Annotated in this window: 57 protein-coding genes, 1 tRNA gene and 1 pseudogene (2 of these 59 cut by a window edge); 25 read left to right on the top strand and 34 right to left on the bottom strand. The window is 69.1% G+C overall.

The window, feature by feature from the left end; genetic code table 11:
- A protein-coding gene (locus EG812_RS22470) for an aromatic acid exporter family protein (protein ID WP_126712676.1) crosses the window boundary here: on the top strand, positions 1–183 show its end. The gene continues 738 nt to the left of window position 1, outside the view; the window shows 183 of its 921 coding nt (coding positions 739–921); the start codon falls outside the window, past its left edge; it ends in the stop codon at positions 181–183.
- A 14-nt stretch (positions 184–197) separates the two neighbouring features.
- Here the strand turns inward: EG812_RS22470 and ccsB are convergent, their stop codons facing one another.
- The 6 genes from ccsB to hemL all read right to left on the bottom strand — a co-directional run bounded on the left by ccsB (position 198) and on the right by hemL (position 6,331).
- On the bottom strand, positions 198–1,178 hold the full coding sequence (ccsB, locus tag EG812_RS22465; protein WP_126712675.1) for a c-type cytochrome biogenesis protein CcsB: 981 nt from the start codon (positions 1,176–1,178) through the stop codon (positions 198–200).
- The gene (locus tag EG812_RS22460; RefSeq protein ID WP_013730978.1) at positions 1,178–2,818 is read right to left on the bottom strand and encodes a cytochrome c biogenesis protein ResB; all 1,641 of its coding nucleotides are present in this window, start codon (positions 2,816–2,818) and stop codon (positions 1,178–1,180) included. The genes ccsB and EG812_RS22460 overlap by 1 nt, the downstream gene beginning before the upstream one ends.
- The gene (locus tag EG812_RS22455; protein WP_126712674.1) at positions 2,818–3,705 is read right to left on the bottom strand and encodes a cytochrome c biogenesis CcdA family protein; all 888 of its coding nucleotides are present in this window, start codon (positions 3,703–3,705) and stop codon (positions 2,818–2,820) included. Before EG812_RS22455 ends, EG812_RS22460 begins: the two co-directional genes overlap by 1 nt.
- On the bottom strand, positions 3,705–4,277 hold the full coding sequence (locus tag EG812_RS22450; RefSeq protein WP_126712673.1) for a TlpA family protein disulfide reductase: 573 nt from the start codon (positions 4,275–4,277) through the stop codon (positions 3,705–3,707). Before EG812_RS22450 ends, EG812_RS22455 begins: the two co-directional genes overlap by 1 nt.
- Position 4,278: 1 nt before the next feature.
- The gene (locus EG812_RS22445) at positions 4,279–4,926 is read right to left on the bottom strand and encodes a histidine phosphatase family protein (RefSeq protein WP_013730975.1); all 648 of its coding nucleotides are present in this window, start codon (positions 4,924–4,926) and stop codon (positions 4,279–4,281) included.
- A gap of 67 nt (positions 4,927–4,993) precedes the next feature.
- Entirely contained in the window at positions 4,994–6,331 is a 1,338-nt protein-coding gene (gene hemL / locus EG812_RS22440; protein WP_013730974.1) for a glutamate-1-semialdehyde 2,1-aminomutase, read from the bottom strand.
- 139 nt (positions 6,332–6,470) lie between these two features.
- On the opposite strand from hemL, the gene EG812_RS22435 reads away from it, so the two are divergent.
- Positions 6,471–6,806 carry an STAS domain-containing protein gene (locus tag EG812_RS22435; protein WP_013730973.1) on the top strand — a complete coding sequence of 112 codons (336 nt, stop codon included), beginning with the start codon at positions 6,471–6,473 and terminating at the stop codon, positions 6,804–6,806.
- Between the two features lie 467 nt (positions 6,807–7,273).
- Here EG812_RS22435 and EG812_RS22420 read toward each other — a convergent pair whose 3' ends face one another.
- A complete protein-coding gene (locus EG812_RS22420) occupies positions 7,274–7,837 on the bottom strand; it encodes a response regulator (protein ID WP_013730972.1) in 564 nt (187 codons plus the stop codon).
- Complete coding sequence (locus EG812_RS22415) at positions 7,834–12,204, bottom strand: hybrid sensor histidine kinase/response regulator (protein ID WP_126712671.1); 4,371 nt, start codon at positions 12,202–12,204, stop codon at positions 7,834–7,836. Before EG812_RS22415 ends, EG812_RS22420 begins: the two co-directional genes overlap by 4 nt.
- 155 nt (positions 12,205–12,359) lie before the next feature.
- Between EG812_RS22415 and EG812_RS22410 the strand changes: the two genes are divergently transcribed.
- On the top strand, positions 12,360–14,420 hold the full coding sequence (locus tag EG812_RS22410; RefSeq protein WP_126712670.1) for a SpoIIE family protein phosphatase: 2,061 nt from the start codon (positions 12,360–12,362) through the stop codon (positions 14,418–14,420).
- A gap of 86 nt (positions 14,421–14,506) precedes the next feature.
- Here EG812_RS22410 and EG812_RS22405 read toward each other — a convergent pair whose 3' ends face one another.
- Positions 14,507–15,853 carry an FAD-binding oxidoreductase gene (locus EG812_RS22405; protein ID WP_126712669.1) on the bottom strand — a complete coding sequence of 449 codons (1,347 nt, stop codon included), beginning with the start codon at positions 15,851–15,853 and terminating at the stop codon, positions 14,507–14,509.
- 81 nt (positions 15,854–15,934) lie between these two features.
- Between EG812_RS22405 and EG812_RS22400 the strand changes: the two genes are divergently transcribed.
- Entirely contained in the window at positions 15,935–18,031 is a 2,097-nt protein-coding gene (locus tag EG812_RS22400) for a S9 family peptidase (RefSeq protein WP_126712668.1), read from the top strand.
- A gap of 244 nt (positions 18,032–18,275) precedes the next feature.
- On the opposite strand, the gene EG812_RS22395 is transcribed toward EG812_RS22400, so the two are convergent.
- On the bottom strand, positions 18,276–19,784 hold the full coding sequence (locus tag EG812_RS22395) for a hypothetical protein (RefSeq protein ID WP_126712667.1): 1,509 nt from the start codon (positions 19,782–19,784) through the stop codon (positions 18,276–18,278).
- A 111-nt stretch (positions 19,785–19,895) separates the two neighbouring features.
- On the opposite strand from EG812_RS22395, the pseudogene EG812_RS22390 reads away from it, so the two are divergent.
- Positions 19,896–20,186, top strand: a pseudogene (locus tag EG812_RS22390) (DNA-binding response regulator); the annotation flags it as partial.
- A gap of 62 nt (positions 20,187–20,248) precedes the next feature.
- Here EG812_RS22390 and EG812_RS22385 read toward each other — a convergent pair.
- The 7 genes from EG812_RS22385 to EG812_RS22355 all read right to left on the bottom strand — a co-directional run bounded on the left by EG812_RS22385 (position 20,249) and on the right by EG812_RS22355 (position 26,389).
- Entirely contained in the window at positions 20,249–20,632 is a 384-nt protein-coding gene (locus tag EG812_RS22385; protein ID WP_126712666.1) for an STAS domain-containing protein, read from the bottom strand.
- A 177-nt stretch (positions 20,633–20,809) separates the two neighbouring features.
- Complete coding sequence (locus EG812_RS22380; protein WP_013730963.1) at positions 20,810–22,345, bottom strand: SpoIIE family protein phosphatase; 1,536 nt, start codon at positions 22,343–22,345, stop codon at positions 20,810–20,812.
- A 1-nt stretch (position 22,346) separates the two neighbouring features.
- Positions 22,347–23,696 carry a sensor histidine kinase gene (locus tag EG812_RS22375; protein ID WP_126712753.1) on the bottom strand — a complete coding sequence of 450 codons (1,350 nt, stop codon included), beginning with the start codon at positions 23,694–23,696 and terminating at the stop codon, positions 22,347–22,349.
- Positions 23,696–24,715: a SpoIIE family protein phosphatase gene (locus tag EG812_RS22370; RefSeq protein ID WP_199743924.1), complete on the bottom strand. Its 1,020-nt coding sequence runs from the start codon at positions 24,713–24,715 to the stop codon at positions 23,696–23,698. Before EG812_RS22370 ends, EG812_RS22375 begins: the two co-directional genes overlap by 1 nt.
- Complete coding sequence (locus EG812_RS22365; protein WP_013730960.1) at positions 24,703–25,122, bottom strand: ATP-binding protein; 420 nt, start codon at positions 25,120–25,122, stop codon at positions 24,703–24,705. Before EG812_RS22365 ends, EG812_RS22370 begins: the two co-directional genes overlap by 13 nt.
- Positions 25,119–25,529, bottom strand: coding sequence for an STAS domain-containing protein (locus EG812_RS22360; RefSeq protein WP_013730959.1), 411 nt, complete (start codon positions 25,527–25,529; stop codon positions 25,119–25,121). The genes EG812_RS22365 and EG812_RS22360 overlap by 4 nt, the downstream gene beginning before the upstream one ends.
- Positions 25,529–26,389, bottom strand: coding sequence for an STAS domain-containing protein (locus tag EG812_RS22355; protein ID WP_013730958.1), 861 nt, complete (start codon positions 26,387–26,389; stop codon positions 25,529–25,531). Before EG812_RS22355 ends, EG812_RS22360 begins: the two co-directional genes overlap by 1 nt.
- A gap of 163 nt (positions 26,390–26,552) precedes the next feature.
- On the opposite strand from EG812_RS22355, the gene EG812_RS22350 reads away from it, so the two are divergent.
- Positions 26,553–26,909 (top strand): STAS domain-containing protein, encoded by a 357-nt coding sequence (locus tag EG812_RS22350; RefSeq protein ID WP_013730957.1) that lies wholly within the window; start codon positions 26,553–26,555, stop codon positions 26,907–26,909.
- A 10-nt stretch (positions 26,910–26,919) separates the two neighbouring features.
- On the opposite strand, the gene EG812_RS22345 is transcribed toward EG812_RS22350, so the two are convergent.
- Positions 26,920–28,215, bottom strand: coding sequence for an MFS transporter (locus tag EG812_RS22345; RefSeq protein ID WP_126712665.1), 1,296 nt, complete (start codon positions 28,213–28,215; stop codon positions 26,920–26,922).
- Between the two features lie 50 nt (positions 28,216–28,265).
- On the opposite strand from EG812_RS22345, the gene EG812_RS22340 reads away from it, so the two are divergent.
- The 4 genes from EG812_RS22340 to EG812_RS22325 all read left to right on the top strand — a co-directional run bounded on the left by EG812_RS22340 (position 28,266) and on the right by EG812_RS22325 (position 30,327).
- The gene (locus EG812_RS22340; RefSeq protein ID WP_013730955.1) at positions 28,266–28,982 is read left to right on the top strand and encodes a FadR/GntR family transcriptional regulator; all 717 of its coding nucleotides are present in this window, start codon (positions 28,266–28,268) and stop codon (positions 28,980–28,982) included.
- A 39-nt stretch (positions 28,983–29,021) separates the two neighbouring features.
- Positions 29,022–29,495, top strand: a complete 474-nt coding sequence (mscL, locus tag EG812_RS22335) for a large conductance mechanosensitive channel protein MscL (RefSeq protein WP_013730954.1) — start codon at positions 29,022–29,024, stop codon at positions 29,493–29,495.
- Positions 29,496–29,578: 83 nt separating this feature from the next.
- Entirely contained in the window at positions 29,579–29,845 is a 267-nt protein-coding gene (locus tag EG812_RS22330) for a hypothetical protein (protein ID WP_126712664.1), read from the top strand.
- 107 nt (positions 29,846–29,952) lie between these two features.
- Positions 29,953–30,327, top strand: a complete 375-nt coding sequence (locus EG812_RS22325; RefSeq protein WP_013730952.1) for a hypothetical protein — start codon at positions 29,953–29,955, stop codon at positions 30,325–30,327.
- Between the two features lie 112 nt (positions 30,328–30,439).
- Here EG812_RS22325 and EG812_RS22320 read toward each other — a convergent pair whose 3' ends face one another.
- Positions 30,440–31,750, bottom strand: coding sequence for a benzoate/H(+) symporter BenE family transporter (locus EG812_RS22320; RefSeq protein ID WP_126712663.1), 1,311 nt, complete (start codon positions 31,748–31,750; stop codon positions 30,440–30,442).
- A 55-nt stretch (positions 31,751–31,805) separates the two neighbouring features.
- Here EG812_RS22320 and EG812_RS22315 point away from each other — a divergent pair, with 55 nt between their 5' ends.
- The 6 genes from EG812_RS22315 to EG812_RS22285 all read left to right on the top strand — a co-directional run bounded on the left by EG812_RS22315 (position 31,806) and on the right by EG812_RS22285 (position 37,152).
- The gene (locus tag EG812_RS22315) at positions 31,806–32,393 is read left to right on the top strand and encodes an XRE family transcriptional regulator (protein WP_233579582.1); all 588 of its coding nucleotides are present in this window, start codon (positions 31,806–31,808) and stop codon (positions 32,391–32,393) included.
- 846 nt (positions 32,394–33,239) lie between these two features.
- Positions 33,240–33,959, top strand: coding sequence for a PP2C family protein-serine/threonine phosphatase (locus EG812_RS22305; RefSeq protein ID WP_013730948.1), 720 nt, complete (start codon positions 33,240–33,242; stop codon positions 33,957–33,959).
- A 94-nt stretch (positions 33,960–34,053) separates the two neighbouring features.
- On the top strand, positions 34,054–34,392 hold the full coding sequence (locus EG812_RS22300; protein ID WP_126712662.1) for a PadR family transcriptional regulator: 339 nt from the start codon (positions 34,054–34,056) through the stop codon (positions 34,390–34,392).
- Positions 34,389–35,207 carry an ATP-binding cassette domain-containing protein gene (locus tag EG812_RS22295; RefSeq protein ID WP_126712661.1) on the top strand — a complete coding sequence of 273 codons (819 nt, stop codon included), beginning with the start codon at positions 34,389–34,391 and terminating at the stop codon, positions 35,205–35,207. Before EG812_RS22300 ends, EG812_RS22295 begins: the two co-directional genes overlap by 4 nt.
- Positions 35,204–35,896: a hypothetical protein gene (locus EG812_RS22290; protein WP_043719317.1), complete on the top strand. Its 693-nt coding sequence runs from the start codon at positions 35,204–35,206 to the stop codon at positions 35,894–35,896. The genes EG812_RS22295 and EG812_RS22290 overlap by 4 nt, the downstream gene beginning before the upstream one ends.
- Before the next feature lie 50 nt (positions 35,897–35,946).
- Positions 35,947–37,152: a hypothetical protein gene (locus tag EG812_RS22285; RefSeq protein ID WP_502697209.1), complete on the top strand. Its 1,206-nt coding sequence runs from the start codon at positions 35,947–35,949 to the stop codon at positions 37,150–37,152.
- Between the two features lie 5 nt (positions 37,153–37,157).
- Here EG812_RS22285 and EG812_RS22280 read toward each other — a convergent pair whose 3' ends face one another.
- The 3 genes from EG812_RS22280 to EG812_RS29715 form a co-directional block, all read right to left on the bottom strand.
- Positions 37,158–38,240: an NAD-dependent epimerase/dehydratase family protein gene (locus EG812_RS22280; protein ID WP_126712660.1), complete on the bottom strand. Its 1,083-nt coding sequence runs from the start codon at positions 38,238–38,240 to the stop codon at positions 37,158–37,160.
- 65 nt (positions 38,241–38,305) lie between these two features.
- Complete coding sequence (locus EG812_RS29720) at positions 38,306–38,485, bottom strand: anthrone oxygenase family protein (protein WP_233579580.1); 180 nt, start codon at positions 38,483–38,485, stop codon at positions 38,306–38,308.
- A gap of 29 nt (positions 38,486–38,514) precedes the next feature.
- A complete protein-coding gene (locus EG812_RS29715) occupies positions 38,515–38,694 on the bottom strand; it encodes an anthrone oxygenase family protein (RefSeq protein WP_233579579.1) in 180 nt (59 codons plus the stop codon).
- 176 nt (positions 38,695–38,870) lie between these two features.
- Here EG812_RS29715 and EG812_RS22270 point away from each other — a divergent pair.
- Positions 38,871–38,945, top strand: a tRNA-Lys gene (locus EG812_RS22270).
- A 62-nt stretch (positions 38,946–39,007) separates the two neighbouring features.
- On the opposite strand, the gene EG812_RS22265 is transcribed toward EG812_RS22270, so the two are convergent.
- The 8 genes from EG812_RS22265 to EG812_RS22230 all read right to left on the bottom strand — a co-directional run bounded on the left by EG812_RS22265 (position 39,008) and on the right by EG812_RS22230 (position 45,515).
- Positions 39,008–40,246, bottom strand: a complete 1,239-nt coding sequence (locus tag EG812_RS22265; RefSeq protein ID WP_126712659.1) for a tyrosine-type recombinase/integrase — start codon at positions 40,244–40,246, stop codon at positions 39,008–39,010.
- 1 nt (position 40,247) lies between these two features.
- Positions 40,248–40,436 carry a helix-turn-helix transcriptional regulator gene (locus EG812_RS22260; RefSeq protein ID WP_126712658.1) on the bottom strand — a complete coding sequence of 63 codons (189 nt, stop codon included), beginning with the start codon at positions 40,434–40,436 and terminating at the stop codon, positions 40,248–40,250.
- Positions 40,433–41,725, bottom strand: coding sequence for a replication initiator (locus EG812_RS22255; RefSeq protein ID WP_126712657.1), 1,293 nt, complete (start codon positions 41,723–41,725; stop codon positions 40,433–40,435). The genes EG812_RS22260 and EG812_RS22255 overlap by 4 nt, the downstream gene beginning before the upstream one ends.
- Positions 41,726–41,871: 146 nt before the next feature.
- Entirely contained in the window at positions 41,872–42,789 is a 918-nt protein-coding gene (locus EG812_RS22250) for a hypothetical protein (RefSeq protein ID WP_126712749.1), read from the bottom strand.
- Between the two features lie 5 nt (positions 42,790–42,794).
- Positions 42,795–43,883, bottom strand: coding sequence for an FtsK/SpoIIIE domain-containing protein (locus EG812_RS22245; protein WP_126712748.1), 1,089 nt, complete (start codon positions 43,881–43,883; stop codon positions 42,795–42,797).
- A gap of 382 nt (positions 43,884–44,265) precedes the next feature.
- On the bottom strand, positions 44,266–44,502 hold the full coding sequence (locus EG812_RS22240) for a hypothetical protein (protein WP_126712656.1): 237 nt from the start codon (positions 44,500–44,502) through the stop codon (positions 44,266–44,268).
- Positions 44,502–44,777 (bottom strand): hypothetical protein, encoded by a 276-nt coding sequence (locus tag EG812_RS22235; RefSeq protein ID WP_126712655.1) that lies wholly within the window; start codon positions 44,775–44,777, stop codon positions 44,502–44,504. Before EG812_RS22235 ends, EG812_RS22240 begins: the two co-directional genes overlap by 1 nt.
- A gap of 414 nt (positions 44,778–45,191) precedes the next feature.
- Positions 45,192–45,515, bottom strand: a complete 324-nt coding sequence (locus EG812_RS22230) for a hypothetical protein (RefSeq protein ID WP_126712654.1) — start codon at positions 45,513–45,515, stop codon at positions 45,192–45,194.
- 248 nt (positions 45,516–45,763) lie between these two features.
- Here EG812_RS22230 and EG812_RS22225 point away from each other — a divergent pair, with 248 nt between their 5' ends.
- The 8 genes from EG812_RS22225 (at position 45,764) to EG812_RS22185 (ending at position 52,292) form a co-directional block, all read left to right on the top strand.
- Complete coding sequence (locus EG812_RS22225; RefSeq protein ID WP_126712653.1) at positions 45,764–46,603, top strand: GntR family transcriptional regulator; 840 nt, start codon at positions 45,764–45,766, stop codon at positions 46,601–46,603.
- Between the two features lie 773 nt (positions 46,604–47,376).
- Positions 47,377–48,555, top strand: coding sequence for a hypothetical protein (locus EG812_RS22220; protein WP_126712652.1), 1,179 nt, complete (start codon positions 47,377–47,379; stop codon positions 48,553–48,555).
- A gap of 631 nt (positions 48,556–49,186) precedes the next feature.
- On the top strand, positions 49,187–49,741 hold the full coding sequence (locus EG812_RS22215; protein WP_126712651.1) for a hypothetical protein: 555 nt from the start codon (positions 49,187–49,189) through the stop codon (positions 49,739–49,741).
- A 474-nt stretch (positions 49,742–50,215) separates the two neighbouring features.
- On the top strand, positions 50,216–50,470 hold the full coding sequence (locus tag EG812_RS22205) for a GntR family transcriptional regulator (protein ID WP_126712650.1): 255 nt from the start codon (positions 50,216–50,218) through the stop codon (positions 50,468–50,470).
- A 291-nt stretch (positions 50,471–50,761) separates the two neighbouring features.
- The gene (locus EG812_RS22200; RefSeq protein ID WP_013730933.1) at positions 50,762–51,016 is read left to right on the top strand and encodes a FitA-like ribbon-helix-helix domain-containing protein; all 255 of its coding nucleotides are present in this window, start codon (positions 50,762–50,764) and stop codon (positions 51,014–51,016) included.
- Positions 50,998–51,414: a type II toxin-antitoxin system VapC family toxin gene (locus EG812_RS22195; RefSeq protein WP_126712649.1), complete on the top strand. Its 417-nt coding sequence runs from the start codon at positions 50,998–51,000 to the stop codon at positions 51,412–51,414. The genes EG812_RS22200 and EG812_RS22195 overlap by 19 nt, the downstream gene beginning before the upstream one ends.
- A 282-nt stretch (positions 51,415–51,696) precedes the next feature.
- A complete protein-coding gene (locus EG812_RS22190; RefSeq protein WP_126712648.1) occupies positions 51,697–51,981 on the top strand; it encodes a type II toxin-antitoxin system Phd/YefM family antitoxin in 285 nt (94 codons plus the stop codon).
- Positions 51,981–52,292 (top strand): type II toxin-antitoxin system RelE family toxin, encoded by a 312-nt coding sequence (locus EG812_RS22185; RefSeq protein ID WP_126712647.1) that lies wholly within the window; start codon positions 51,981–51,983, stop codon positions 52,290–52,292. Before EG812_RS22190 ends, EG812_RS22185 begins: the two co-directional genes overlap by 1 nt.
- A 590-nt stretch (positions 52,293–52,882) precedes the next feature.
- Here EG812_RS22185 and EG812_RS22180 read toward each other — a convergent pair.
- From EG812_RS22180 to EG812_RS22165, 4 genes are all read right to left on the bottom strand, one after another.
- The gene (locus EG812_RS22180) at positions 52,883–53,137 is read right to left on the bottom strand and encodes a Txe/YoeB family addiction module toxin (RefSeq protein ID WP_018829754.1); all 255 of its coding nucleotides are present in this window, start codon (positions 53,135–53,137) and stop codon (positions 52,883–52,885) included.
- On the bottom strand, positions 53,134–53,418 hold the full coding sequence (locus EG812_RS22175) for a type II toxin-antitoxin system Phd/YefM family antitoxin (RefSeq protein ID WP_126712646.1): 285 nt from the start codon (positions 53,416–53,418) through the stop codon (positions 53,134–53,136). Before EG812_RS22175 ends, EG812_RS22180 begins: the two co-directional genes overlap by 4 nt.
- A gap of 303 nt (positions 53,419–53,721) precedes the next feature.
- Positions 53,722–55,791 carry a hypothetical protein gene (locus EG812_RS22170; RefSeq protein ID WP_126712645.1) on the bottom strand — a complete coding sequence of 690 codons (2,070 nt, stop codon included), beginning with the start codon at positions 55,789–55,791 and terminating at the stop codon, positions 53,722–53,724.
- A gap of 188 nt (positions 55,792–55,979) precedes the next feature.
- A protein-coding gene (locus EG812_RS22165) for a TetR/AcrR family transcriptional regulator (protein ID WP_126712644.1) crosses the window boundary here: on the bottom strand, positions 55,980–56,042 show its 3' portion. It continues 534 nt past the right edge of the window; 63 of the gene's 597 nt are visible here — the last part of the coding sequence; the start codon falls outside the window, past its right edge — the gene reads right to left on this strand; it ends in the stop codon at positions 55,980–55,982.

Genomic DNA, 56,042 nt, shown 5'->3' with positions numbered 1-56,042 from the left:
GTCCGGGCGATGACGCCGCTGGTCCGGCACGAGCAGCCGTTGCCGGTCAGCACGATCGTCGGCCACATCCGGATGGTGACCGTCGACCTGCTGCGCAGCGCCGGAGCCGACAAACCGGACGTGCTCGACGCGATCGACGCCGCTCTCGCCCTGCCCGGCGCGCATCGAACCGGCGACAGCTGACCCGTCGACGCGGATCAGACGTCGGCGTACGAGTGCAGGCCGGTGAAGAAGATGTTCACGCCGAAGAGGTTCATCAGCATCGTCGCGAAGCCCAGGATGGCCAGCCAGGCGACCAGGTTGCGCTTCACGCTCGGCGTCGCCCGCGCGTGCAGGTAGCCGGCGTAGATCACCCAGGAGATGAAGGACCAGGTCTCCTTCGGGTCCCAACCCCAGGGCCGGCCCCACGCCGCCTCGGCCCAGACCGCCCCGGCGATCACCGCGAAGGTGAAGATCGGAAACGCGAAGGCGTGCAGGACGAAGGTGAGCCGCTCCATGCTGGCCGCCGCCGGCAGCCGCTTGGCCAGGGTGTACGGGAAGCTGCGCTTGCCCCGCTCGTAGCCCGCCCGCATCAGGTACGCCACCGCCGGCACCGCGCCGAGCAGGAACAGCCCTGAGGCGAACACGATTGTCGACACGTGCACGATGAACCAGTACGAGTTGAGCGCCGGCACCAGCGGCACGATCGGCGTGTAGAGCACCAGCTCGGCGGTGGCCACCAGCAGCACCATGACCAGGGTCAGGAACAGCCCGAGCCGGCGCAGCGACGGCACCTTCACCAGCACCACCAGCCAGGCGACGACGCCGATGAACGAGACCGTGAGCACGAACTCGTACATGTTGCCCCAGGGCATCCGCTCGGCGGCGATACCGCGGGTGACCAGCCCGGCCAGGTGCAACGCCGCGCCCAGCGCGGTCAGCCCGACCCCGATCCGACCGGCCAGTTCGGCGCGCCGCGCCGTGCGCTGGGCCGGACCGGCGGGATTGGCGACCGGCGTACCCCGCTCGGTCACCACGCCGCCACCGGCACCGACCGCCGCACCGACCAGCTCGCGGGCGGGCGCGGTCACGGCCACGGTACGGGAGTTGCCCAGGGCGTACTCGACCGCGTGACCGATCATCGCCAGCAAATACACCATCGTGGTGATCGACACCAGCTGGTCGGAGAGTGCGGACATCACTTGGCCCCTTCTCGCGCGTCCGGTACGCCGTCGACCTCGTCGGCCGGCCGTTCGCCGCGCATCGCCGCCACCAGTTGGGCGAACTCGTCGGCGAACCCGGGATGCTCGGTACGCGGCAGGCCGCCCACCTCGATCAAACTACTACCGCGCGTCGGAGATCCGTCGGCGGGGTCGGCCGCATCAGCCGAAAGGAGCCGTACGAAGACCCGTCGACGCCTGACGAACAGCGACCCCATCAGCCCCAGCACCAGGCCGACCGAGCTGATCAGCAGCAGTGTCGTACCGGGGTCGTACCGCACGGACAGCACGATGTACGGCTCGGAACCCAGGAACTCGACGGTCGTGCCGTCGTCAAGGGTCCAGCTCTCCCCGAGCCGCAGTTCCTTCGCGCCGATCTCGGTGAGCCGGCCGTTGCGCACCTGACGCTGGTCGAGCTGGTACACCGAGCCGGGGATACCGCCGTCCAGACCCAGGTTGCCCCGATAGGCCACCAGGCCGAGCAGCGGATTCTCCTCGGTCGGGTGCTCGGAGCGGGTGAACGGGGGCTCCTGGGGAGCGGTCGGCAGGTACAACCCGTCGAAGGCCATCTGCAGGTCCGGCTTGCGCTCGCCGGTCGCCGGATCGACGTTGGCGTCCGGGAACGCGGCCAGCCCTTCGCTGGTCAGCCCGAGATCACCGTTGCTGAGGAACGGCACCGCGCTGGTCTGGCTGCGCCCGAACCGGTCGGTGTAGCGGATCACCGGGGCGTACCCGTGCCCGAGCAGGTAGACGTTCGCGCCGTCGAGGCGCAGCGGCGAGTTGACCGAGAACTCCGCCGTGCGGGGCGGGTCGCCGTCCTCGTCCACGGTCACCTTCGCGTTGTAGAACGACGGCTGACCGGTCGGCAGGAAACGCGCGTCGAACTCGTCCAGTTGCAGGCAGAACCGGGGCAGGTCGTCGCCGACCCGCGGGCCGAGCTTCACCTCGGCGTACTGCTGGCGGGTGTTGCAGAAGACGTGGTCGGCACCGGCGACGAGCAGCCGGTTGCCCTGCCAGCCGTACCAGGAGCCGAGGGCGACACCGAGCAGCACCAGCACCATCGAGGTGTGGAAGATCAGGTTGCCGGTCTCCTTGAGGTAGCCCTTCTCGGCGGAGACCTCGTCGCCGCGGACCACCACCCGCCATCGGCGACGCCGCAGCGCCTCGGCGACCGCCGCCACGCCACCGTCGGGCGCGGGCACCACCGTGTGCTGCGGCAGCCGACCGAGCCGCTTCGGTACGGCCGGGGGCCGGGCCCGCAGCGCCCGGACGTGGTCGACCAGCCGAGGCGTGATGCACCCGATCAGCGAGGTGAACAGCAACAGGTAGATCGCGGAGAACCAGACCGAGCTGAACGCCTCGAACGCGCCGATCCGATCCAGCCACGGGGCCAGGTCGGGGTGCTCGGTGAAGAAGTCGCGTACGTCCTCCGGGTTGACGCCGCGCTGCGGCAGCACCGAACCGGGGATCGCGGCGACCGCGAGCAGGAAGAGCAACACCAGCGCGGTACGCATGCTGGTCAGTTGCCGCCACGAGTTGCGCGCCAGGGCGAGCAGCGGGTTGGTACGGCGGCGGGGCGCCTCCGCCGGTGCGCCCGGTCGGTCGTCCACAGCGGTCATCAGATGCTCACCTGGAAATCGCCCACTCCGATGGTGGTCTGCAACCAGATCACGACGTTTGTCCAGCCGCCGGTGACCAGCGCCAACCCGATCATGATCAGGAGTACGCCACCGACCCGGGTGACCCAGCGGCTGTTGCGCCGGATCGCCTGGAACACCCCGAGCAGCCGATTGAAACCCAGCCCGAAGACGACGAACGGAATCCCCAACCCCAGGCAGTACGCCACCGCCAGCACCACCGCCCGGTCGGTCTGCCCGCTGGTGGCGGCCATGCCGAGCACTGCGGCCAGGGTCGGCCCGGTGCACGGCACCCAGGTCAACGCGAACACCGCACCGAGTACGGGTGCGCCGAGCAGACCGGCGCTGGGCAGCCGGTTGATCCGCAGTTCCCGCTGGAGGCCGGGCAGCACCCCGAGGTAGCCCAGCCCGAGCAGCACCACGAGACCGCCGATGACGATCTCCAGTGGCCGCTTGTAGTCGAAGAAGACCCGGCCGATGGTGCTGAACAGGATCGCGGTGCAGACGAAGACGACGGTGAAACCGACGACGAACAGCAGCGTCCCGGCGAGCACCCGACCCTTCACCCCGGCCCGGACCCGTTCTGCGCGTACGACCGTGCCGACGCCACCGCTGCGCTCGGCTGCTGCGGCGGAGGTGGCGGTGTTAACAGGGGTCCCTTCCTCTACCGCAGGCGTTAACAAGGTGCCCTTCCTTGCACCTCTGCCTTCCAGGTCGGCGCCGGCCAGCCCGGTGACGTACGACAGGTAGCCGGGCATCAACGGGAGCACGCAGGGCGACAGGAAGCTGACCAGCCCGGCCAGCGCCGCCGCGCCCACCGCGAGCAGCAACGGGCCGGAGACGGCGAGTTGCCCGAAGGTCTCGCCCATCAGCGTTGGCCGGACGGCGCGGGGGACTCCGCGGCGATCCGCTCGACGATGGGTTGCAGGCCCTCCTGCCGTACGGCCGCCCGGATCACCACCGCGATCCGACCCTCCCGGTCGAGCACGACGGTGGCCGGGATGGTGTTCGGCGGGATGTCCATGTCCAGGGCCAGCCGGCTGCCCGGGTCGAAGATGCTCGGGTAGCTGACCCGGCCCTCCTCGAAGGCGATCGCCTTGTCCCGGCTGTCCTGCACGTTGATGCCGAGGAAGGTGACCCCGGAGTCCTTGGTCGCCTGGTAGGTGCCTTCCAGGTCGTCGGCCTCCGCCCGACAGGGCGCGCACCAGGAACCCCAGAAGTTGACCACGACCACCTGACCACGCTGGTCGGCCACGTCGTAGGAGCCACCGGTGAGCAGCTCACCGGTGATCTTGGGGGCGTCCGAGCGTTGCTCCGGACCGCACTCGACGATGCCGTTCGCGCTGTCACAGGTCGACTCACGCCCGCCGCCGGTGCAGCCGGTCAGCACCGCCGCCAAGGCGACGGCGAGCAGCCCGACGACCAGTTTGGGGGCAGCCATCTCAGGCGCCCTTGGCCGTCCGGGCACCCGGCGACATCGCGACCAGGTGCGCGGCCGGTTCCGAGTAGCCGATGCCGACGACCTTCGCGCCGTCGAAGTGGAAGGTGGTCAGCGAGGCCAGCCCGCACTGGCGGCGGCGCGGGTCGTGCCAGAGCCGCTTGCGCTCGACATAGCGGCGCAGCGTCCAGATCGGCAGCTGATGGGAGACCAGCACGGCCTCGCGGCCCTCCGCGGCGACCCGGGCGGCGTGCAGCGCGGCGAACATCCGCTCGGCGATCGCCCGGTACGCCTCGCCCCACGACGGGGTGACCGGGTCGCGCAGCACCCACCAGTTACGCGGGTCGCGGAACGATCCGTCGCCGGGCGAGACCCGCTTGCCCTCGAACCAGTTGGCGCTCTCGATCAGCCGCTCGTCCACCCCGACGGGCAGCCCGAACTGCGCGGCGATCGGTTCGGCGGTCTGCTGGGCGCGTTCCAGCGGGCTGGCCACCACGTGCACGACCTCGCGGTCGGCGAGCCCCTGCGCGGCGGCCTTGGCCATCTGGACACCCAGTTCGCTGAGGCGGAACCCGGGCAGTCGGCCGTAGAGAATGCCGTCCGGGTTGTGCACCTCGCCATGCCGAAGCACGTGGACCACCGTCTTACTCACCGCTGTGCCCCCTTGGCTCGCGACTGCGGGGCTCGCAAAACCGGCTCACTCCTCGCGCTCACCGTGCCTACCCCCCTGTACCTGCCGCTGCTGCCGCGTTGGCCGCCACCGGCAGGGCGGCGGCGATCTGTTCCAGGGCGGCGTCGTCGATCGCCGCCGAGACGAACCAGGATTCGAATGCGCTCGGCGGGAGGTACACCCCGGCGGCGAGCATCGCGTGGAAGAACGCCTTGAACGCGGGCACCTGCTGGGTGCGGGCGCTGTCGTAGTCGACCACGTCGGCGTCGGTGAAGAAGATCGAGAACATGCTGCCCGCGTACGACAATCGGTGCGGGACACCGGCGGCGGCCAGCGCGTCGCCGGCGAGCTTGCCCACGACGGCGGCGGTGTCGTCCAGCTTGCGGTAGAGCGCGTCGTCGGCCAGCCGCAGGGTGGTCAGACCGGCGGCGCAGGCCAGCGGGTTACCGGAGAGCGTGCCGGCCTGGTAGACCGGGCCGGCCGGGGCCAGCCGCGACATGATCTCCGCGCGCCCGCCGAACGCCGCGGCGGGCAGCCCACCACCCATGACCTTGCCGTACGTCCACAGGTCCGCCTCGACCGGGTCGAGGCCGTGCCACCCGGAGCGGGAAACCCGGAACCCGGTCATCACCTCGTCGATGATGAGCAGCGCGCCGTTGGCGTGCGCGATCCGCGCCAACTGCTCGTTGAAGCCGTCCCGGGGAGCGATCACGCCCATGTTGCCCGGTGCCGCCTCGGTGATCACGGCAGCGATGTGCTGACCCTCGGCGGCGAACGCCTCCTCGACGGCAGCAATGTCGTTGTACGGCAGCACGATCGTCTCGCTGGCCGCCGCACCGGTGACGCCGGGCGAATCGGGCAGGCCGAGGGTCGCCACGCCGGAGCCGGCAGCGGCGAGCAGCGCGTCCACGTGCCCGTGGTAGCAGCCGGCGAACTTGATGATCTTCGAGCGACCGGTGTAGCCACGAGCCAGCCGGATCGCCGACATGGTCGCCTCGGTGCCCGAGTTGACCAACCGGACCTGCTCGACCGGGGTACGCGCGACGATCTCGGCGGCCAACTCCACCTCGCCGGGCGTCGGTGTACCGAAGCTGGTGCCGTTGGCGGCGGCAGCCTGCACCGCCGCGACCACCTCGGGGTGGGCGTGGCCGAGAATCAGCGGCCCCCACGAGCACACCAGGTCGACGTAGCGCCGGTCGTCGGCGTCGTACAGCCAGGGGCCCTCACCGCGAACCATGAAGCGGGGCGTCCCACCGACGGCGCGGAAGGCGCGCACGGGAGAGTTCACCCCGCCCGGCACGATGGCGCGAGCGCGGTCGAACAGGGCCGCTGAGGCCGGCGCGTCGACCGGGTAGCGGTCGGATCCGGCAGAAGTCACCTCGGTCACGATGCCGCCATTGTGTCAGCGTCAAGCTGGGGACCGGCAGGCACCCCGGAACGGGGTTACCAGGCTCACCTGCGAAAGGCCACCCCGGGCCGGTTCGCCTCGACAGGCCGGACGTGCGAGATCGCGATAGGCTGATCCGGTGGATCGTGCCGAACTGTCCATCACCGTACACCGAACGGGCGACGAAGCAGTCCTACGCCTTGCCGGTGAGATCGACATGCTCACGGCCGCCCAGCTGTCGACCGTCGTCAACGAGGTCCTCGCCGAGCCGCCACCCCGGATCGTGCTCGACCTGGGCGGAGTCACCTTCTGCGACTCGCAGGGCCTCGGCACCCTCGTCGTGCTCAGCCGCAAGGCCAGCCACGCCCAGAGCCTGCTCATCCTGACCAACGTCGGCGAGTTCCTGCTCCGCGTCCTGGACATCACCGGCCTCCGCAGCGCCCTGATGATCCGCAACGACGCCCCCACCCCCTAACCACCCAGCCCCGCACCCACCCCCGCCCCCGCCCCGCCCCGCCCCGCCCCGCCCCGCGATCTTGCACTTATGGTCGCCCTTATGCCGCTCTTGCCCCGCTATGCCCCGACGAAAAGTGCAAGATCGCGGCGGTGAAGGCAGTGACGCAACCACGTCCACAGCCCTCCACGTCGCACCCCCGCGATCTTGCACTTGCAGTCGCCCATATATCGCCTTTGCCCTGCTATGCCCCGACAGTAAGTGCAAGATCGCGGGAGGAAGGGCAGTGACGCGCCCCCGCCCCAGTCCACGCTCGTGACCCCGCCACGATCTTGCACTTATGGTCGCTCTTATGTCGCCCTTGCCCCGTTACGCCCCGACGAAAAGTGCAAGATCGCGGCGGCGGGTGGGGGTGGGGCCGCGGGGGGCGGCGCGGGGAGGGTGGGGTGGGGGTGGGGCCGCGCGGGGTGGCGTGGGGTGGGGTGGGGTTAGTCGGGGGTGGGGCCCCAGCGGGCTTGTTCGAGGGTGGTGAGGACTTGGGCGATGGCGTCGGGGTTGTCGTCGGCGGAGCGTAGGAGGGTGGTGGCCTCGTCGACGGCGTCGGTGAGCAGGCGCCACTGGGCGTCGCGCTCGCGAACCATCTCCGACTGGGCGGCCAGCTGGCGGGTCTTGGTCCAGAGTTCCACGAAGACGGAGACCTTGGCTCGCAGCACCCACGGGTCGAAGGGCTTGGTCAGGTAGTCCACCGCGCCGACCGCGTAGCCACGCAGCGCCAGTTGCGCGTCCCGGTCGGCGGCGGTCAGGAAGATGATCGGTACGTGTCGGGTGCGTTCCCGCCGCTTGATGTGGCTGGCCGTCTCGAAGCCGTCCATGTCCGGCATCTGGGCGTCGAGCAGGATGACCGCGAAGTCGTCGACCAGCAGTTGCTTGAGCGCCGCCTCCCCGCTCTCCACCGCCACCGACTGCACCGGCAGCCCCTGGAGGATCGCCTCCAGGGCCATCAGGTTCTCCCGGCGGTCATCGACCAGTAGCGCCTTTGCCACCTGCGTCACGAGCCCTCCTCGGTACGGCTGCCACTGATCCAGGAGCCCATCAACTCGATCAGCTCGTCCAGGTCGACCGGTTTGGTGATGTAGTCACTCGCCCCCGCCGCGATCGCCGACTCCCGATCGCCGGGCATCGCCTTGGCCGTGAGGAAGACGATCGGCAGATCGGCGAACCGGTGGTTGCGCCGGATCTGTCTGGTGGTCTCGTACCCGTCCTGGTCAGGCATCATGGCATCCATCAGCACGATGTCGACCTCGGGGTGCTCGGCGAGCAGGCGTACGCCGTCGCTGCCGTTGTCGGCGTAGAGCACGGTCATGCCGTGCAACTCCAGCGCGCTGGTCAGGGCGAACACGTTGCGCACATCGTCGTCGACGATCAGCACCGTGGCGCCGTCCAGTTGGCGGGTCTTCGGTGCCTCGGGCTGCTGCGGCAGCAACTCCACCGGCGGCATCAGCAGCGACGACGGTAGGCCGGCCCGCTGCGGGGAGGGTGGTGCCGGGGCCACCACGGCGTCCGGCGCCAGCACGTCGGGCAGGTAGAGGGTGAACGTCGAGCCCTGGTTGGGCGCCGAGCTGACGGTGATCGTGCCGCCGATCAGCCGGGCCAGGTCGCGACTGATGGACAGGCCCAGGCCGGTACCGCCGTAGCGGCGGCTGGTGGTGCCGTCCGCCTGCTGGAACGCCTCGAAGATCAGTGACAGCTTGTCGTCGGAGATGCCGATGCCGGTGTCGATCACCGTGAACGCGATCACCTGACGGGCGTTGATCAACGCCGGTACGTCGAAGACCGCGTGCTCCGGCGCCCGGGAGATGCGCAGCGTCACCGCGCCGTTGTCGGTGAACTTCACCGCATTGGAGAGCAGGTTGCGCAGGATCTGCTGGAGTCGCTGGGCGTCGGTGACCACCGCGGGCGGCAGATCCTTGGCCACCCGTACCTGGAAGTCCAGGCCCTTCTCCTCGGCCTGCGGGGCGAACGCCTGCTCGACGTAGCTGCGGATCTCCTCGAACCGGACCTCGGTCGGCTCCACGTCCATCCGCCCCGCCTCGATCTTGGACAGGTCGAGGATGTCGTCGATCAGGCGCAGCAGATCCGACCCGGAGCCGTGGATCGTCCGGGCGAACTCGATCTGCTTCGGGGTCAGGTTGCGCTCCGAGTTCTCCGCCAGCAGCCGCGCCAGCAGGAGCAGCGAGTTCAGCGGCGTACGCAGTTCGTGGCTCATGTTCGCCAGGAACTCCGACTTGTACGCCGAGGCGCGGGTCAGCTGCTGCGCCTTCTCCTCCAGACCGAGCCGGGCCATTTCGATCTCCCGGTTCTTGGTCTCGATGTTGCCCTTCTGCTCCGACAGCAGGGTCGCCTTCTCCTCCAGTTCGGCGTTGGTGCGCTGCAACTCCGCCGACTGTTCCTGCAACTCGTGGGCCAGCCGCTGCGACTGGGCGAGCAGCTCCTCCGTACGCCGGTTGGCCTGAATGGTGTTGACCGCGATGCCGATGGTGGCGACCAACCGCTCCAGGAAGGACAGGTGCAACTCGGAGAAGGGCGTCACGCTGGCGAACTCGATCACCCCGAGCAGTTCGCCCTCGAAGAGCACGGGCAGCACGACCAGGTCGGCCGGTGGAGTGTCGGCCAGCCCGGAGCGCAGCGTGATCCGCCCGTCCGGTACGGCGCCGACCCGGATCGTCCGGCGGGAGAGGGCGGTCTGCCCGACCAGCCCTTCACCGGGACCGAAGGTGACCTCGTGACCTCGGGACACGTAGCCGTACGAGGCGGTCAGCCGCAGCCGCATCACGCCCTCGGAGTTGTCCGCCAGGAAGAACGCGCCGAGTTGCGCGTCGACAAGCGGTGTCACCTCCATCATGATCATCCGGCAGACCTCGCCGAGGTCGCGCTGGCCCTGCAACAGACCACCGATGCGGGCCAGGTTGGAGTCGAGCCAGCCCTGCTCGGCGTTCTTGTGGGTGGTCTCCCGCAGGGTGACGATCATCTGGTTGATGTTGTCCTTGAGCTCGGCGACCTCGCCCTGCGCCTTCACCGCGATCCGCTGGGTCAGATCGCCGCGGGTCACCGAGGTCGACACCTGGGCGATCGCCCGCAGCTGGGTGGTCAGGGTGGAGGCGAGCTGGTTGACGTTCTCGGTCAGGTCCCGCCAGGTGCCGGAGACGCCCTTCACTTGGGCCTGACCGCCCAGCTTGCCTTCGATGCCGACCTCTCGGGCCACCCGGGTGACCTCGTCGGCGAACGACGACAGCTGATCCACCATCGTGTTGACGGTGTTCTTCAGCTCCAGGATCTCGCCCTGCGCGTCGACCGTGATCTTCTGCGACAGGTCACCGTTGGCGACGGCGGTGGTGACCGAGGCGATGTTCCGTACCTGGCTGGTCAGGTTCGACGCCATCGAGTTCACGTTGTCGGTCAGGTCCCGCCAGGTGCCGGAAACGCCCTTCACCTGGGCCTGACCACCCAACTTGCCCTCGGTGCCCACCTCACGGGCCACCCGGGTCACCTCGTCGGCGAACGACGACAACTGATCCACCATCGTGTTGACGGTGTTCTTCAACTCCAGGATCTCGCCCTGCGCGTCCACGGTGATCTTCTGCGACAGGTCACCCTTGGCCACCGCAGTGGAGACCTGGGCGATGTTGCGTACCTGACTGGTCAGGTTCGACGCCATCGAGTTCACGTTGTCCGTCAGGTCCCGCCAGGTGCCGGCCACCCCGCGTACCTGGGCCTGACCGCCGAGCTTGCCTTCGGTGCCCACCTCACGGGCCACCCGCGTCACCTCGTCGGCGAACGACGACAACTGATCCACCATCGTGTTGACGGTGTTCTTCAACTCCAGGATCTCGCCCCGGGCGTCCACGGTAATCTTCTGCGACAGGTCACCCTTGGCGACGGCCGTGGTGACGGAGGCGATGTTCCGTACCTGACTGGTCAGGTTCGACGCCATCGAGTTCACGTTGTCGGTCAGGTCCCGCCAGGTGCCCGAAACGCCCTTCACCTGGGCCTGACCGCCCAACTTGCCCTCGGTGCCCACCTCACGGGCCACCCGGGTCACCTCGTCGGCGAACGACGACAACTGATCCACCATCGTGTTGACGGTGTCCTTGAGCTCCAGGATCTCGCCCCGGGCGTCGACCGTGATCTTCTGCGACAGGTCACCCTTGGCCACCGCCGTGGACACCTGGGAGATGTTGCGTACCTGGCTGGTCAGGTTGCCGGCCAACTGGTTGACGTTCTCGGTCAGATCCCGCCAGGTGCCGGAGACCCCGCGCACCTGTGCCTGGCCGCCGAGCTTGCCCTCGGTGCCCACCTCACGGGCCACCCGCGTCACCTCGTCGGCGAACGACGACAACTGATCCACCATCGTGTTGACGGTGTCCTTGAGCTCCAGGATCTCCCCCTGCGCGGCCACGGTGATCTTCTGCGACAGGTCGCCGCGGGCCACCGCCGTGGACACCTGGGCGATGTTGCGCACCTGGGCGGTCAGGTTCGACGCCATCGAGTTGACGCTGTCGGTGAGGTCCTTCCAGGTGCCGGCCACGTTGGGCACCTCAGCCTGGCCGCCGAGCTTGCCCTCGGTACCCACCTCACGGGCCACCCGGGTCACCTGCTCGGCGAAGAGCCGCAGGGTGTCGGTCAGCGAGTTCATCGTGTCGGCCAGCTCGGCGACCTCGCCCCGGGCGCTCACCGTGATCTTCTGGCTCAAATCGCCCTTCGCCACCGCCGTGGCCACCTGGGAGATCGACCGCACCTGCCCGGTGAGGTTCGACGCCATGGTGTTCACCGAGTCGGTGAGGTCCTTCCAGGTGCCGGCGACGCCGCGTACGTCGGCCTGACCGCCGAGCTTGCCCTCGGTGCCCACCTCGCGGGCCACCCGGGTCACCTCGTTGGAGAAGGACGAAAGCTGGTCGACCATGGTGTTGACGGTGCGTCCGATGCGCAGGTACTCACCGCGCAGCGGACGGCCGTCGATCTCCAGCGCCATGTGCTGGGAGAGGTCACCGTCGGCGACGGCGACGATGACCCGCGCGATCTCGGTGGTGGGTCGGCCCAGATCGTCGATCAACGAGTTGACGGCCCGCTGACCTTCCGCCCACGAGCCGTCCAATCCCTCTTCGTCCAGCCGCTCGGTCAGCCGGCCGTCCCGACCGACGATCCGGCTGATCCGCCGTAGATCCAGATGCTGCCGCTCCTGGAGCGACACCACGTCGTTGAAGGCGTCCGCCACCTCCCCGGCCGCGCCGGAACGCCGCGGAAGCCTGACCTTGAGGTCACCGCCGCGCACCCGGCGCAGCGCCTCCGCCAGCTCGGTGAGGACCGCCTCGTGGTCCGCGACGCTGATCTCCGCGGTCGCCGACTGTTTCGCCGTGGTCATCATTCCTCGCTCACCTCGGGGTCCACCGGCTCGCGCCGGGTCACCCCATCATTGTCCCCGTGACCTCGAAACCGCCACGACGCATCGCCGCCCGGGTTACGGACGCGAACCCCGATCGGTTTGGCACACCAGGGGTGGCGGTGGAGGATACGAGGGTGGCAGCGGAGGCGGGGCCCGCGGCGACCGGAGGCCCACACGAGCATGTACGACGTGTCCGGCTGCCGGCGGATCGTCGTACGCCGGCGGCGGCGCGGGCCGTCGTGCGGTCCGTACTCGCCGAGGCTGACCTGGACGAACTGCTCAACGAGGCACTTCTGCTCACCACCGAGCTGTCCACCAACGCCGTCGAGCACGCCCGCACCGAACTGGACGTCGAGGTGAGCGCCGACGCGGCCGGGTTGACCGTGACCGTGTCCGACTTCGCCGCCGGCCCGGTCGACGAACTCACCGTCGGGGTACGCAACGCGGCCACAGAGATCACCGAGGTCGCCGAACGCGGCCGGGGACTGCTGCTCGTCGATCACTTCGCCAGCCGCTGGGGCACCACCTACCTGCCCAGCGGCAAGGGCGTGTGGTTCCGGCTGGACCGGCGCAGCCCATCGGGAGACGGCCGGACGACGTCGGCCGGTGAGACGGACGGCACCGCAGCGACCACCGCACCCAGCGCCGGGGCGATGAGCACGCTGATGCAGACCCTGCCCGATCCGTACGCCGAGGATCCGCTGCCCGACTTCGCCACGAACCTGCTCACCCGGGTGGCGGAGATGATCGGTGCCGCCGGAGGTGTGGTGCGACTGGATCGCGGCGACGGGCAGGGCACCCAGGTGCTCGCCCGGTACGGTCGGCAGCCCCGGCCCGGTCACGACCTGCTCCGGGTGCCGCTGGCGGTGCATCGCCCGTACGTTGGGGAACTGGAACTGGACGCCGCGCCCACCGCGTACGCCCGCCCGCTGGCGGTGCTGACCGCCGAGCGACTCTCGCTGCACCTGGAGAACGACCGGCTGCGCCGCGCCGACGTACGCCGACAGGCCTGGCTCACCTTCCTCGCCGAGGCCAGCGAACTGCTCGCCCAGTCGTTGGACGTGGAACTGACCATGGCGCTCGTCCCGCAGCTGGTGGTGCCCCGACTCGGTCAGTGGTGCGCGGTGCACACCACCGACGAGTGGGGTCGGCTGCGCCTGGCCGCCGCCACGCACGCCGACGAGGCGATGCTGCCGCAGTTGCACGCCACGCTGCGCGAATCGGGTCCCGACTCGATCCAGGCCCGGCTGCGGGAGGCCAGCCGCAACGGCACCCAGACGCCGCTGGGCGCGCCGATGGAGGGCTTCGCCGTACCGTTGATCGCCCGGGGTCAACGCCTCGGCACCCTGGCGGTCGGGCGACACCAGCGACACCGGCACGACCCGGACGAGATCGCGGTGCTGGAGGACGTGGCCCGCCGGGCGGCCCTGGCGATCGAGAACGCCCGGATCCACGCGGAACGCCGACGCATCGCCCAGGCCCTGCAACAGTCGCTGCTGCCGCCGGTGCTGCCGGTGGTCGACGGCATCGGTTTCGCCGCCGAGTACGTCCCGACCGGCGGCGACGCCGACGTCGGTGGTGACTTCTACGACGTGGTGCCGCTGCCGGACGGACGCTGGCTGGTGGTGATCGGCGACGTCTCCGGCAAGGGAGTGCAGGCCGCAGCGGTCACCGGGCTGGTCCGGGACGTGATCCGGGTGCTGGCCGGCGACGGCAAGCCGCTGCCCGAGTTGCTGCCCCGGCTCAACGAGACGCTTGTCGAGCGGGGTGCCGGACGGTACTGCACGTTGGCGCTGGCCGTGGTCGCGCCGAGCGAGGGTGACCGGCTCGACGTCGAGTTGCACCTGGCCGGGCATGATCGACCGTTGCTGCTGCGTTCCGGTGGCGGCCCGGCCAGCTTCGTCGGCAGCGGTGGCACCGCGCTCGGCCTGCTCGAAACGATCAGCTCACCGTCCTCGGAGATCACCCTCGGCCCTGGTGACTGCCTGGTCTTCTACACCGACGGCGTGACCGAGCGCCGCCGAGGCCGGGAGCTGTTCGGCATCGGTCGGCTGCGCGACGCCGTCACTCCGCTCGCCGGTTACCCCGCCGACGTGGTGGCGGCCCGGCTGCGCGCCACCGCGATCAACTTCTCGGTGGAGGAGCCGCGCGACGACATCGCCATCCTCGTCCTCCGCAACGACGCCGCTGGCTGACCCCCTCGCCCGCTGTTGTCAGACGCCGCCGCTTCACACAGCCTGTCCGGCCGCCAGACGCCGCGGCCGACCCGGGCCGTCCGCCGTCAGAGGCCGCCGGGGAGTCGGCCGGGAGCGAGTCGGTGGCCCGGGTCGAGGTGCTGCTTGACCGCGCGGAGGCGGGCCAGGCCGACCAGCTCGCCCCAGAGGTCGACGGCCCGCCGGACGGCCGGTGGCGCGGAGAGCACCACGCATCGGCCCTGCCGGGCCAGCAGCACGCTGCGGACGGCGGCCAGGATCGCCGCTACCCGGTCGGGCGCGAGCGAGCCGGGCAGGGCGGCATGCACCACACCCCGGCCGGCTGAGCCACGCACCGGAACCGGCGACCCGGCCGCGTCGCGCAGCGCGTACACCGCCGCGTGCAGGTCGGTGATCGGCACCTCCAGCCTCAGCGCGGTGTCGCCCGGGGCGAACGGGTAACTGCGCCACCAGGGCGGCGCCGATCTGGCCACCGTCGCGCGGGCACCGAGCAGCGACACCAGCCGGTCGCTGCGCTCCGCCACGTCGGAAGGGCCGCCCTCCAACAACACCACGAGCGAACCGGCACCGGCCGGGCTGGCCGGTGACCGCCCGGTCATGGACGGATGACGGGCCATCGCGGCGGCCCGCGCATCCCACGGCATCCGGTCCTTTCCGCCGACCGGCAGGTCCAGCTCGATCGCGGCCGGGTCGAGGCGGGCAGCGAGCACCGCGCGGATCAGGTCGTGCACCTCCAGCGGCGTCCACACCGGTCGGGTCACCCAGACCCGGCAGGCCGGCATGGCCTGCACGCGCAGGGTGGCGCTGACCAGCACACCGAGCGCCCCCTCCGAGCCGCACAACAGCCGGGCCTGGGCCAGCCCGGCGGCCCCGCCGTCGGCCTCGGTCAGCTCCCCGTCGGCGGCCAGATAACGCAGGCTGACGAGCTGGTCGCAGGCGGTGCCGTGCCGGTGCCGCAGCGGACCCGCCTCGTCGGCGGCGAGCACGCCACCGATTGTGGCACCGGGCGAGGGTGCGTCCACCGCGAGCCGCTGGCTGGTGCGTTCCAGGGTGGCCTGCACCGCCCGCAGCGGCGTGCCGGCGCCGACCTCGGCGGCACCCTGACCGGGCGGCCGATGCCCGATGCCGGCCAGTCGCCCGGTGTCGAGCATGATGTCGACCCGCTCGGGCGGGGCACCCCAGTCGATTTTCGTGCCGGCCCCGCGCGGAACCACGCTCAGGTCGTGTCGTGCGGCCAACCGGAGCACCCGGGCCGCCGCGTCGGCACCGCCGGGAACCGCCACCCAGCGGGCCGGCCGCCCGGCCACCTCGTCGGCGGGGCCGGCGAACCGGGCGAAGCGCGGGCCACAGATCTCGATCAGTCGGCGGGTGATGTCGAGGGCACCGGACGTGCCGGTGGAACGTGCTGGCACCATGCCGCGATCGTACATGTGTTCGAACGATTCGGTAGGTATTTGCTACCGACGGGAGCCGAGCAGGGCCGGTAACGTGACGCCGTGACCACCGAGACCCCCGCACCCGTGGCGAAGCGGGTACCCACCGAACGCGTCCACCACGACGACATCGTCGTCGACGAGTACGCCTGGCTGGCCGCGAAGGACGATCCGGAGACCATCGCCTACCTCGACGCCGAGAACGCCTGGACCGAGCAGCGCACAGCCCACCTGTCCGGGCTGCGGACCGAGTTGTTCGAGGAGATCCGCCGACGCACCCAGGAATCCGACCTGTCGGTACCGACCCGCAAGGGCGGGTACTGGTACTACACCCGTACGGTCGAGGGCCGGCAGTACGGCGTGCACTGTCGGCGGGCCGTACGCGACGGCGAGACCACGCCCCCGATCAGTGCCGACGGCGCTCCCCTGGACGGCGAGGAGATCCTGCTCGACGGCAACCTGCTCGCCGAAGGGCACGACTTCTTCGCCCTGGGCGCCTTCGACGTCAGCCCCGACGGGCGTTTTCTCGCCTACTCCACGGACTTCTCCGGCGACGAACGGTTCACCCTGCGGATCAAGGATCTCGTCAGCGGCGAACTGCTGCCCGACGAGATCCCGGGCACCTTCTACGGCACGGCCTGGTCGACCGACGCCTCCGTGCTGTTCTACGTGACGGTGGACGAGGCGTGGCGTCCGCACCGGGTCTGGCGGCACGTGATCGGCACCGCCGCCGGCGACGACGTGGTGGTGCACGCCGAGGACGACGAACGCTTCTGGGTCGGGGTCGAGTTGACCCGATCCGAGCGGTTCATCCTGATCGACATCGCCAGCAAGCTCACCAGCGAGGTACGGGTCATCCCCGCCGACAACCCGACCGGCGAACCCGCGGTGATCGCACCACGCCGACAGGGCGTCGAGTACTCGGTGGAGCACCACGGGCACCGGTTCCTGATCCTGCACAACGACGGCGCCGAGGACTTCGCCCTCGCGTACACCTCGGCGGACACGCCGGGCGACTGGGTGCCGATGATCGACCACTCCCCCGGCACCCGACTGGAGGCGGTGGACGCCTTCGCCGACCACCTGGTCGTCACGCTGCGCAGCAACGGCCTGACCGGCCTGCGGGTGCTGCCGCTCGACGGCGGGGACGCCCACGACATCGAGTTCCCGGAGCCGCTGCACACCGTCGGCCTGGACGGCAATCCCGAGTACCGCACCGACCGGCTCCGGCTGCGCTACACCTCGTTGATCACCCCCGACTCGGTGTACGACTACGACCTGGCGACCCAGGAACTGACGCTGCTGCGCCGCCGGCCCGTGCTGCCCGGCCCGGACGGACAGCCGTACCAGCCGGAAGACTACGAGCAGCAGCGCGACTGGGCCCTGGCCGACGACGGCACCCGGGTGCCGATCTCGCTGGTCTACCGCCGGGGTACGCCCCGCGACGGCTCGGCCCCCTGCGTCATCTACGGCTACGGGTCGTACGAGGCCAGCATGGACCCGTGGTTCTCGGTCGGCCGGCTGTCCCTGCTGGACCGTGGGGTGATCTTCGCGGTGGCCCACATCCGGGGCGGCGGTGAACTGGGCCGCCGCTGGTACGACCACGGCAAGATGCTCGCCAAGAAGAACACCTTCACCGACTTCGTCGCCTGCGCCCGCCACCTGGCCAAGACCGGCTGGACGGCCCCCGACCGACTGGTCGCGCGCGGCGGCTCGGCCGGCGGCCTGCTGATGGGCGCGGTCGCCAACCTCGCCCCCGACGCCTTCACCGGCATCGTCGCGCAGGTGCCGTTCGTGGACGCGCTCAACACCATCCTCGACCCGTCCCTGCCGCTGACGGTGACCGAGTGGGAGGAGTGGGGCAACCCCCTCGCGGACCCCGAGGTGTACGCCTACATGAAGTCGTACACCCCGTACGAGAACGTCGCGCCGCTTGACTATCCGGCGATCCTCGCGATGACCAGCCTCAACGACACGCGGGTGTTCTACCACGAGCCGGCCAAGTGGATCGCCCGGCTGCGCGCCGTCGCGCCGCAGGGCGACTACCTGCTCAAGACCGAGATGGAGGCCGGTCACGGCGGCCCCAGTGGACGGTACGACTCCTGGCGCGAGGAAGCCTTCATCAACGCCTGGATCCTGGACCGCTTCGGCCGCGCCTGACCGGCCCCTGTCGTCCCCTCTTCCGCGGCGCCGGCTGCTCACCCGCGTGCCGGCGCCGCACCGCCCCCCTCCCAGGCCTGCTCATCACCCTCCCGGGCCCGCTCCACCACCCACCCAGGGCTGCACCGCCTCCTGTTCCTGCTCAGCGGCTCATGATCACGCTCGATCCCGGATCGAGTTGCCTCGCTCGCGCGCTCAACCACTCGATCTGGGATCGAGCGTGACCTTGGCGGGTCGGCGGAGGTCACCTGCGACCTCTGCCCTGACCTGCCGTGCGGTCCGGCCGGGAGGAGTCGGGAGCCTCCGGTCGCGGGGGCGGGCTTCCCGCTGGCCGCTTCGGGCTGTGCAAGCTGGTGAGGCTAGCGGCGCGGGGATTACCGGGCGGCACCCGCTCTGGCCGCGCCTCTCGCGCCGCCACGTGCTGTCCCGCAGCGGACGGCCGAGCAGGCGTCCCCGGTACGCTCACCGCCGGGCGCTGCTGCTCGACATACCTCCCGATGGGCGAACCCGGCGCACTCACCACCGGCGACCCCGGCGGGCTCACGATCGGATGAGCGTCGGCGTGCATCCCGGCCGGCGACCCTGGCGGGTTCACCACCGGCGTCCCCGGCGGACCCCCCATCGGATGGTCGGCGTCCATACGGGCAGGTGTCCCGGGCGGACTCACCACCGGTGTCCCCGGCGGGCTCACCGCATGGTCGTCGGCGCGCAGCCAGGCTGGCATCCCCAGCACGCTCGCCGCTGGGCGCTGTTGCTCGATGTACCCTCCGGAAGGCCTCCTCGGCGGGCTCACCACCAGACCGTCCTCGGCATACGTCAACGCAGGCGTCCCCGGCGGGCTCACGGCCAGGTTGTCGTCGGCATACGTCAGCGCAGGCATTGTCGGCGCTCTCACCAAGGGTTGGTCGTCGCCGTACGTATGGACGGGTGCTGTTCGTGCGCTCGCGGACGCGCCGCGGGTGGCCTTGTGTCTCTCGTCGGCGCGCGGGCCCTTGTCGTACCGGTCGGCGACCCAGTCGGCCAGCGCGACCATGTTCGCGACTTGTTGCATCTGCTGCGGGTCCTCGTAGAGTTTCTGCAGGTCAGGGTCGCTGGAGATGAGATACGCGACGGCGATGGCCCGTTCCAGGCGCTCCTTCTCGTGCTTGAGCAGGTGCTCCCCTTCCTCGTTGAGGGTCGCTTTCCAGCTTTCGACCTGCGCGTCGGTGATGGGTTTCCGGGGCTCCGGTGCTGACTCACTCGGCGCAGGCGGCGACTCGTCGTCACCGGATGGCTGGGAGCTTTGCGTTTCCTCGCCTGGCTGGTCTGCCTCGGCTTGCTGGGATTCGCGCGTCGACTCGCTGGAACCGGACCCCGGCGCACGGTCACCCGACGCCTGCCGGTCCTGCTCTCCGGCATCCGCTTGCTCCCCAGCACCAGCCTGCTCCCCAGCACCAGCCTGCTCTCCGGCGGCCGGTCGGGGTTTCGGCGCAGACTCGTTGATCTCGAAGTAGCGCAGCAGGCGCAGAAACCGGTGTACGGCTACGCGCAGCCAGCCTAACGGGCCGTCCTTCAGGTGACCGTTGACCAGGCTCGCAGCGACGTCACGGGCGTCCTTGATCTGTGTCTCGCTCAGCCGCGGCGTGTTGTCGGCCGGGCCACGATCTTGCCCGTTGTTCGCGCGGGCGTCTTCCAGCGCGAGCCGGAGATCCCTGTCCAGGGCGCGTTGCGCGGCGCGCAATCCGGGGGACGCTTCTGGGGGCAGCTCCGGCATCCGTATCCACATGCCGTCACCAACGGTCCGACATGCCGAGTGGTTCAGGCCTTCGGACTCCCGGCGGGGCAGACAGGTAGGCGGGTAGGCAGGGCATACCCCGGAAGGTGGGTTCAGTCGGCTGTCGAGTTGCGCGGCGAGCAGCCGGGCCTGGCCGTGGTCGTGCTCAGCCAGCACGTGCAGCCCGAGTACGCCTCCGCGCTGCTGGACAGCGCCGACGGCCGCCGGGTCGGCTACCTGCTCAAGGATCGGGTCGCCGAGGTCACCGACTTCGTCGACAACCTGCGTACCGTCCTCGCGGGCGGCGCCGTGATCGACCCGGACGTGGTCCGCCGGCTGCCGCACCGGCCCCGCGACCCGCTGGCTGCCCTCACCGCACGGGAACGGGAGGTGCTGGTGCTGACCCGGCCACCGCCGAGGCGATGAAGCTGATGGAGATCAGCGAGGGGGTACGAGATCGACGGTCAGGCGAAGGCGACGAGGTCGCGGCCGGCAGGTCGGCCGGCACCACGGATCTGGACGGTGCCGAAGTGGCTGTCGAGCAGGTGCCCGCTACCGCTGAGCGCGATGACCCGCGCCGGCCCGCCCTGGGCGGCGGTGACGGTCATCCGCTGTCCGCGCACCATGGCCGTCTGCCTGATCCTCAACAGGACGGCCAGTGCGGCGCAGTCGAGGAACCGCAGACCCTTCAGATTGAGCGTCAGGTGCGTGACCCATCGGGGTGCCAGCAGGCGTCCGAGGTCATGCTGAAGGTGCGTGATCGTGGACAGGTCGGCCTCACCTGTCACGGTCACGTACCGGGTGCCGGGCCGTACGTCGTAATGCTCGAAGCGCAACAGATCGTCCATGGGAAGACTCGGTCCCTGCCCTGGCGAAGGGCGTTCTGAGGGCCGGAGAGGTTGCCACCGTCAATCCGGGGCCGGGGAGGACAGAGCTGAAGCACGACAGTGCCGACCTCGACGTGGTGTTTAGGACACCAGCCGCAACGCTACCCGCGCCTGGCCGTCGCGGCCAGTTCCAGCCGCTCAGTGCCGACGTAGGGCCACCACGGCGACGTCGTCCTGGATCTCGTCGGGGGCGAGTTCGTCGAGCAGCCGCTGACAGAACCGGTCGAGGTCGGCATCCACCCGCACCGCGCTCGCCGCCAGCGACTTCAGTCCCTCGTCGATGTTGACGTCACGCCGCTCGATGAGACCGTCGGTGTAGAAGACGATCGTCGCCCCGGGGGGCAGCACGAACTCCAGGTCGGCGGGGCGCGGTGCCCGTACCCCGAGCAGTGGTGCGGAGTGGTGCACGTACTCGGTCTTGCCGTCCATGCTGATCAACGGGGGCAGGTGGCCGGCGCTGGCCAGCCGGACCTGCCCGGTGGCCGGGTCGAGCAGCAGTACGCAGATGGTGGCCAGTTCGGTGGGCAGCAGCGTACGCATCAGCTCGTTGACCCGGTGCAGGATTTCTCCCGGCTGGTGGCCCTCCACCGCGTACGCCCGCAGTGCGTGACGCAGCTCGGCCATCACCGTCGCGGCGTGCAGTGAGTGGCCCGCCACGTCGCCGATCGCCAGCAGCAGGTGACCGTCGAGCATCACCAGCTCGTAGAAGTCGCCACCGATCTCGGTACGGGCGCTGGCCGGCTCGTAGCGGACGGCCAGATCGAGCCCGGCGATCTGCGGGATGCGTTGCGGGAGCAGGCTGCGTTGCAGGGTCACCGCGATGCGATGCTCCTCGTCGAAGGAGCGTTGCACCTCGACCGCGGACGCCACCGCCTGCGCCAACTGGCGCAGCACCGGCGTCTGGGCAGTCTGCGTCGCGGTGGGCACCACCACGTAGAGCGGCGCCCGGTCGTCCCGCAGCCGGCCCGCGGCCACCGTCACCGTGTCGTCCGGTGGCCACTGCACCAACGCCCAGTCGGCGGGTTCCTCCACCCGGACGGTGGCGCCGACCGGGGTGTCGCTGTCGTCGACGACCCACGGCACGACGCGGCTCTCGGCACCCGGGCCGGCGCAGACCCCGGCCAGGCATTCCCCGTCGAAGGTTTCGGCGATCACCGCCGCGGGACTCTTGAATATCTCCGCGGTCCCGGCCGCCGCCAGCTCCAGCAGCCGGTCGAAGTTCGGCGCGGCGTGCACCGCGACTGTGGTGTCCGCCAACCCGGCGAGGCGTTCGGCGAGCAGCTCGGCGCGTTGCCGCGCCTGGTAGTAGCGGAGCACCGCGTGGGCGGTGGCGATCAGCTCCTCCGGATCGATCGGCTCCGCCAGGTACGCGTCCGCGCCCCTGGTCAGGCCCTGGGCGCGGTCGGTCGTGTCGATGGCGTGTGCCGACACGTGGATCACCGGCAGCGCGGGATGGGTCGACTTGATCCGCTCACAGACCTCGAAACCACTCAGATCCGGCAGCCGTACGTCGAGCACGACCAGGTCGACGGGGTCCACCTCGACCTGACGCAGGGCCTCGCTGCCGCTCTCGGCCTCGATCACCGTGAACCCGGCCCGCGTCAGCCAGTTCACCAGCAGGTAGCGCTTGGTCCGGCTGTCGTCGACCACCAGAACGGTCGGCGGGATTTCCACGTCACGTACCGTTCGCCGGCAGCGAGACGGTGAAGCTGCTGCCCCGACCCGGCTCACTTGACAGTTCGAGCGTGCCACCGAGCAGAGTGGCCAGCCGTCGGGCGTACGGCAGACCGAGGCCGGTGCCACCGGCCCGGGACGGCCCCGGCACCTGGTAGAACTCCTCGAAGACCCGCTCGTGGAACTCGGCCGGGATGCCGGCGCCGGTGTCGGTCACGACGAGCTTCCAGCTGTCGCCGGACCGCTCGGCGCGCAGCCGTACCTCGCCCCGGGTGGTGAACTTCAGACCGTTGTGCAGCAGGTTGCGCAACACCTGGGCGAGCAGCATCTCGTCGGTGCGAATGGTGGCGGGCGAGGGTGGTTCCTCCACCACCAGCCGCACGTCGGGGACGGTGTGCAGGGCCCGCAGGGTGCCGCGCAGCTGACCGAAGAGGGCACGCAGGTCCACTTCGGCCCAGTCCGGTTCGAGTCGGCCCGACTCCGCCTTGGCCAGGTCCAGCAACTCGTTGACCAGGGAGAGCAGATCCGATGCCGAGGATCGGATCAGGCCCACCTGGCGTTCCTGCTCAAGGGTGAGCGGGTCGGACGCGGCGTCGGTGAGCAACCGGGCCAACCCGATGATCGCGGTCACCGGTGCCCGCAACTCGTGGCTGACGTTGGCCAGGAAGCGGCTCTTCGACTCGCTCGCCGAGCGCAGCTGCACCGACTTCTCGTCCAACTCGGCGTACAGCGCCACCACACCCCGGTTGGTCTCCTCCAACTCGTCGGTGAGCTGATGATAGAGCGCCAGCACGCCTCGGTTGGTCTGCTCCAGCTCCTCGTTGAGCCGCGCCAGTTCGTCGCGTTGGCTGCGTACCTCGTCGAGAGCGGCGATCAGTTGCGAGTTCTGGGTGGCGAGTTCCTCCTCCGCGGTGCCCGGCACGCTCTGCCCGAGCTGGGCACGCAGTTGCTCGACACGCTGTGGCGTCAGCGCCTGCGCGGTGACCGGGATACGTCGCGACATCCTCACGACCGTATCCCCCGCTGCGGCCACCACGCTCAACGTGTCCACCAGGCGTGCCACCGCACCCGACTGCGGCTCGTACCGCCGGTCGGGCAGCGGGCTGACCGGAACGAGGTCGACTCGCAGGTGTTGCCGGCCGTCCGGAGCGGCGGTGATGGCGAACAGCACGTCGGCGCCGCCGACGCCGCGCAGCAGATCCCGGGCCACCTCGCTCAGGGCGGTGGCGATCCGGACCTGGTCCTGACGTTCCAGGCCGACCGCGGCGGCAACCTCCCGGCCCCGCTGGCGTACCACGAAGATGTCCTGCTCCACCCGCAACGCCATCCGCAACAGCGGTTCGTGCCCCATCACCAGGGCCTCGCCACCAGTACGCCGGCGTCGTCGCGGCGGATGCCCGCGTCCCGTAGCAGCGTGGCGGCCACCACCAGCGGCGACCGTCCGGTCAGGCCGGGATAGTCCGCGAGCCGCCAGCGATCGACCACCCCGTCACTGTGCATGATCAGCAGGCTGTCGGCGTCGAACGGGTAGTCGTACTGCCGGATCGTCGGGCGTTGGTGCCCGGCGATACCGGGCAGTGAGACCAGCCCTCGCCGCCGGCCGTCCCCGGTGGCCACCACGCCGCTGATGTTGCCCAGTCCGGCGTACCGCAGCAATCCCGCCGCCGGGTCCGGCTCGGCCACGGCGAGCGCCGCGCCCCGGGTGTGCGACAACGCCCGGTGCAGGTGGCTGACCACCTCGGCGGGGGCGGCCGCCGGGGCGGCCCGGAAGGCGGCGAGCGCGGCATCGGTGGCGGCGGCGGCCAGCGGCCCGTGCCCCAGGCCATCGGTGACCAGCACCTGACGGCGCTCGCCGATGCTCCGCCAGGCGTACCCGTCACCGCTGATCGTCTCTCCGGTCAGCGGCCGGATGACTCCGCCCACCCAGGGTCGTTCGGCTGCTGCGTCGGCGAACACCTGAACGGCGATGACCGTTCCTCGACCCGGCTGCGAGTACGCGTCGAACCAGCTGGCCTGCCGGACGATCGCCCCCAGACCGATGCCGAGCGTGCCGGTGGTCGAGTGGCCGTCGCGGGCGGAGTCGACGAGATCGATCATGCCCGGCCCGGAGTCGATCGCGACCAGTTCCACACCGGCGTCCAACTCGCGGCGCACGGGTCGAAGCAGCAGCACCCCGTCCTCGGCGTGCTTGATCAGGTTGCTGGTCAGCTCCGCCGCGACGATGGCCAGGTCGGCGACCCGGCCGTCGGGTAGCCCCAGCTGCTCGCCCAACCGTTCGGCGGCCCGCCGCAGGGCACTGCCGGGACTGCCGGTCTCCACCCGGAACCAGATGCCCCGGTCGGTGACCGGCTCCGCCGTCAACGGGACCACTTGGTGATGGTGATCCGGGTGCCCTGACCGGGAGCGGTCTGGATGTCGAACTCGTCGACCAGCCGTCGGGCACCGCTGAGGCCGAGGCCGAGGCCACCGCCGGTGGTGTACCCGTCGGTCAGCGCCAGCTCCAGGTCGCCGATGCCGGGCCCGGAGTCGGCGAAGACGATGGTGATGCCGGGGCGGCGGCCATTGTCCACTGCGGTCACCTCGACGGTGCCACCGCCGCCGTAGACCAGGGTGTTGCGGGCGAGTTCGCTTGCCGCGGTGACCACCTTGGTCTGGTCGACCAGGGACAGCTTGACCGCCACCGCCACCGTACGCACCAGTTGGCGCACACGTACCACGTCTTCGTCGCTGCCGACCGTCTGCGCCTGCGGTCGGCTCAGGTCGACTCCGCTGGTCACGGCGACGCCGTCGGCTCAGCGTCCGAGCTGTCGTCGAACTCGTCGTAATCCTGGTCGCGGTCGGCGGCGATGAGTTCCATCCCCCGCTCGACGTTCAGCGCGGTACGGATGCCGTTGAGCGACAACCCCAGCTCGACCAAGGTGATGGCGACCGCGGGACGCATCCCGACCACCACCGTCTCCGCGTCGAGCACCCGGGAGATCGAGGCGATGGTGGACAGCATCCGCCCGACGAAGGAGTCGACGATGTCCAGGGCGGTGATGTCGATGATCACACCGTGGCAGCCGGTGGCGACGATCCGCTCGGCCAGGTCCTCCTGGAGCGCGACGGCCGTCTGGTCGGACATGTCGACCTGGATGGAGACCAGCAGAATGTCGCCGATCTTGAGAATCGGCACCCGCTCCATCAGGCCTCCCGGCGCGGCTGGCGGCGACCGGTCTCGACGCCGGTGAGCCGTAGCACGTGTCGCAGCGCGTCGGCGAGGCTGGCCTTGGTGGCGATGTCACCGAACTCGATGCCGAGCGCGACGATGGTCTGGGCGATCTGCGGCCGGATGCCGGAGATGATGCAGTCGGCACCCATCAGCCGGGCCGCCACCACGGTCTTCAGGATGTGCTGGGCGACCTGGGTGTCCACCGCCGGCACGCCGGTGATGTCGATGATCGCGTACGGCGAGCCGGTGTCGACAAGGGTCTGCAGCAACCGCTCCATGACCACCTGGGCGCGGGCCGAGTCGAGGGTGCCGACCAGCGGCACCGCCACCACGCCCTCCCAGAGCTTGACCACCGGGGTGGACAGCTCCAGCAGCTGCTCGGCCTGGTCGGCGATCAGGCTCTCCCGGGTGCGCACGTAGCTCTCGAAGGTGAACAGGCCCATCTGGTCGACAAGCGTGCCGAAGGCGACGTAGTCGCGCAGCGTTCCGGCGCTCTGGTCGGCCTCCATCACGCTCAGCAGGGCGTCCTTGAGGGCGAACACACCGGTGGCGGTCTCGGCGGCGGAGAAGCCCTGGCGGGCCTGCCCCCGGGACATCTCCGCGAGGACTGCGCGCAACTCGGTCGCCTCCTCGGCGGCCAGGTCGGTGAGCCCCTTGCCGAGCGCGTCGACCAGGGCCCGGTGCAGCTCCTGCACCTGCTGGCGCAGCTCGGCCTGGCTGAGCCGGCCACGCAACTGTCCGGCGACGACCTCGGTCCACCGTTGCGTGACCTGATCGACATGACTGGTCAGCAGACCGGCCAGCCGGCTGCTCTCGTCAGCGCTCAGCGCCATGACATAACCCCCTCGACCTGGACCGGCCGGACTCTATCACCGAGCACCCGAGGTTACTTGCCCCACGGCAAGCGAATGGCGGCAGCCACTCGATCTCATGCCCGTTCTGCGTACCGGGGCTTCGGTGGGATAACGTTCCACCGATAAACAGGAGGTCTGGCGAATGTCCTTGACGGTGCACACGGAACAGCGCGGTGACGTGGTCGTAGTGGCGGTCGCGGGCGAACTGGACATGGCCACCGCGCCCCAGTTGCAGGACCAGATCACCGACCTGCTCGACAAGGGGCGCAGCCGGCTCGTCTTCGACCTGTCGGAGGTTTCGTTCTGCGACTCCACCGGCCTGTCGGTGTTCGTCCGCGCCAAGAACAGCTGCGACGAGGCCGGCGGCGTGGTGCGCCTGGCCGCACCGCAACGCGGGGTGCTGCGCATCCTGGAAGTGAGCGGTCTGGTGGAGGTGCTGCACACCTATCCCACCGTCGACCAGGCGGTGGCGGGCGACCCCACCCCGGCCTCCTCCTGATTCCCACCCCTCAGCGCTCGTCCTCGATGTAGCGAGGGCGGGCGATCACCATGCCCGCACCCGTCTGCACCGCGAGGGCGAGCAGCAGGAAACCGATCGGCGCCGTCCAGCCTCCGGTGCCCTCGTAGAGGATTCCGACCATCAGCGGCCCCAGCGCCGCGATCACATATCCCGCGCTCTGCGCGAAGGCCGACAACGCGACCGTCCCGTCGGCGGTGCGGGCCCGCAGGCCGATGGTGGTCAGGATCAGGGGGAAGGCTCCCTGGCCGAGGGCCAGCAACAGCACCCACAGCACCGCCGCGTCCCGGGGCGCGAGGGCCAGGCCCAGGTAGGCCAGCGTCGAAGCGGCGGTCAGCGCGAACACCAGCATCCGCAGGTTCTTCAGCCGGCCGGCCAGCGTCGGCATCAGCAGCGCGATCGGCACCCCGAGCGCGGTCACCGCGGCGAGCAGCAGGCCGGCGTCCTGCGGACGGAAACCCGCGTCCCGGAAGAGTTGGGCCAGCCAGCCCATGATCGCGTACCCGCTGAGCGACTGCGCGCCGAAGTAGACAGCCATCGCCCAGCCGAGCCGGGTACGACTGGGCCGGATGATCACGCGGGCCACACCGTCGCGGGTCGCCCGCCGCGCATCGGTGCGGCTGCGGCTGCGCAGCGCCGCCGGCAACCACGGGAGTACGGCGACAAGCGCGAGCCCCGCCCAGACGCCCAACCCCGCCCGCCAGGAGCCGAAGGCGTGCGCCACCGGCACCGCAGCCGCCGCAGCCACCGTCGTGCCCGCGACCAACGCCATCGTGTACGCCCCGGTGACCAACCCGGTGCGATGCGGGAAGTACTGCTTGACCAGCATCGGCATCATGATGTTCGCCACCGCGATCCCGGCCAGCGCGAGCGCGCTGGTCAGCAGGAACACCACGGCGGACCCGGTGACCGCCCGCAGCACCTGACCGACGGCGAGTGCCAGCATCCCCAGCACCAGCAGACGGGCCGTGGACAGCCGGCGCACCAGCCACGGCGTGACCGCCCCGAGACCGGCGAACGCGATGGTGGGCAGGGTGGTGACGAAGCCGGCCATCGTGCCGGAGAGCGCCAGGCCGACGCGTACCTCGTCGAGCAGGGCGCCGAGGCTGGTGACGGCGGCCCGCAGGTTGAGCGCCACCAGCAGCATCCCGACCAGCACCAGCAGGCCACCGTGGGCGCGGGACGCGGTCGGTCCGCCGGTCGCGGGTACGACCTGGGTGCCCTGGGCGGTCGACCCGTCGGCGGTGGACGTCGGAACAGCGGGGGTGCCAGCAGGCGACGAGGGCATGACCTCGAACCTACAATCATGGGATGAATTCGGGCGAGAGGTTGTAACCAGTGCCACCGGCAGTTGATTCCGCCCCGGCACCGCAGTTGGCGAAGCTGGGCATCCCCGCCGCACCGCCCCGCGGGCGGCGGATCCAGGAGACGATCACGCAGCTGCGCCAGCGCATCCTGGCCGGCGAGTGGCCGGTGGGCAGCCGGATCCCGACCGAACCACAACTGGTCGAGGCGCTCGGCGTCGGGCGCAACACGGTGCGCGAGGCGGTCCGGGCCCTCGCGCACGCCGGGGTGCTGGAATGCCGGCAGGGCTCCGGGACGTACGTCATCTCCACCGACGAACTCGCGCCGGTGGTGGCCCGTCGGCTGACCGACGACCGGATGGCCGAGGTGATCGAGGTACGCCGCGCTTTCGAGGTGGAGGCGGCACGGTTGGCCGCTCGTCGGCGTACCCCTGCGGACCTGGCCGCCCTCGACGACGCGCTCGCCGCCCGCGAGGCGGCCTGGCGCGGCGGCCGGGTCGCCGAGTTCGTCGAGGCCGACGCGGCGCTGCACACGGCGGTGGTCGCGGCGGCGCACAACGGCATGCTCGCCGAGCTGTACGCCTCCATCGGTGCCGCCATGCGCCGCACCGTCACCCAGGCGATGGGCGGCGCCCTGACTCCGGACCGCCACGTCGACCACGCCCGACTGGTGGCCGCGATCCGGGCCGGTGACCCGGATCTCGCCGCCCGGGAGGCCGCCGCCTTTCTGGAGCCCGACCCCGGGGCATAGGTTGGCCCCTGACGAACACGGGACCTCTCGGGAGTACGGATGCTCAAGGGCTTCAAAGACTTCATCATGCGCGGCAACGTCGTCGACCTCGCGGTCGGTGTCGTCATCGGCGCCGCGTTCACGGGTGTGGTCACCCAGCTCACCAAGTCGTTCCTGGATCCACTGATCCGGGTCTTCGTGGTTTTGGTCACCGGCAGCAACAAGGGGCTGGAAGGCACCGCACCGACGATCCAGGGCATCCCGTTCGACTGGGTCGCCTTCGTCAACGCGCTGATCACGTTCCTGCTCACCGCGGCGGCGCTGTACTTCCTGGTCGTCTTCCCGATGAACAAGCTCGCCGAGCGCCGCAAGCGGGGTGAGGAGCCGCCGCCGGCCGCGCCGAGCGAGGAGGTCAAGCTGCTCACCGAGATCCGCGACGCCTTGGTCGCCGCCGGCCGCACCACGCCGACCCAGCAGCGCAGCGCCCTGGACGACGTCCTCGGTTCGCGGGAGGAACCGCCCAGCGGGCGCTGAACCCGGCACGCTCCGTCAGCCCCTGGCGGGATTCCTGCCAGGGGCCACTCCGAGTCGAACACATGTTCGATAGAGTCCGCGCCATGGAGCAGCGAAAGCACTGGTGGAACGGGAAGTGGGGGCGGCTGGCCCGACGAGACGTCTTCCTCCGCACGGATGCCGACCGGTGGTACGTCGAACAACGAGCCGGCGGCGCCGAGGGAGTCTCCCGCTTCTACGAGTACGACACCCTCGACGCCGCCGAGGAAACCATCCGCGCCCTGCTCCACCCCACCGATCCCTGGCGCGAACTCTCCCCCCGCCCACCCTCCCCCTGGACCACCACCCCCACCCCGCCCAGCGACCGTTGATCAAGAAGTTTGCGTCGTGGATCGGCCGATCGCCGACGCAAACTTCTTGATCAACGCGCTCTACCGGGGTGGGTTTAGGGGGGTGGGGGAGGGGGAAGGGGGTGGGGATGGAGCAGCAGGGGATCGATCAGCGGGGAATTGTCTCGCGGGTGACCACGGGGATGCGGGTGGTGGATGTCGCGGGGCGGGACGTGGGGACCGTCGATCTTGTGCAGCGTGGTGATCCGAACGCGGTGACGGTGCAGACGCCGACCGCCGATCCGGGCGGCAGTCTGGACGAGTTGATCGAGTCCGCCACGCCCGAGGAGCCGGACGTCCCCGCCGACCTGGCCGCCCGGCTGCTGCGTACCGGTTATCTCAAGGTATCCACCGACCTGGTACCGACCGGCGCCGTCTACGTGCTCGCCGACCAGATCGCCAGCGTCACCGACCACGAGGTTCTCCTCGACGCCCTGACCGCCGACCTCCCCGCCGAGGAGTGACCCCCACCCGCCACGTCAGCGCTCATCCAGGCCTGCATCGAAGTCCTCGGTCGAGCCGAGGCGGAGTCCAGGCGACGGTCCGGCAAGGCGGCCAGGCGCTTCGACGAAGGCCCTAGCGGTCGATCGCGTGATCAACGCTTTCCTGGCGCGGGGCGGGAGGCGCGGACGGCGTGGGTGGCGCGGACCGCGTGGGTGGCGCGGACGGCGTGGGTGGCGCGGACGGCGTGGGTGGCGCGGACGGCGTGGGCGCGGACGGCGGGGGAGTGGGCGGGGTGGTGGAGCGACGGCGGAAGATCAGGAGCATCAGGCAGCCGGCGATCAGTCCCCAGAATGCGCCGCCGATGCCGGCCAGGGATACGCCGGCGGCGGTGACCACCAGGGTGACGACGGCCGCCTCCCGGGCGTCGGGGTCGGCCAGTGCCGAGGTCAGTGCGGTGGCCAGCGCACCGAGCAGGGCCAGCCCGGCGACCGCCTCGATCAGCACCGGCGGGGCCCAGCCGACCAGGGTGGTGACCGCGCCGGCTCCCAGCCCGAGCAGGGCCAGCCCGACACCGTTGGTCACCGAGGCGATCCACCGGCGATTCGGGTCGGGGTGGGCGTCCGGCCCGGCGGCGAGGGCTGCGGTGATCGCGGCCAGGTTCACCGCATGTCCGCCGGCCGGCGCGGCGACGAGGCTGGCCAACCCGGTGGCCCGCAGCGCCGAGCCGAGTGGCGGCCGATAGCCGTAGCCGACAAGTACGGCCGTGCCGGGCACGTTCTGCGCGGCCATGGTCACCAGGAACAGCGGCAGCGCCAATCCGATCATGGCTGGCAGGCTCCACTGCGGCACGGTGACCTCGATCACCGGGCGCAGTCCTCCACCACCGCCACCCGACGTGGTGAGTGCGATCGCGCCGGCCGCCACCACCAGCGCCCCCGGCACCGCCCAGGGGCGGGCGAAGCGGTGCAGCACCAGCCAGCACACCAGCACCGGGGCGGCCAGCAGGGGCACCTCGACGAGCGCACGGACCGGCGCGGTGCACAGTGGCAGCAGTACTCCGGCGAGCATCGCCCCGGCGATCGGTTTGGGAATCGCCGCGACGGCCCGGCCCAACACCGGGAAGAGGCCGGCGGCCACGATCAGCAGCCCCGAGACGAGGAACGCGCCGACCGCCGCCGGCCAGCCGCCGGGCATCGGCCCGGTGGCCACCAGCAGCGCCGCGCCCGGCGTGGACCAGGCCACGCTCATCGGCAGCCGGTGGCGCAGGCCCAGCCAGGCGGCGCAGAGGCCGGAAGCCAGACAGAGTACGAGCAGCCCCGAGGCAGCCTGACTCTCGGTGGCCCCGACGGCCCGCAGACCGGCCAGGACCACGGCGAACGAACTGGCGAACCCGACCAGCGCGGCCACCCCGCCCGCCAGCACCGGTTGCATGCGACCTGCCATACCCCACCCCCGATCGTTCCGTTTACGGAACAGCATTGTGTAGCACGATAGCGGGGTGCCGTACTCACCAGCACCAGGCCCCCTGACGGCAAACGTCCCTGGTCACCCCGCCACGGCGGACGACGATCCCGCGGCGATCGGTCGCCGGGTCCGCGCCCTGCGCGAGGCCCGCGGGATCTCACTGTCCGCGCTGGCCCGGCAGGCCGGGGTGGGAAAGGCGACCCTCTCCGGACTGGAGAACGGCACCCGCAACCCCACCCTGGAGACGCTGTACGCGATCACCGCTCAGCTCGGCGTACCGCTGACCGCCGTGCTCTCCGCACCGGCGAGCGGGGCGACCGTGCGCGGGGCGGCGGTCAGCGCCACCCTGTTGGAGGTGTTCGAGGACTCCGACGTCACCTACGAGCTGTACCGCATGCGGGTCACCCCCGGCCCGGGTCAGCTCTCCCCCGCACACCAGGCCGGAGTCACCGAACATGTCACGGTCTTCACCGGCGTGCTCCGCGCCGGCCCGGTGGACGCCCCGCTGACCGCCGCCGCCGGCGGGCACCTCCGCTGGGCATCCGACGTCCCACACGTGTACGCCGCCGTCGGCGACGAGGAAGTGACGGCCAGCCTCCTCCTGCGCTACCCCCGGACGTAGCAGCCACAGTCCGAGTAGCCGCGCACCGTATCGCCGAAACGGCGGGGTACGGAGCGGCGGGATACCGCCGTATCGGCGAAACGGAGTCGATCAGCGCCACAGCCGCCGAACCAGGAACGGCCGGACCAACAGCGGCCGAACCGAGAGCCTCCGGACCAGCAGCGGCGGAAACGGCAGCGGAGGTGGCGGCCAGGGTGAGGAGCGTGTCGCGGTCGGCGTGGGCGGCGAGCAGTTCGGTGAGGGCGTACGGGTTGCCGGCGGTGTGCTGCCAGACCCGGTGCACCAGCCGGGCGTCGGCGGCCGAGTCGGCGTACACCTGGTTCAGTATCTCGGCGACCTCGGCGGGGCGCAGCGGGCCGAGATGCTGGCGCACGACGCCGCGTACTCCGCAGAGGCGGGCCAGGGTGCGACCGGTGAGGGCGGGTGCGACCGCGTGTGCCGCGGGCCTGGTCGCGACCATCAGCAGGGCCGGCAGCCCGTCGGCGGTGGCGAGTTCGCCGACCAGGTTGAGGCTCGCCGGGTCCAACGCGTGCAGGTCCTCGACCACGAGCACCGCCGGGCCGGTGCCGACCAGCGTCCGGACGGTCCGGACGGCCAGCCGGAGCAGGGTGCCGGGGGCGTAGCGCTCACGCGGCGCGGTGGGCTGCTGAGCGAGCCAGGCCAACGCGTCGGCCGGAAGATCGAGTCGGCTGGTGTCGCGTCCGCTCAGTCCACCACGGTGGACCACGCCCGGCCCAGCTCAGCGAGCTCACCGACGCGCCCGACCATGGACACCGGCAACATTCCTCAACCCTACGCAGTAGTGCGTAGAGACGCGGGACCTGTCTTCTTGGCAAGCTTGACCCCATGACGCTGATCCTCCGCTCGGCCATCCTCAACGACATCGGCCTGGTTCGGACCAACAACGAGGACTCCGCGCTCGCCGGCGAGCGCCTCGTGGCGGTGGCCGACGGCATGGGTGGACTTCCTGCCGGTGAGGTGGCCAGCGAGATCGTCATCCGGATCCTGGACGAGCTGATCCCGCCCACCGCCCCGGACGCCGCCGCCGACGCGTTGCGCGCGGTGGTGAGCACGGCCAACCAACGCATCCATGCCGCGATCGTCGCCGACCCGGCCCGCGACGGCATGGGTACGACCCTGACCGCGGCCCTGCTCGCCGGGAACACGCTGGTGTTGGCTCAGGTCGGCGACTCCCGCTGCTACCTGCTCCGCGACGGTCGGCTGACCCAGCTGACCCGCGACGACACGTTCGTGCAGGCGCTTGTCGACCAGGGGGCGCTGACGCGGGACCAGGCCCGGCACCACCCGCAGCGGTCCCTGGTGACCCGAGCGGTGCAGGGCGCGGACGCGCCGCCGACGATGGGAATGTTGACGATCGCTGCGGGCGATCGGCTGCTGCTGTGCAGCGACGGGCTCTCCGACTATGTGACCGACGACGCGATCGCGGCCACTCTGGGGCTGCACGCCGACCGCCACCAGTGCGGCGAGCAACTGGTCAAGCTCGCCCACCAGGCCGGCGCGCCCGACAACGTCACAGTCGTGATCTCCGACGTGGTCGACGACTGAGGCCTACCGCAGCCGCCGGCCGGGTTCCATGGCCCGGCCGGCGGGCTCAACTAGGTAGTTGTGCCATCTAGGTAGCGCCACTAGGGTTCGGCGGGTGGATTCCGACCGTCGCGGGCAGTGGCTGCGGGGAGTGCTCGACCTCTGCGTGCTCGCCCTGCTGCGCGACGGTGAGTCCTACGGTTACGAACTCGCCCAGGCGCTCGACGCTGCGGGCGTCGGGCCGATCCAGGGCGGCACGCTCTACCCGGTGCTGCTCCGGCTGCAACGCACCGGCCTGGTCACCGCGCAGTGGCGGGCGGGCGAGTCGGGCCCGGCGCGCAAGTACTACCAGCTCACCGACGACGGGCTGGCGGCGCTGCGCCACGGCGGCAACGCCTGGCTGGCGTTCGTGGCACCGGTGAACGGCATCGTCACGAAGGGGGTCGACGGGTGAATGCCGACGAGTGGCTGCGGGTCTTCGCGGCCGAGTTGCACCAGCGTCGGGTAGCGGACGACGCCGCCCGGCACGTGGTCGCCGAGGCCGCCACGCACCTGCGCGAGGGCGGCGGCGACCCGTGGCTGGTCTTCGGCCCGCCGCAGGCGTACGCGGCCACGATCGTGGAGAGCATCGGCACCGCACCCCGCCCGCGCCCCGGCCCGGTACGACTCGACGCCCGGGGCATCACCAAGCGGTACGGCCGGCACACCGTGCTGCGGGACGTGGCGCTTACCGTACGGGCCGGTCAGATCGCCGCCGTGGTCGGTGCCAACGGCTGCGGCAAGAGCACCTTCCTGCGGATCTGTGCCGGGCTGGTCTCGCCGGACGCCGGTGCGGTGACCGTCTCCGGCCGGCTCGGCTTCTGCCCCCAGCAGGGCGGCACCGCCGACTTCCTGCTCCCCGACGAGCATTTCGTGCTGGTCGGCGCCGGTCAGGGGGTGGCCCGGGGACCGGCCCGACGCGCCGGCCGGGCGGCGGCCCGACAGCTCGGCTGGGACGCCCAGGGCGACGTGCTCGCCCGGCACCTCTCCGGCGGTACGCGCCAGAAGCTGAACCTGACCATGTCCACCCTCGCCGCCCCGGACGTGCTGCTGCTCGACGAGCCGTACCAGGGCTTCGACCAGGGCAGTTACGTCAACCTCTGGGATCAGTTGATCCGGTTGCGCGACGAGGGACGGGCCATCGTGGTGGTCACCCACCTGCTCAACCAACTCGACCGGGTCGACGTCGTGCTCGATCTGACCACCGGCAACCCGGGAGACCACCGATGAAGCCGATGCTCACCGTGGCCGAGATGACGTTGCGGGAACTGGCCCGGCGTCGGGGCGTACTGCTGCTTCTGCTGTTGATGCCCTTTGTCTTCTGGCTGATCCGGCGGGACTCCTACGTCGGGCAGTCGATCCGTGCGCTGCTGCTGGGCATCAGCTGGGCGGTGAGCACGGCGGCGCTCTTCGCCACCAGCGCCGCCCGCGAGCTGGAGCCCCGGCTGCGGCTGGCCGGCTACCGCCCGCACCACCTCTACGTCGGTCGGATGCTCGGCCTGTGGCTGCTCGGGTTGGCCGTCTCGGTGCCGTTCTTCCTGCTCACCGTCGTCGACGCGAACAACCTGCGGTACGCCGGCATTGCGATGGCGATGCTCTGCTGCGTGGCCGTGGCGGCACCCTTCGGCATGCTGATCGGTGCCCTGCTCCCCCGCGAGCTGGAAGGCACCCTGCTGCTGCTCACCGTCGTGGCCATGCAGATGCTGCTCGACCCGGCCAGTCCCGGATCGAAGCTGACCCCGTTCTGGTCCAGCCGGGAGATCGCCACCTGGGCGGTGGACCACGCCGACGGCGGTTACCTGACCCGGGGTCTGCTGCACGCCGTGCTGGTCACCGCGCTGCTGATCGTGACGGTGGCGGGTGTGTTCGGCGTCCGGCTGCGGCGTCGCCGGCATCTGCATCACGTACCGCTCACCTGAGCGACGTCCGGGGGCAGATTTGTCGCCATTCACCGCCTAACATCACCAAAGTGCGTCTGAGATCCCCCGCCGTGGTCGTACTCGGCGTCACCGTCACCGTCCTGTCCGCCTGTGGGCCGTCCGTGCCCAGCGCCGATCCGCGCAGCGGCCAACCACCGGCGGTCGACGCGGCACCCGACGCATCGAGCGCGGCCGCCGCCGAGCAGGGCGAGCAGGACGTGCCGCAGGCGGCCAGCGCCAGCCCCTCCCGCAGCGCCAGCGCGGTGCCCTCGGTGACACCCACCGGCGGTGGCCGCAAACCGTCAGGCGGTGCGGTGGCCGTGCCGGCGGCGGGACGGGCGGTGGACACCTCGCGGCCGACCCGTACGGTCGGCACCGGCACCCCGGCCAGCTGCACCTCGGCGGCGGTGGTCCGGGCGGTGGCGGCCGGCGGCATCATCACCTTCGACTGCGGCCCCGACCCGGTGACCATCAAGATGACGGCGACGGCCAAGGTGCGCAACGCCAACGGCCCGCAGGTGGTCCTCGACGGCGGCGGCAAGGTCACCCTCAGCGGTCAGGGCCGACGCCGCATCCTCTACATGAACACCTGCGACGCGTTGCAGGGCTGGACCACCTCGCACTGCCAGAACCAGGACCATCCCCGGCTGACCGTGCAGAACCTGACCTTCGCCGACGGCGACGCCACCGGCCAGCGCACCGACGGCGGCGGCGGTGGGGCGATCTTCGTCCGGGGCGGCCGGGTCAAGGTGGTCAACTCGCGCTTCGTCGACAACCGCTGCGACCGGACTGGCCCGGACGTGGGTGGCGCCGCCATCCGAGTCCTCGACCAGCACGACGACCAGCCGGTGTACGTGGTGGACAGCACCTTCGTCGGTGGCTCCTGCGCCAACGGCGGCGCGTTGAGCAGCATCGGTGTCTCCTGGGTGGTGCTCAACAGCACGTTGCGCGACAACGCGGCGGTCGGCGAGGGAGCCAACCCGGCCCGCTCCGGCACCCCGGGCGGCGGCAGCGGCGGCGCGATCTACTGCGACGGCAACGAGTTCTCGGTACGCATCGCCGGCACCACCATCGAGGGCAACGACGCGAAGGAGGGCGGCGGCGCGATCTTCTTCGTCAGCAACAACCGCACCGGCACGCTCCGCATCGAGGACTCGACCCTGCGCCGCAACCCCAGCCACGGCTTCGAGACCTACCCGGGCATCTTCTACCTGGGCTCCGGCAAACCCACATTCACCCGCTCCACCCTGCGCTGACCCCGTCAGTAAGGGTTGCTGTGACCGGCCGGGCGGGCCCGGACGAGCCCCGCCGGGCGACCGGGCAGGGTGGGTGTGGCGGACAGCGGCGGGCTGTCGGTATGGGCACGATCGGCCATGCCGGCGACGAGTTCCTTGAGGGCGTCGACCGCGTTGACCCGGGGCCGCCAGCCCAACTCGGTCTCGGCCCGGTGGCTGGACATCAGGGGTACGTTCAACGCCAGCTCCACCCAGCCGGCGTCGATCGGTTGCAGCCGGGCCCGCCAGGTCAGCGCCGCGGCGGCGCGCAGCACCGGGGCGGCCACCGGCACCGTCCAGCCGTGGAAGTGCCGGGCCACCAGCTCCGGGGTCAGCACCGGGTCCGCGGCGACGTTGAAGGCGCCGCGCACATCACCCAGGATCGCCCGGGCGTACGCGTCAGCCACGTCGTCGGCGTGCACCGCCTGCATCCGCAGCCGCCGGTTGGCCGGCACCAGCGGCAGCCGCCCGTACCGCAGCAGCCGCACCGGCACCAGCGGCCCGAGGAAGTACCTGGCGATCTCGGTGCCCGCCTCCCGCTGAAAGATCAGCCCAGGCCGCAGCCGCACCACCCGCAACCCCGGATGGGTCCGCTCGATCCCGTCGAGCATCTCCTCCACCGCCGCCTTGTCCCGGCTGTACGACGATTCGACCACCCCGGTCGCCGGCCAACGCTCGCTCACCGGCGCGTTCTTCGGCCCCGGCGCGTACGTGCCGACCGACGAGGCGTACACCAGAGCCGGCACCCGAGCCCGCAACACCGCGTCGACCACCGCCCGGCTGCCGTCCACGTTGGTCCGGCGTAACACGTGCTGGTCGTGGCTGGGCTGAATCTGCCAGGCCAGGTGCACCACCGCATCGGCACCGGCGAAGACCCCGGTCAACTCGTCCGCTGCACCCGGCAGACCGATGTCACACGAGTGCCACCGCACCCCGTCGTACGGCTCACCGGCCCCCGCGTGGGGCAGCCGCCGCGCCACCCCGACCACCTGGACGTCGCGCTCGCGCCGCAACCGGCGCAGCAGCGCCGTACCCATGTTCCCGCTCGCCCCCACCACCACGATGCGCATGCCCGGTCCGTACCCGTTAAGTGGCTTTCCAACCACGCGCCGTGCCGGTACCTCCCGGAGACACCTCACCGGGCGAGCAGGGCACCGATCAGGCAGGCGAAGGCGGCGACCGAACTGACCGTCCGGACCAGGTTCCACCGCACCCAGGGCCCCTCGAACCGACGTCGGAACGCCGCCAGATCGGTGGTCCCGTCGACCGACCTGGCGGCGTCCAACTGATCGTTGAGCGGCACGTTCGACCGCATCGTTACAGCGAAGGTGATCGAATGGCAGGTCAGTGCCACAACCAACCGTTGAGGATCTTGCGGTTGATCGATTGCATGGCACCGATCAAGGTCCGATCGTCGGTCGCCCCCAGACCCGGCATCACCGAGCAGGCGTACGCGAAGAACAGCCCCGCCACCAGCCCCGTACTGAACGTCGCCCCGGCCAGTACGACGACGCGGATCGGCATGCTCATCCTCCCCCGTGTCGCAGGGCCAGCCCGATCCTGCCAGCCGGATGCGAATCGCCGATGGCGTCGCCGTCCTGGGATGGCTTCCGTCGGACCTGATCCGGTGGTCGGGTGCGCACCTGGAGGGCCTGAGCATCGCGCGCCGGGCCACGGGGGTCAGGTAGCCTGTGGGCCGCGGGCCGCTAGCTCAATGGCAGAGCTGTGGACTTTTAATCCATAGGTTCAGGGTTCGAGTCCCTGGCGGCCCACCACACAGCGCCCATGAGCTGCGGTAACGCCGAGTAAAGATCATCGGGCACAACCAGGGCACAACTCAGCTCCGATCTTGACCGGTGGGAGCACCCCGCCGCTGGTTGCCTTCCTTACGCAGGAGGTCACCGATTAGGCCACGCGGCCGGTCCTTCTTCGGCAGCCAATGGACGTAGGTTTCCAGCGTGATCCGCAGGTTGGCGTGCCGTAGAGCCTTCTGCACCTCCTGGGGCTCGACGCCGTTGCTCATGAGCGTGGTGGCGAAGAAGTGACGCAGGGAGTGGAAGGTTCCTTCCTTCGGCCAGCCAGCGGCCTCGCGCCAGTCCGCCCACAACTCCGACCAGTAGGTATCGGTCAGCAGCTTTCCCCGCGCGGATGTGAACAAGATCGCCACCCGACGGGTCTGCCGCTCCCCTGTGGTGATGTCGGGAAGCTCGAACTCGACGGGGCCGACCTCGCTCAGGTGGGCAGCCAGTTCCTCAGCGACCACCGCATCTAGGTCCACGGTGCCAGCGGAACCGCTCTTGGGCGTCGAGAGGTAGAAGCCGCCGAAGTGCTCCGGCGAGTGCCGCATCTGCTGGACCACATGCAGGTCCCCATTGTCGAAGTCCGCGCAGCGAGGCCCGGCCTCCATGCCCAGCACCTCACCGAGACGAAGCCCTTCCCCTGCCCCCAGCCATATGGCGGCCCGATACCGGCGCGGCACCACCTCAGCGAGCCTGAGCACCTGCTCATTGGTCGGCACCCACTTCGGTGCCCGAGAAAGACCGCGCAGGATCTGCGCAAGCTTCACCCCGTTGCAGGGGTTGTCGGGAATCACCTTGTCGATAACGGCAGCGTTCATGATGGTCTTGAACAAACCGAAGTACAGGCTGACCGATGATTTCGGCGTGCCATCATCGAGCAGCCGACCAAGCCAGGCCAGCACATCGGTCAGGTTGATGGACCGGATGGATTTCTCACCGAAGACGGGCAGGAGGTGCTTTCGCAGGTTCTGCGGAATGCGCCGCCGCGTCTCCGTGGCCCAGCCCGACTCACGCGATTCCCTCCACCGCTGCGCGTACTCGGCGAAGGTGAGCCGGTCTGTCTCGCGCGTGGCCTTCACCTCCGCCGCGACGCCCGAACGGCATTCCAGGTCAAAGGCGTCGGCGTCAACCTTGCGCTCGAACAGCTTCTCGCGGGGCTCCCCAGCGGCGTCGGTGTAGCGGACCCGCCAGCGTTTGCCCCGGCCGTGCCGCTTCGAGGGAAGTCGTTTCTTGTCCGGCCCGCGCTTGCTCAGGTACCACAGGTCATCGATGGGCATGTCAGGCCGCCTTCTTGTCGAACCAGGCCCGCACGTCGGCGGGGTCGTATCGGAGGTGTCGGCCGACGCGGGACGCGCGGGGGCCGATCCGGCGGTGACGCCACTGGTAGAGGGTGCCGACCGGGATGCCGAGGAACGCCGACACGTCGGTCACGCTCCACAGCCGTTCCGTGGTGGGGGTGGTGTTCACTCGGGTTCCTTCCGTGTCTGCCGTGCGGCGCGGATGCGGTCACCGATCGCGGCGGCGAGTTCGAGTTGCTCGGGGGTGTCGTAGCCGATGCCGAGGATTTGCCAGTCGTTGACGACCAGGACGTTGGTGTCCTCGGGTAGGCCCGCTTCGGTGAGCGCCGCGTGTAGCTGGTGTGCGCGGCGTTCCGCGCGGAGGTTCTTGAAGGTGGTGGAGTAGATCCGGGACTTGGTCAGGAAGTGGCCCCGGAAGCCGAGCATGTGCGCCCAGTGGCGCAGTTTCAGATCGGCGTACTGGTCGAGGCCGCCCAGGTCCCACGCGGTTTGGATCATGGCGCGGTGGTGATCGGACACCCGTAGCCGGTCGATGTGCACCTGTGAACGGATGCGGCGGTCTCCGGTCTCGGTGGCTCCGGTGCCCTTGGTGGCGTACTTGGCGATGTAGCCAGCAAGCCGGGTGTCGACCACCGCCTGGTCCTCATCGCCGTCGCCGCTGGTGATGTCGATGTCAGTGGCGGTGATGTCCTTCACGTCGACCTGATCACCCCACCCGAGGGGCAGGGGCGTGTCGTCGGGTCGGGTGGTGTCGACCCGGACCGAGGAAGCCGCGGTGCGGACCGCGTCGGCCAACACGTCGGGAGTGAGCCAGGCGGGGGGTGTCGAGTCCGGCCCGGTTGGGCCGTCGGCGCGGATGACGGCGTGGAAGTGGACCAGGCCCCGACCCTGGTACTCGGCGACCTTGGCGTAGGAGATGCGCAGGTGTGCGCCGGACTCGCGGACGGTGAGGCCACCAGCGGCGGCCACGGCCCGGCGTAGGGCGATGGTGAACCGGTGCCAGAGCTGGCCGGAGTGTGCCTGCCACAGCACCGCCCCGGTGTAGTCGTAGGAGTCCGGGTTGATCGGGCTGCCCAGCAGGCGATGCCCTTCCGGGTGCCACCGTCGGCAGGAGCAGGGCCGCTTACCGGGCCGGTTGTGGACCGCGCCGAAGGACGGGGCGGTGAGGGTGACGAACAGGCGGGTTGACCGGGCCACCGTGTCGGGGACGCCTTTGCCGCCGGACATGCCCGCGTGGATCAGGTGCCAGGCGTCGGCGGCGTACCGGTCGGCGCAGGTCGGGCAGACGGCAGCGCGGCGGGTGCCGCAGGAGGCCCACACCCGACCCTGCCGGGAGGCGATCAGGTCACCGGTACCGATGTGCCGGACTTCCCACTTGCCGACGAGCCGGACCGGCTGAAGGCAGCCTTTGACGCTTTCGACGCCGGTCCGCCATTCCTTGTATGCCGGGGACCGCATCCACCGGGTCAGCGCAGCCTCAGCGTCACGGCCCACGGGTGCGGGTCGAGGTAGACGAGGAGGTGAGGACATGGAATCCCTCCGGAGACAGGCCCGCCGTGCCCCAGATCGGAGGAGCACGGCGGGCCAGGACGGGTTCGGGAAGGTCAGTGCGCGTAGCCGTTGACGGTGACCGGGGTGAGCCGGTCGACCACCCGCGCCGCGATCGCCAGCGGTAGACGCGTGGCGCGTTGAATGTCGGCAGCGGTCACCGCAGTGCCGGAGTCCGCGACGAGTTGCCGGATCTGCTGCTGCATGGCGACCGGAATGCCCAGCCCATCCAGCTCCACAGCCGCAGCCGAGACCGGAGCCGCTGGGACGGTCACGCGCTCGACCGGAACCGGCGGGGTGACCGGTGACGCGACCACGTCTGCGGGAACAGCCGGCGCTTTCACCGGGGCAACCGGAACCGGAGTCTCGGCCGGGGCGGCCGGGACCGGGTCGACGGGGGCGGTCACGCTGGCGTCAGGCTTGTCGAGCGTGATCGCGCGGCGTGCCTGGGTGCAGCGCGCCTGGACGATGGGCATGACTTCGGCCAGGAAGAACACCAGGACCGGCACCATGATGTGTGCCGCGAGCATGCCCGCGCTGATTCCGCCTTCCCGAGGCCACAGCGCCGGTACCACGTTCATGACGAGGGTGGAGCCGAGCAGGAAGCGTTTGAGCCAGTCCACCGCGCGGGAGTCGATGTCGATCCCACGGGCGATCATCGCGGCTTCCCATCGCAGGATCGTGATGAGGATGCCGACCAGGCACGGTTCGACGCCCCAGCAGCCCCACCAGACCGGATCCGCCGGGGTGAGGTGTCCGGCGAGGAAGTCCTGAACACCGGTCGTGGTGAACACCGACCCGACCGCCAGGAACAGCCACAGCGAGCGGGTCACCGACACCCGCAGCCGTTCGATGTCCACGATGTCGAGTGCGGCATCCTGCTCCAGGTCGTGAAGCTGCCGCGCCACGTCCAGGCGTTTGCTCAGCTTGCGGACCGGCCGAGGCAGCCGATCCGGTTTGCCGTCGCGCCGCATGTCGCTCACCGCTTCCCCGCCGCCGCCAGCTCCGACACCGGCCACCCAGCAACCCGCACCAGGTCCGCGATATCAGAGTCGTCGCAGTACGCCGCCCGGACCCGCACCGGGGTACGGGAACGCTGCTTGACCACGAAGCCGATCCCGGCCGACTCCGGCACGTTCGGGATCTCGTCAGCCAGCGCACCCCGACGCCGCATGTCCTCACCAAGGACCATGTCGACGTGCCCGGCCGAGGTGGTCCGCAGGCACACCCGCAGGGAGAACAGGTCACGCTGCGGGATCACGTCCTTGGTGGGTTCCTGGAGAGCGCCGATCACGCTGCCGCCCAGCGCCCGAGCCTGCGACAGGATCAGCGGCAACGCCGCCTGAGCGCCCTTGGTCAGGGATCGATCCCCGTAGCCGGTCACCGCGCCCAGCTCATCGATGACCAGGACGTCAAGCGGAGTCTCGCGGGACATGGCGAAGGTCCGCCGTCCCTGCTCCGCCAAGACCTGCTTCCGGTCGCGCATCGTGGCCCAGAAACCCTGGATGACCTCCACGATGTCGCCGTCCGCTTCGGCGTACCGGTGCGACACCGGCTTTAGGGCGTTGAGTTCGGTGCCCTTGGGGTTGACCACGTGCAGGCGCACCAGGCCGTCACGGATCAGCGGCGCGCACGCCCGCAACGCCATCCACGTCACCGAGTTCTTCCCCGAACCGGTGGCCCCACCGATCAGCCAGTGTTGCCCGATCAGCGGCGCGTACCAGTCGGTGCCGTGCTCGGTCTCACCCAGGTACACCCGCGACAGGTCCACCGCGTCGGAATCCCCGAGGAGGTCCGGCGGGATGATCGGCTCAGTGAACGGCTCCGACCGTTGCACGACCAATGCGATCACCTGCGGGCGGACCCGCTCGACACCGACCCGCTCAGCCCGCAACGCCACGGCCAGGGCGTCGGCGGCTTCCTCCCACATCTTCGGCGTCTGCCCGAGCAACAGCCGCACGTACACCGTCTCCGTCGACGGGGAGTGCGACCGGACCCGGATGATCCGGGGCACGTTGATGACGCCGGTGGAGCGGTGCACCGTCACCAGGTTGCACGCCTCCATCACCCGGCTCCACCACGGGCCAAGGTAGGCCCGCGACAGCCACCGGCGACGCACCGCCCGCAACCGGGGAGCCGCCCACCGCGACCACGAATCCGGGTGACCCCGGTACCAGCCCACACCCGCTGCCACCGCACCCGCGACCACACCACCAGTGGCCACCGGCCCGAACTCCACCATGCTCGCAGCCGCAGCGGCCGGAGTCGCCACGAACCCCGGGTGCCGAGCAGCCCAACCCGCCACACGCCATTCCCAACCCTGAACACGCTTCCCCATCTCCCGCACCTTCTTCCATCAGTTCGTATGCGATCTCTTGTGTCTGTTTCCGAAAACGAGAAAGGCCCGGATCGGAATACCAACCCGGGCCTTCCCGTCGACCAACTAGCAGTTAGCGGGCCGCCGCGAACATCTTCTTAGCGAGCGTCGTTGCCCGCTTCGCCTTATCCGTCTCCTCCATCCACGGCGTCGCCTCTTCGAGGAGGATCAGCAGCACCGCCACCGCCCGACGAAGTTCGTCGTACTGCTTCATGTAGCGGTACCGCTCCGGCATTCCCTTCATCGACTTCCGAAGTAGCCGCATTGCCTGGTCGATACCGTCATAGGTGTCACTGATCCGGTACGACATCAACTCACCTTCCACGGCCTGGCGATCAAATCCGCCTCGTACGTCTTGACCCGCAGATGGAACGCACGAAGCGTTTCCACGGCCTGCTTGTGCGCGTCCTCCAGATCCTCGACCCGGGCCGCGAACTGGTACAGCCTCCCCGGCGGCGGCTCACACGCCTTGATCAGGCTGCTCACACCATCCAGCAGCATCGCCAGACCTTGAACGTTGCCCACCAGCGCCTCATACCTGGCCCTGCCGGTCAACGACTTCACGACCTCCGGCACCAAATCCATCCCTGCCCCTCTCCGTCGGAAGCCCACACGATCGGTGGACACCACCCACCCCCGGAAACACACCCAAGGGGCGGATAGAACCCACCGGCCAGGCGGGTCACTCCCGACCGGTAAGACGCCACACACGACGCCACCGACGCGTCTCACGACGAATCAACCCGACATTGACGCCAACCGACAACATCAGCAACCCGACAAGAATCAACTCGAAATCTGACACAGCAACCCCCCTTCGCAACTCGAATAGTGTCATCAAAACCTGTTTCAGGCAAAGTGGTATCCACTGTGGAATTCTCAATGAACAAAACGCTCGGAAATGAGGACAGCAAGGACCGCATTCCCGAACGAACGTGCCCCGACCCGACTCGAACGGGTCACCCACCAGAAAGGGGGCGGGGCGAAAAGCCTTGAAGGTCAGAGCGGCTTGACGCCCTGCGCCTTCCACGTCAAGCCGGACCGGCCGTCCCGCTCCCAGTGCGACACCGTGGCCCCGATCAGCTCCACCAGGTCGCCTTCCTCGATCCCCTCAGGACTGGTCGACAGGGTGATCCGCAGTTCCTCACCCTTGCCCCGGTAGCCGTCCTCCGTCGCCACCGGCTTAGCGAACACACCCACCACGTACAGCGGGTCATCCGTCCCGTAAGCCGTGATCACCTTTCCGTCCTGATCCGCCTTGATCGACGGCTCCTCCACTACCCGCAGCTTGAAGCCAGCCAGGTTCACCGGGATGTTCCGCATCTTTGGCCCCTCACTCTTCGGCGACGTGTCGCCCCTGCGTCTGTCCGGCACTCAGGCCGAGTGACCCTCGCCGTCCGATGTAACAGACCGGATCAGCTTGGATCAGAGGCTAACAGTTTGATTCAGGGTGAGTCAACAGATACAATCAGTTTCACGTTGGTAGGCTCTTGACCTGCGTAAATGTGACCTCCGGAGGCTGGCTCGACGACCTTCGGAGCCGGCAGATCCGTACCGAGACAGGGGGTCCGATGACCGACCAGCCACGCCCGCCGGAGGAGTTGCAGCGAGGGACGGCGGCACTCGTCATTGCTCAGGCCATCCGGAACGACATCCAGGCCGGTCGCTTGGCGCACGGTCGGCAGCTGCCCGGCACTAGGAGTCTTGCCCAGACCTGGAACACCAGTGTTGCGACGATCAATCGGGCGATGGCACTGCTGGCCGAGGAAGGACTTGTGGTCAACCGAGCGCGTTCTAGCCGGATCGTCCACAACCCTGCCGGGGCGGCAGACAGGCAGGGACCCCGCGTGATCCTCATTGGAGGCTATGCGGGCTCAGGCAAGACAGAGCTTGGCCGCATCATCGCTCGCCAGACAGGCTGGGCAATCCTTGACAAGGACACAACAACCCGTGCGGTTGTCGAAGCGGCGCTAGAGCACCTAGGTCACTCCCCGCATGACCGGGAATCGGAAACCTACCTGGCGGTTATCAGGCCTGCTGAGTACGAAGCGCTAATGGCCGCGTTAGACGAGAACTTGCAGTGTGGGTCTTCTGTCGTCGTGACCGCACCCTTCATCAAAGAGCTAAGCGACGAAGCATGGTGTGACCGACTATCAGCAACGGTGGCAGCATACAACGGAATTCTTCGAGTCGTTTGGGTGCACTGCGACCCCATCACTATGCTTACTTATATCCGTCGGCGAGGTGCCGCCCGAGATGACTACAAACTTGCCAACTGGAACGAGTATATAGGGAGACTTGACGCCGCTTTCACGCCAAAGATTGCACATATCAGGGTGGACAACTCCGCTGGCGCCAGGCCCCTACAAGAACAGGCTAAAGACTTGCTCAGCGAGATGGCCGAGCAATGAAACAAGGGCTGATCCTTTACGGTGCACCTGCTAGCGGCAAGGACACGGTCACCGCTGCTCTCGTTGCCAGGTATCCCCAGTTTGAGCACTTCAAGCGATTGAAGTGCGGCCCCGGAAGAACGCGGGGCTATCGGATGATTACTTCGGATCAAGCAGATTATCTGCGACGGGTGTCCGGGGAAATCTTGTGGGAAAATACGCGATACGGCGCTACGTACTTCGTTGACCGATCCGGGCTTGAGTACCTATGGGACTCGGGGCGCATACCAGTCGTGCACCTTGGCCAGATCGAAGCGATTGGAGCTATAGCTAATGGGATCGAGGCAGACTGGAATGTAGTCGAGCTATACGCCCACCCGGCCGTACTCAGCCAGCGTATTCAGTCGCGGGGCACCGGGGACGAAGACCAACGTTTTGCGGCTATCGCTCAAACTCCTCGCCTACCGATCGCGGACATGCGGATCGATACCGGGGCGATGTCCATTAGCGAAGCAGCTGATGCCGTCAACCGGTGCTGCCGGATGGCGTAAGCATTGACCCCGTCTTCAGCCTTCCTGGAGCGTATGTCTGGTCTCGCGTGACGCTTGGCGCACCGACCTAACCTGATGCTTGTCAAGTCAGATCAAGCGTAGGGCTGACCTAACCCGATCGCCCATTTATGGCCAGGCAGCGTAAGCGAGCGAGCTTAGGAGAGGTGCCAGGGCGTCTCAACCCATGTGACGGGTATGCGACTCAATGGCAGCAAGTTTTTAATGATGTGCTCCAATCGTGCGGTGGACTGGTCGAAGATCGTTCTTGCCCTTATTCTGCCCGTCCTCGTCTGGCTGCTAACATTTGGTATCTTTGCAGTCCAAATGGCTTTTCTGGTGGTATTTGAAACGCGGATTGCATCCGGAATCATAGATAAGAAGTACTTCGATTACGTTCTAGCCGCAGTTATCGCCGGACTTGCTAGCCACTATGATCAGCATTTTGCGGCACCTCTTCTCTCAAGCCTGTATCCACAGTTTCCGGAGGAGGAGGTGCGGGGTGTTGTACTTTTCTTCATAGGCGGCTTTAGCGCCCTGCATGCCGGAGTGGCATTCCATTACTCATTACTTCATGTGACGAGGTTTAGTGGGCGCAGCATGCTGGTTTTCCAGCAACAGGTTTACGAAAAGGATCCGAGAACCGTAAGGCTCCTCTGGATTCGCATCTTAAATCTTATCGGCCTGACTTCTGTGGCCCTAATCGCTCTTGCCCATGTCTACATTTATACCGCAGTGCGCGGCTTAAACAACCTCGACAGCCCGCTAGTAGTCGCGTACACTGCGGGTCTTGTTGCTGCTGGATTCGCCACTATCCAAATGCGCAAACTCATACTCCACTTTCCCTCAACTCTGGTATTGGTGGCAAAGCTCAACCAAATTATGGCCCAGAATGCGAAGCCGCGAGAGCAGCAGCGATCGCTTTCTCCGAGAAAATCGGATCAGATTGGCTGGGCCCGCCGAGAGCTGCTTCACGTTTCACGAATGCTAGAACGACTCGCTCGGCAAGAAGACGCCGTCTCCGGCCCTGATGTGCAGCATCCTATCGCAGCCATCTATCGGGCCGTAGCGGACGAGATCCGCCTCTACTGTCGTTCGCCGAAGTCACTTGATGGCCCGTTGCCCGGTTCGTTGGTCACAACACTCAGAGCAACGCAGGGTTTCATAATCACAGGGGACGCCACATGGCGTAGGCATATCGTGAGACGGCTAAGCGTGTTTGACGAACACGGGAAACCACGTCCCTTGAGCACTACATCCGCCGAAAGAAGCACCATTCGCTTCGTGCGCGTTAGTGGACGCCTGATAGACCTCAGCCTTGCTTGGATTCAACAGAGGTGGCTTGCTATAGCAGTCGTGATTGCAGCTGTCGCTGTAATCCTAGGCGGTCTAGACATTGAGACGCTCATCGGACTTGCCGCATAGGGACTGTCGACCGCCGGTCAGGCTTCTGCCGCGCCAGTGCGGGTCGCGCAACATACGGTGGCCGGAGCGTAGTGTGTTCAGACTTTCTTTACTTGGTCAAGGGCGGGCCTGGCGGCCCGCCGCCGGGGCGCGCGTGCGGCCTGGCGGCCGGTCACGCCCCGGCGCGCCTGGCGGACAAAGGAACTCGGCTCAGCCGGACCGCCGGCGGATGCCGGGACCTGCGGTGTACCGCTCACTATCGGCCAGCGGGTCCGCCGGGCGTAAGGCTGGCCGGGCAGGCGCCGGGAGTCGGTTGCCAGGTCAAAGCGCCTCCGGCGGGGGCCTCGGGCTCCGGGATGGGCGGGGGTTCGTGGGCGGGTTGCGGTCCGAGGGTGGCTGAGGTGGTTGCCATCCCGTCACCGCCGTCCCAGGCAGAGCCGAGCAGACCTGCCCCAGGGTGACAAGGTCGTTCGTCCGGTAGGGCGCTCCACCTTGTCACCCTGGGGCAGGTCCGCTCCACGGGGTGTGGGACGACGGTGACGGGATGGCAACCCGGTCGGGCGCGGTGCGTCGCAAACGCTGAGGCGCGGCGGTGTCCGCCTGGGCGGGGGTCCGCAGCGCGCGTGCCAACTAGTCGATCTATCGTGCGGAAATGACCTTGGGGGAGGACACGAAGATCCGCCGTCGGTCGCGCCGATGGGTGCTGCTGCTCGCCGCCGCTCTGATGCTGTGCACCGCAGGCCCGGTGGGCGTCGCAGCCGCCGGGGTGGGGTGGCTGGTGGTGAAGACGCATCAGGCGGATCAGGGGCAGCCGACACCGGCCGCCGCTGCCAACGTCTTCATGCTCGCTGTGTCGTCTGGTGAGGAGCTGGGGCTACGGGCGGTGTTGGCACCGGAGCGCCGTGACCAGCTGGTCGAGGAGTGGCGAAGCATCCGGGACGACATCAGCCGGACGTACCCGAACGTCTCGAAGGTAAGCACGAGAGCGCTTGTCGTTGAGGACCAGGCCGACGATCGCGCCCAGGTCGTGACCGAGGTCTACCCGGTGTGGTGGTCAGTCGACGCCGGGGGACTCATGATGCACGGCAGTCCGCACCCGTGGCGGTTCGAGACCCGCCGTGATGACGGTGGGTGGCGTGTGTGGTCGGTCGATCCACACCCATGGTGCGGGGGTCACGTCCGTGTCAGCGCCTGCCAGCAGCAGTAGGGGTATCCAAGCGACACCGCTTGCCGCTGGTCGTCGGAAGGCGTCGAGCTGGGCGAAGACCGACCAGCCGCACGAATATCTCTCGCTTGTCTACCGCGATGCCCCGGCTGTCCAGCACGTATCCGGTTAGCCAGGCCCAACCCTGGTAGGTGGGCTTTGGGCACACCGAGATCACTCGAAACAGGAAGCGCTGACCCGTGAACTGCACCGATGCGTCACGAGTGATCCACAACTCCTGACCAGGGGTCGGAGGCTGAACGTCCGTCATGGTGCCGGTCTCCTCCCGTTGAGCCCTGCCCGGCTGAGGTCGGGGAAACCCAGCCGGGCAGGGGGGGGTACCGCCGCACCGGGGCGAGTTCGGGTCCTCTACGACCAGCACAGCGGGATGGCCGCACCGTACCAAGACTGGTCTACAGACGTCTAGGTACGTAGAAGGACGAGGCCGCTCGTGTCGAGACTTCTAGCGTCAGCTCCATGGAGCCTGACCCGGACGCCGACATCGACCACGGCGCACCGCTGCCGCCCTATCGCCAACTGGCGGGCATCCTGGCGGCCCGGATTCGTCGCGGCGACTGGCAGCCCAACCGGGCCATCCCGTCCGAGTCTCAGCTTGTCCAGGAGTACGGCCTCGCTCGCGCGACCGTGCGACGTGCGATCGCGGCACTGGTGGATCAGGGCGTGCTGTTCGTGGTGCCGCAACGCGGAACGTTCGTCAAGCCGCAGGGGTGAATCGCCGTCGATGCCCGAGCATGATCATCGGGCACAGATCCGGCACAACTGAGCCCGAAAACGGGTGTAAAACGCCGTGAGCTGCTGAAGAGTCCCGCCCAGGTCAGGCAGTCGATCCGCCCGATTCGCCATGATCCATGGAGCGCGAGAAGGGTTCAGGGTTCGAGTCCCTGGCGGCCCACGTACTTCTGACCTGCGGTTCTTGGTACGTGCCGCAGTCGTCATGCGAACCGGTTGGTCGAGGTTCGAGTCTTTCTGGCCAGCAAGTGAGACTGCATGCATAATGAATGCATGGTTGCGCTCCAGATTCGAGACGTGCCGGAAGAGGTGCGAGACGCCCTGGCGGCCCAGGCCAAGGCGCGTGGGCAGTCACTCCAGGCGTACCTGCTGGAGTTGGTGGAGACCCAGGCTCGACGGCTGCGCAACACGGCGGCCCTTGATCGCTTCGCCGGTCGATCGGACGGTGCTCGCTCCCTGCCGGGGGAGAGTGCCGCCGAGTTGGATGACCAGCGGGAGCAGCGCGGACCGTGGGGAAGCGCCGCGTGATCGTGGTGGATGCGTCGGTTCTGGCCGATGCCCTGGTCGACGACGGGCCGGTCGGCGACGCGGCACGGGCGGAACTGACCGGAGATCCGCACTGGGCCGCGCCGAGCCATCTTCTGATCGAGGTCATGTCGGTGATCAGAGGCAAGGTCCTCGGTGGGAAGCTCGGCCTTGCTCGGGCACAGGAGGCGATCGACACCCTGCCTTCGTTGGTCATCGACGAGGTTGGTGTCGCGACACTGCTTGATCGGATGTGGCAGTTGCGGGGCAATGTTACGGCGTACGACGCGGCGTATGTCGCGGCGGCCGAGTTGCTGGCCTGTCCACTCGTGACCGGTGATGGTCGGCTCGCCAAGGCCAACGGCGTCCGCTGCGAGATCCGGCTGCTCGCGGCGTCTTGACGGTAGCCGCCCGAGGATTATCGGCCTGAGGTCCTTGGGGCAGCGGCCAACCTGAGTGGTAGCGGGTCACCGGCGATCGTGGCGGTGTGGTTCGCATGGTGGTACCTCCGGCCCACCGCAACGGATACCCAAACGGAGGGTCCAGCGCGGCGAATCCCCAGGCCACGACCGATATCTCGGGTGCTCATCGCGGCTCGACCCCGCAACGCCGGGCAGTTCGCCGCCTCCATAGCAGGGCGAAGAACGTGGCCAGAATTCTGACCAGTCGTTAGAATGGCCGCTATGGAGACCATTCCGATCACGGAAGCTAAGGCCCGGATCGCCGAGCTTGCCGACCGGGTCGCTCGGGAGCACGACCGCTTCACGATCACCCGCAACGGCCGCGCCGACGTGATGCTGATCTCGGTCGCCGAGTACGAGTCGATGCGGGAGACGCTCGACCTGCTCTCCGACGACGAGGCCCTCGCGGATCTGCGCCAGTCGCGGGAGGATTTCGCGGCCGGCGACACGTTCTCGATGGACGAGGTTCGCGCCGAGCTGGAACGGCGTCGCGGTAGGGCGGCCTGATGCCGTCGCAAGGCGGGCGGCGGGACGACACCGTCGAGGCGACCAGCCCGTACACGGTGATGTTCTCCCGGCAGGCCCGCCGCAACCTGCACGAGGACCTGCCGCTGGAGGTCGCGGTCGCGGCGACGGAGACCATCCAGCACGCGATAGCGGTCAACCCCTATCGGGCGGGCAAACCACTCGACGAGCCCTTCGATGGCTTTAACTTCGCCCGCCGCGGCACGTATCGGATCATCTACCGGGTCAACGAGGCCAAGCGTGTCGTGGAGATCCACTCGATCCGCCACCGGCGCGACGCCTACCGCTTCTAGGCCACGGGCTGGAATCGCGCTTCATTGGGCTGGCCCGCCCATTCGAAGCGGCAGCGGCTACCGGCGATGGTCACCGACTGGATCGCATGGTGATGCCTCCAGCCCACTCTTGCGCTGCCGAACCGCGATCCCGGCCCACGCAGCAGCGACCAGAAGTGGACCGCAGGTACCCTGGCCGCCGAACTCGACAGGATTACCAACGACGCCGAGGAAGTGATGGTGGCCGGTCGGGCCACGAACCGGTAGTCATCGTCCCGCTCGCCGGGTACGAGGCAATGAACGACATCGAGATCGTCGCCTGCCGATACCACTACGGCGACCGATAACAGACCGGTTGGAACCAGCAGCCGACACGTTGGTCCCACAATCCCCGACGGGGTTGTCCCTGGCTGCCATCTTGTTGGTCTTTCATGCGAACCAGTTGATGGCGGCCCGTCGTGACGCTTGACTCGACTTCTCGACGGGACTGTGGCTGGCTACGGCGGCGCGGTGCTGGACGGGCCGGAATGTTGTCCTGCGGCCAGTTGCATGACGACGGCACGCAGACCACGGCAGGGCTGCGTCGTCGGCGGAAGGAGTGGTCCGGTACCTCATTCGTAGTGGTAGCGGCACTGCGCGATCTGCACCGTGTCGTCCATGATCCGGTATACGAGGCGGTGTTCCTGGTCGATTCGCCTCGACCAGAACCCCGCCCAGTTTCCGCGGAGCTGCTCTGGTTTGCCGATGCCTTGGTGGCCGTTGCGTCGGATGTCCTCGATCAAGGCGTTCACTCGTCTGAGCATCTGGCGATCTCGTTGCCAGGTCAGATAGTCTTCCCAGCCTCGGCCGGCGAACTGGACCTTCACGCTGCCGACGCCTCGCCTGAACTGGCGTCGGGGTCGATCAGGTCGTGCATCTCCCCACCCCCGTTGCGCAGCTCCTCGACAGCTTCATTCAGACGGCGCGCGTTGGCGGGGCTGGCCATCAGGTAGGCCGTCTCCTTCAACGACTCATACTCACGCAACGAGATGATGACCGCGGCCTCCCTGCCTGAGCGGGTGACCACCACTTCTTCGGCGTCCTCCACGACATGGTCGAGCATCTTGGCCAGGTTCTGCCGAACTTCCGAGTAGGGAACGATGCGCATGCTGCCGCCTCCCAAACGTTACGTACAATAAATTGTACAACCTCGCCGGGCTGCTTGTCAGATGGTTCAACGCGGCCCAGCACCCACGCCGATGAGCTGCGTTGACTCCGAGCGAAATTCATTGGGCACAACCAGGGCACGACTCAACTCCGGCCTTGGTCGATGGGAGCTTCCCGCCGCTGCCTGCCGCAGGGATATCGCCGACCAACCCGCGTGGGCGGTCCTTCCTCGGCAGCCAATGGGGCTGAACGGCGGCTGGCTCCCAGAGCGGTCGGTCGGCTCCAGCCACGCGGTTCCGCTGAGTCAGCGGCGTACGGTGACCTTTGCGCTGGTGGCCTTGCCGTTCGTGTGGCCAGCCTTGCGGGCAATCACCGTGACGGTGAGCTTCTTGCCGCGCATCTTCGAGGTCAGCTTCAGCGTCTTGCCGGTCGCTCCCTTGATCAGCTTTCCGTTGAGCCGCCACTCGTACTTGTAGGAGTCCGCCTTCGGCGACCAGGTGCCGACCAGGGCCTTGACCTTTCGGCCGACCTTGGGCGTACCGCTGATCTTGGGCTTTTTCGTCGCCTTGGGGGCCTTGCCCTTGGCGACCGCGGCGGTGGCCTTCGAGGTGGCCTTGCCGTTAGGGTGACCGGTCCGGATGGCGGTCACGGTGACCGTGAGCTTCTTGCCGAGCAGCGCGGCCGTGATCTTGAGTGATGCGCTGGTGGCGCCCTTGATCGCGGTGCCGTTCGCCGCCCACTGGTACTTGTACGACGTGGCGCTGGGCGTCCAGGTCCCGGTGCTGGCCTTCACGGTGCTGCCGACGGCGACCGTGCCGGTGATCGCCGGCAGCTTCGTGGCTTTCGGGGCGGGCGGTGCGACGATCTGGAACCTGCCGGCCCACGTCACCGAGCTACCGAGTTCGTCGTGCGGGGTCAGCCGTACCGTCGCCGGACCGGTCGCCACGCCGGTCAGGTCGGCGTGGACCAGCATCATCGCGCCGCCGCCGGTCAGGTGGTGGACCTGCGCGGGTACCGGCTTGCCGTCGGAGGGGATGACCTCGATGAGGTCCTGCTTGTGCATGCCGTAGCCGGTCAGCTCCAGCAGGTGCACCTCGCCGGTGGTCACCGAACCCGGGGTGACGTGGTCGAGGGCGATCAGGCGGCGTTTGAGCTGGAAGCGGTGTTCGGTGACGTCGGAGGTGCTGCCGGTGGCCGTCACACTCCAGAGGAGCACCTCGTGGGCGCCGTCCGTCGGCGGCGTCCAGGACACGGTCGCCGTTCCGTCCGGGCCGGCGGGAACGGCGATCGACGGTGCGCCGTTGATCCGGTACCGGAACTCCGTCGTGCCGGGCATGCCGGCGGTGAAGGTGAAGGTGCCGGGCCATACCCGGCCGACACCGTTCGACGGGAAGTCGGTCGAGGTGACCACCGGACGGTTGGAGACCGACCAGAGGATGATGGCGCTGTTCGTCTGCACCCCGGCGGTGTCGCGGGCGAAGATGTTGATGTAGTGGGTGCCCCTGACGGTGGGCAGGAGTCGGAAGGTGGCGCTGCCGTCGGCCGCCGGCGTCAGGATCTGTCGGCTGTTCTCGTCGGAGTTGACCGTGACCACGTACTCGACGGGGTTCGCCATGCGGGTACGGGCGGTGAAGGTGGTCGGTGTCACCCAGCCCACGCCGGGGATGCGCGACACGGTGGGCGCCGCACCGTCGACGGAATAGGAGACGTACCGGCTGGCGGAGACGGTGCCGTCGGCGCTGACACTGTGCACCAGGAGGTTGTCGATCTCGTGGTGGACGGCTGTCCAGGTGAGGTCCGCGGTCCCGTCCGGGCGCGCGGCCACCGTGCCGGTGTTGTACGTCTTGTGCACCCGGTCGCGCAGGCTGTAGGTGTAGGAGACGACGTCCGGTCGACCCGGCCGCAGGCGTACCGTCCGCGACTCGCCGACCACCACCTTCGCGCCGTCCTCGCCGCGATCAACCAGCCGTGGGCCGTCGTCCACCTTGAACGCGTACGCCGTCTCGGTCAACTGCGCGCCGTCGGCGGTCACGTCCCGGACGTACAGCGTCTGCAACCCGGCACGAACCGGGGTGATGGACGCGTATCCCAGGCGGTCGACGGCCGGGACGGTGCCGGAGGGGCCGTCGTCGCCGAGCCGCCAGGCGAAGGCCACCGTGTCGGTGCCGTACGTCAGGAAGCGGAAGGTGCCCGCCATCCCGATGGTGTAGTCGAGGTTGGGCGAGTTGGGATACATCGGATACTCGTCCGACGACACCGCCGGTGGGCGTACGGTCTGCGCGGATTGCAGTGTGGTCCCGGCTGCCGAGGCGGGTGCGACCACCGCTACGGCACCTCCGGAGCTGCCGAGTGCGGTCACCGTCAGCAGTGCCACGATTCGTCGAGCTGAGCGCGAGCCGATGCGCATCTGTCCCCCATGTACCGACCGGGCGATGATCACCCGGGCAGATGATATTGACAGACGCCAGACGGTACGGACAAGGCGGATGTGTGCCCGCTCCGGTGGCGCATCCCGGTGGAGCCGGTGCGAGCGGTCAAACCCTGAGCGTCATCGCGCCGTGGTCACTGAGCGACGGTGGGGAATCCGTCGGTGAGTGCCGCGATGGCGCGGTGTAGACGTCCGGC

Source organism: Verrucosispora sp. FIM060022 (assembly GCF_003977705.1).
Lineage (GTDB): Bacteria > Actinomycetota > Actinomycetes > Mycobacteriales > Micromonosporaceae > Micromonospora > Micromonospora gifhornensis.
Note: the sequence above shows the minus strand (reverse complement) of the source record. Positions and strands in the feature narration are given on the sequence as shown.

Excerpts from the sequence above, each read along its gene's own strand:
- EG812_RS29715 (WP_233579579.1), bottom strand. The coding sequence starts at position 38,694 with ATGCCGATCCGCGTCGTCGTACTGGCCGGGGCGACGTTCAGTACGGGG.
- EG812_RS22405 (WP_126712669.1), bottom strand. The coding sequence starts at position 15,853 with ATGGTGCCAGCACGTTCCACCGGCACGTCCGGTGCCCTCGACATCACC.
- EG812_RS22235 (WP_126712655.1), bottom strand. The coding sequence starts at position 44,777 with ATGGATTTGGTGCCGGAGGTCGTGAAGTCGTTGACCGGCAGGGCCAGG.
- EG812_RS22200 (WP_013730933.1), top strand. The coding sequence starts at position 50,762 with ATGGTTGCGCTCCAGATTCGAGACGTGCCGGAAGAGGTGCGAGACGCC.
- EG812_RS22265 (WP_126712659.1), bottom strand. The coding sequence starts at position 40,246 with ATGCCCATCGATGACCTGTGGTACCTGAGCAAGCGCGGGCCGGACAAG.
- EG812_RS22190 (WP_126712648.1), top strand. The coding sequence starts at position 51,697 with ATGGAGACCATTCCGATCACGGAAGCTAAGGCCCGGATCGCCGAGCTT.
- EG812_RS22225 (WP_126712653.1), top strand. The coding sequence starts at position 45,764 with ATGACCGACCAGCCACGCCCGCCGGAGGAGTTGCAGCGAGGGACGGCG.
- EG812_RS22255 (WP_126712657.1), bottom strand. The coding sequence starts at position 41,725 with ATGCGGTCCCCGGCATACAAGGAATGGCGGACCGGCGTCGAAAGCGTC.
- EG812_RS22415 (WP_126712671.1), bottom strand. The coding sequence starts at position 12,204 with ATGACCACGGCGAAACAGTCGGCGACCGCGGAGATCAGCGTCGCGGAC.
- EG812_RS22175 (WP_126712646.1), bottom strand. The coding sequence starts at position 53,418 with ATGCGCATCGTTCCCTACTCGGAAGTTCGGCAGAACCTGGCCAAGATG.
- EG812_RS22205 (WP_126712650.1), top strand. The coding sequence starts at position 50,216 with ATGGAGCCTGACCCGGACGCCGACATCGACCACGGCGCACCGCTGCCG.
- EG812_RS22305 (WP_013730948.1), top strand. The coding sequence starts at position 33,240 with ATGACGCTGATCCTCCGCTCGGCCATCCTCAACGACATCGGCCTGGTT.
- EG812_RS22355 (WP_013730958.1), bottom strand. The coding sequence starts at position 26,389 with ATGGCGCTGAGCGCTGACGAGAGCAGCCGGCTGGCCGGTCTGCTGACC.
- EG812_RS22280 (WP_126712660.1), bottom strand. The coding sequence starts at position 38,240 with ATGCGCATCGTGGTGGTGGGGGCGAGCGGGAACATGGGTACGGCGCTG.
- EG812_RS22350 (WP_013730957.1), top strand. The coding sequence starts at position 26,553 with ATGTCCTTGACGGTGCACACGGAACAGCGCGGTGACGTGGTCGTAGTG.
- EG812_RS22215 (WP_126712651.1), top strand. The coding sequence starts at position 49,187 with ATGACCTTGGGGGAGGACACGAAGATCCGCCGTCGGTCGCGCCGATGG.
- EG812_RS22450 (WP_126712673.1), bottom strand. The coding sequence starts at position 4,277 with ATGGCTGCCCCCAAACTGGTCGTCGGGCTGCTCGCCGTCGCCTTGGCG.
- EG812_RS22330 (WP_126712664.1), top strand. The coding sequence starts at position 29,579 with ATGGAGCAGCGAAAGCACTGGTGGAACGGGAAGTGGGGGCGGCTGGCC.
- EG812_RS22320 (WP_126712663.1), bottom strand. The coding sequence starts at position 31,750 with ATGGCAGGTCGCATGCAACCGGTGCTGGCGGGCGGGGTGGCCGCGCTG.
- mscL (WP_013730954.1), top strand. The coding sequence starts at position 29,022 with ATGCTCAAGGGCTTCAAAGACTTCATCATGCGCGGCAACGTCGTCGAC.
- ccsB (WP_126712675.1), bottom strand. The coding sequence starts at position 1,178 with ATGTCCGCACTCTCCGACCAGCTGGTGTCGATCACCACGATGGTGTAT.
- EG812_RS22240 (WP_126712656.1), bottom strand. The coding sequence starts at position 44,502 with ATGTCGTACCGGATCAGTGACACCTATGACGGTATCGACCAGGCAATG.
- EG812_RS22455 (WP_126712674.1), bottom strand. The coding sequence starts at position 3,705 with ATGGGCGAGACCTTCGGGCAACTCGCCGTCTCCGGCCCGTTGCTGCTC.
- EG812_RS22185 (WP_126712647.1), top strand. The coding sequence starts at position 51,981 with ATGCCGTCGCAAGGCGGGCGGCGGGACGACACCGTCGAGGCGACCAGC.
- EG812_RS22230 (WP_126712654.1), bottom strand. The coding sequence starts at position 45,515 with ATGCGGAACATCCCGGTGAACCTGGCTGGCTTCAAGCTGCGGGTAGTG.
- EG812_RS22345 (WP_126712665.1), bottom strand. The coding sequence starts at position 28,215 with ATGCCCTCGTCGCCTGCTGGCACCCCCGCTGTTCCGACGTCCACCGCC.
- EG812_RS29720 (WP_233579580.1), bottom strand. The coding sequence starts at position 38,485 with ATGCGGTCGAACGTGCCGCTCAACGATCAGTTGGACGCCGCCAGGTCG.
- EG812_RS22325 (WP_013730952.1), top strand. The coding sequence starts at position 29,953 with ATGGAGCAGCAGGGGATCGATCAGCGGGGAATTGTCTCGCGGGTGACC.
- EG812_RS22375 (WP_126712753.1), bottom strand. The coding sequence starts at position 23,696 with ATGGGGCACGAACCGCTGTTGCGGATGGCGTTGCGGGTGGAGCAGGAC.
- EG812_RS22385 (WP_126712666.1), bottom strand. The coding sequence starts at position 20,632 with ATGGACGATCTGTTGCGCTTCGAGCATTACGACGTACGGCCCGGCACC.
- EG812_RS22395 (WP_126712667.1), bottom strand. The coding sequence starts at position 19,784 with ATGCCGGAGCTGCCCCCAGAAGCGTCCCCCGGATTGCGCGCCGCGCAA.
- EG812_RS22460 (WP_013730978.1), bottom strand. The coding sequence starts at position 2,818 with ATGACCGCTGTGGACGACCGACCGGGCGCACCGGCGGAGGCGCCCCGC.
- EG812_RS22360 (WP_013730959.1), bottom strand. The coding sequence starts at position 25,529 with ATGGAGCGGGTGCCGATTCTCAAGATCGGCGACATTCTGCTGGTCTCC.
- EG812_RS22290 (WP_043719317.1), top strand. The coding sequence starts at position 35,204 with ATGAAGCCGATGCTCACCGTGGCCGAGATGACGTTGCGGGAACTGGCC.
- EG812_RS22250 (WP_126712749.1), bottom strand. The coding sequence starts at position 42,789 with ATGCGGCGCGACGGCAAACCGGATCGGCTGCCTCGGCCGGTCCGCAAG.